The 51,259-nt window shown below is 59.2% G+C and carries 42 protein-coding genes (1 of these 42 only partly in view); 19 read left to right on the forward strand and 23 right to left on the reverse strand.

Annotated elements, in window-relative coordinates; genetic code table 11:
• Both HQL98_07300 and HQL98_07305 read left to right on the forward strand, forming a co-directional pair.
• On the forward strand, positions 1 to 2,883 hold the 3' portion of the coding sequence (locus tag HQL98_07300; protein MBF0271850.1) for a PAS domain S-box protein. Its footprint begins 330 nt before the window's first position; only the last 2,883 of its 3,213 coding nucleotides appear in the window; its start codon lies off the left edge, out of view; its stop codon occupies positions 2,881 to 2,883.
• 333 nt (positions 2,884 to 3,216) lie between these two features.
• Complete coding sequence (locus tag HQL98_07305) at positions 3,217 to 3,558, forward strand: hypothetical protein (GenBank protein ID MBF0271851.1); 342 nt, start codon at positions 3,217 to 3,219, stop codon at positions 3,556 to 3,558.
• On the opposite strand, the gene HQL98_07310 is transcribed toward HQL98_07305, so the two are convergent.
• From HQL98_07310 to rfbA, 3 genes are read right to left on the reverse strand one after another with little or no spacing between them, the layout of a single operon-like run.
• On the reverse strand, positions 3,555 to 3,956 hold the full coding sequence (locus HQL98_07310) for a response regulator (GenBank protein ID MBF0271852.1): 402 nt from the start codon (positions 3,954 to 3,956) through the stop codon (positions 3,555 to 3,557). The genes HQL98_07305 and HQL98_07310 overlap by 4 nt on opposite strands.
• 8 nt (positions 3,957 to 3,964) lie before the next feature.
• Positions 3,965 to 4,516 carry a dTDP-4-dehydrorhamnose 3,5-epimerase family protein gene (locus HQL98_07315; protein MBF0271853.1) on the reverse strand — a complete coding sequence of 184 codons (552 nt, stop codon included), beginning with the start codon at positions 4,514 to 4,516 and terminating at the stop codon, positions 3,965 to 3,967.
• Between the two features lie 12 nt (positions 4,517 to 4,528).
• A complete protein-coding gene (gene rfbA / locus HQL98_07320) occupies positions 4,529 to 5,398 on the reverse strand; it encodes a glucose-1-phosphate thymidylyltransferase RfbA (protein MBF0271854.1) in 870 nt (289 codons plus the stop codon).
• A 305-nt stretch (positions 5,399 to 5,703) separates the two neighbouring features.
• Here rfbA and HQL98_07325 point away from each other — a divergent pair, with 305 nt between their 5' ends.
• Complete coding sequence (locus HQL98_07325) at positions 5,704 to 6,375, forward strand: carbonic anhydrase (protein MBF0271855.1); 672 nt, start codon at positions 5,704 to 5,706, stop codon at positions 6,373 to 6,375.
• A 112-nt stretch (positions 6,376 to 6,487) separates the two neighbouring features.
• Here HQL98_07325 and HQL98_07330 read toward each other — a convergent pair whose 3' ends face one another.
• The 5 genes from HQL98_07330 to HQL98_07350 are packed head-to-tail and all read right to left on the reverse strand — an operon-like array spanning position 6,488 to position 10,650.
• Positions 6,488 to 7,276 (reverse strand): hypothetical protein, encoded by a 789-nt coding sequence (locus HQL98_07330; protein MBF0271856.1) that lies wholly within the window; start codon positions 7,274 to 7,276, stop codon positions 6,488 to 6,490.
• A 1-nt stretch (position 7,277) separates the two neighbouring features.
• The gene (locus HQL98_07335) at positions 7,278 to 8,045 is read right to left on the reverse strand and encodes a ThiF family adenylyltransferase (GenBank protein MBF0271857.1); all 768 of its coding nucleotides are present in this window, start codon (positions 8,043 to 8,045) and stop codon (positions 7,278 to 7,280) included.
• A gap of 9 nt (positions 8,046 to 8,054) precedes the next feature.
• Entirely contained in the window at positions 8,055 to 8,816 is a 762-nt protein-coding gene (locus tag HQL98_07340; GenBank protein MBF0271858.1) for a TatD family hydrolase, read from the reverse strand.
• Positions 8,817 to 8,819: 3 nt separating this feature from the next.
• Entirely contained in the window at positions 8,820 to 9,332 is a 513-nt protein-coding gene (locus HQL98_07345) for a sel1 repeat family protein (GenBank protein MBF0271859.1), read from the reverse strand.
• A gap of 19 nt (positions 9,333 to 9,351) precedes the next feature.
• Complete coding sequence (locus HQL98_07350; protein ID MBF0271860.1) at positions 9,352 to 10,650, reverse strand: AAA family ATPase; 1,299 nt, start codon at positions 10,648 to 10,650, stop codon at positions 9,352 to 9,354.
• Between the two features lie 58 nt (positions 10,651 to 10,708).
• Between HQL98_07350 and HQL98_07355 the strand changes: the two genes are divergently transcribed.
• Positions 10,709 to 12,127 carry a CapA family protein gene (locus tag HQL98_07355; GenBank protein ID MBF0271861.1) on the forward strand — a complete coding sequence of 473 codons (1,419 nt, stop codon included), beginning with the start codon at positions 10,709 to 10,711 and terminating at the stop codon, positions 12,125 to 12,127.
• 21 nt (positions 12,128 to 12,148) lie between these two features.
• Here the strand turns inward: HQL98_07355 and HQL98_07360 are convergent, their stop codons facing one another.
• The 4 genes from HQL98_07360 to HQL98_07375 all read right to left on the reverse strand — a co-directional run bounded on the left by HQL98_07360 (position 12,149) and on the right by HQL98_07375 (position 15,702).
• Positions 12,149 to 12,391 (reverse strand): hypothetical protein, encoded by a 243-nt coding sequence (locus tag HQL98_07360; protein ID MBF0271862.1) that lies wholly within the window; start codon positions 12,389 to 12,391, stop codon positions 12,149 to 12,151.
• Between the two features lie 172 nt (positions 12,392 to 12,563).
• A complete protein-coding gene (locus HQL98_07365; GenBank protein ID MBF0271863.1) occupies positions 12,564 to 13,460 on the reverse strand; it encodes a GNAT family N-acetyltransferase in 897 nt (298 codons plus the stop codon).
• Positions 13,457 to 14,461, reverse strand: a complete 1,005-nt coding sequence (locus tag HQL98_07370) for a DegT/DnrJ/EryC1/StrS aminotransferase family protein (protein MBF0271864.1) — start codon at positions 14,459 to 14,461, stop codon at positions 13,457 to 13,459. Before HQL98_07370 ends, HQL98_07365 begins: the two co-directional genes overlap by 4 nt.
• Entirely contained in the window at positions 14,458 to 15,702 is a 1,245-nt protein-coding gene (locus HQL98_07375; protein MBF0271865.1) for a glycosyltransferase family 4 protein, read from the reverse strand. The genes HQL98_07370 and HQL98_07375 overlap by 4 nt, the downstream gene beginning before the upstream one ends.
• Before the next feature lie 111 nt (positions 15,703 to 15,813).
• Between HQL98_07375 and HQL98_07380 the strand changes: the two genes are divergently transcribed.
• A complete protein-coding gene (locus HQL98_07380) occupies positions 15,814 to 17,034 on the forward strand; it encodes a glycosyltransferase (GenBank protein MBF0271866.1) in 1,221 nt (406 codons plus the stop codon).
• A gap of 21 nt (positions 17,035 to 17,055) precedes the next feature.
• Here HQL98_07380 and HQL98_07385 read toward each other — a convergent pair whose 3' ends face one another.
• The 4 genes from HQL98_07385 to HQL98_07400 are packed head-to-tail and all read right to left on the reverse strand — an operon-like array spanning position 17,056 to position 25,698.
• Positions 17,056 to 18,987, reverse strand: a complete 1,932-nt coding sequence (locus tag HQL98_07385; GenBank protein ID MBF0271867.1) for an AAA family ATPase — start codon at positions 18,985 to 18,987, stop codon at positions 17,056 to 17,058.
• A gap of 28 nt (positions 18,988 to 19,015) precedes the next feature.
• Positions 19,016 to 20,380: an HlyD family type I secretion periplasmic adaptor subunit gene (locus HQL98_07390; protein MBF0271868.1), complete on the reverse strand. Its 1,365-nt coding sequence runs from the start codon at positions 20,378 to 20,380 to the stop codon at positions 19,016 to 19,018.
• Between the two features lie 31 nt (positions 20,381 to 20,411).
• Positions 20,412 to 24,323: an ATP-binding cassette domain-containing protein gene (locus HQL98_07395; protein MBF0271869.1), complete on the reverse strand. Its 3,912-nt coding sequence runs from the start codon at positions 24,321 to 24,323 to the stop codon at positions 20,412 to 20,414.
• Between the two features lie 49 nt (positions 24,324 to 24,372).
• A complete protein-coding gene (locus tag HQL98_07400; GenBank protein ID MBF0271870.1) occupies positions 24,373 to 25,698 on the reverse strand; it encodes an HlyD family type I secretion periplasmic adaptor subunit in 1,326 nt (441 codons plus the stop codon).
• 215 nt (positions 25,699 to 25,913) lie between these two features.
• Here HQL98_07400 and HQL98_07405 point away from each other — a divergent pair, with 215 nt between their 5' ends.
• Both HQL98_07405 and HQL98_07410 read left to right on the forward strand, forming a co-directional pair.
• Entirely contained in the window at positions 25,914 to 27,794 is a 1,881-nt protein-coding gene (locus HQL98_07405; GenBank protein ID MBF0271871.1) for an SUMF1/EgtB/PvdO family nonheme iron enzyme, read from the forward strand.
• Positions 27,791 to 28,906, forward strand: coding sequence for a hypothetical protein (locus HQL98_07410; protein MBF0271872.1), 1,116 nt, complete (start codon positions 27,791 to 27,793; stop codon positions 28,904 to 28,906). Before HQL98_07405 ends, HQL98_07410 begins: the two co-directional genes overlap by 4 nt.
• Here the strand turns inward: HQL98_07410 and HQL98_07415 are convergent.
• The 3 genes from HQL98_07415 to HQL98_07425 all read right to left on the reverse strand — a co-directional run bounded on the left by HQL98_07415 (position 28,894) and on the right by HQL98_07425 (position 31,713).
• Complete coding sequence (locus tag HQL98_07415; GenBank protein MBF0271873.1) at positions 28,894 to 29,154, reverse strand: acyl carrier protein; 261 nt, start codon at positions 29,152 to 29,154, stop codon at positions 28,894 to 28,896. The two genes, HQL98_07410 and HQL98_07415, sit on opposite strands and share 13 nt — an antisense overlap.
• Before the next feature lie 17 nt (positions 29,155 to 29,171).
• Entirely contained in the window at positions 29,172 to 30,389 is a 1,218-nt protein-coding gene (locus HQL98_07420) for a hypothetical protein (GenBank protein MBF0271874.1), read from the reverse strand.
• Between the two features lie 76 nt (positions 30,390 to 30,465).
• On the reverse strand, positions 30,466 to 31,713 hold the full coding sequence (locus tag HQL98_07425) for a hypothetical protein (GenBank protein ID MBF0271875.1): 1,248 nt from the start codon (positions 31,711 to 31,713) through the stop codon (positions 30,466 to 30,468).
• Positions 31,714 to 31,882: 169 nt separating this feature from the next.
• Between HQL98_07425 and HQL98_07430 the strand changes: the two genes are divergently transcribed.
• From HQL98_07430 to HQL98_07450, 5 genes are read left to right on the forward strand one after another with little or no spacing between them, the layout of a single operon-like run.
• Positions 31,883 to 32,854: a MoxR family ATPase gene (locus HQL98_07430; GenBank protein ID MBF0271876.1), complete on the forward strand. Its 972-nt coding sequence runs from the start codon at positions 31,883 to 31,885 to the stop codon at positions 32,852 to 32,854.
• On the forward strand, positions 32,851 to 33,810 hold the full coding sequence (locus HQL98_07435; GenBank protein MBF0271877.1) for a DUF58 domain-containing protein: 960 nt from the start codon (positions 32,851 to 32,853) through the stop codon (positions 33,808 to 33,810). The genes HQL98_07430 and HQL98_07435 overlap by 4 nt, the downstream gene beginning before the upstream one ends.
• Entirely contained in the window at positions 33,807 to 34,346 is a 540-nt protein-coding gene (locus HQL98_07440; protein MBF0271878.1) for a DUF4381 domain-containing protein, read from the forward strand. The genes HQL98_07435 and HQL98_07440 overlap by 4 nt, the downstream gene beginning before the upstream one ends.
• Entirely contained in the window at positions 34,343 to 34,993 is a 651-nt protein-coding gene (locus HQL98_07445; GenBank protein MBF0271879.1) for an NUDIX domain-containing protein, read from the forward strand. The genes HQL98_07440 and HQL98_07445 overlap by 4 nt, the downstream gene beginning before the upstream one ends.
• 30 nt (positions 34,994 to 35,023) lie before the next feature.
• Positions 35,024 to 35,506: a hypothetical protein gene (locus tag HQL98_07450; protein ID MBF0271880.1), complete on the forward strand. Its 483-nt coding sequence runs from the start codon at positions 35,024 to 35,026 to the stop codon at positions 35,504 to 35,506.
• 38 nt (positions 35,507 to 35,544) lie between these two features.
• Here the strand turns inward: HQL98_07450 and HQL98_07455 are convergent, their stop codons facing one another.
• A complete protein-coding gene (locus HQL98_07455) occupies positions 35,545 to 37,293 on the reverse strand; it encodes an AAA family ATPase (protein ID MBF0271881.1) in 1,749 nt (582 codons plus the stop codon).
• Between the two features lie 3 nt (positions 37,294 to 37,296).
• On the reverse strand, positions 37,297 to 37,581 hold the full coding sequence (locus tag HQL98_07460; GenBank protein MBF0271882.1) for a (2Fe-2S) ferredoxin domain-containing protein: 285 nt from the start codon (positions 37,579 to 37,581) through the stop codon (positions 37,297 to 37,299).
• Between the two features lie 265 nt (positions 37,582 to 37,846).
• Here HQL98_07460 and HQL98_07465 point away from each other — a divergent pair, with 265 nt between their 5' ends.
• On the forward strand, positions 37,847 to 41,125 hold the full coding sequence (locus tag HQL98_07465) for a PAS domain S-box protein (protein ID MBF0271883.1): 3,279 nt from the start codon (positions 37,847 to 37,849) through the stop codon (positions 41,123 to 41,125).
• Between the two features lie 11 nt (positions 41,126 to 41,136).
• Here the strand turns inward: HQL98_07465 and HQL98_07470 are convergent, their stop codons facing one another.
• Positions 41,137 to 42,156, reverse strand: coding sequence for a response regulator (locus HQL98_07470; protein ID MBF0271884.1), 1,020 nt, complete (start codon positions 42,154 to 42,156; stop codon positions 41,137 to 41,139).
• Positions 42,157 to 42,360: 204 nt separating this feature from the next.
• Here HQL98_07470 and HQL98_07475 point away from each other — a divergent pair, with 204 nt between their 5' ends.
• The 6 genes from HQL98_07475 to HQL98_07500 all read left to right on the forward strand — a co-directional run bounded on the left by HQL98_07475 (position 42,361) and on the right by HQL98_07500 (position 50,441).
• Entirely contained in the window at positions 42,361 to 42,783 is a 423-nt protein-coding gene (locus tag HQL98_07475) for a prepilin-type N-terminal cleavage/methylation domain-containing protein (protein ID MBF0271885.1), read from the forward strand.
• Positions 42,784 to 42,795: 12 nt separating this feature from the next.
• Positions 42,796 to 43,287: a GspH/FimT family pseudopilin gene (locus tag HQL98_07480; protein MBF0271886.1), complete on the forward strand. Its 492-nt coding sequence runs from the start codon at positions 42,796 to 42,798 to the stop codon at positions 43,285 to 43,287.
• A 158-nt stretch (positions 43,288 to 43,445) separates the two neighbouring features.
• Positions 43,446 to 44,117 carry a type IV pilus modification protein PilV gene (pilV, locus tag HQL98_07485; protein MBF0271887.1) on the forward strand — a complete coding sequence of 224 codons (672 nt, stop codon included), beginning with the start codon at positions 43,446 to 43,448 and terminating at the stop codon, positions 44,115 to 44,117.
• Positions 44,108 to 45,211, forward strand: a complete 1,104-nt coding sequence (locus HQL98_07490) for a PilW family protein (protein MBF0271888.1) — start codon at positions 44,108 to 44,110, stop codon at positions 45,209 to 45,211. Before pilV ends, HQL98_07490 begins: the two co-directional genes overlap by 10 nt.
• Positions 45,208 to 45,645 (forward strand): hypothetical protein, encoded by a 438-nt coding sequence (locus HQL98_07495; protein MBF0271889.1) that lies wholly within the window; start codon positions 45,208 to 45,210, stop codon positions 45,643 to 45,645. Before HQL98_07490 ends, HQL98_07495 begins: the two co-directional genes overlap by 4 nt.
• A 23-nt stretch (positions 45,646 to 45,668) precedes the next feature.
• The gene (locus HQL98_07500) at positions 45,669 to 50,441 is read left to right on the forward strand and encodes a hypothetical protein (GenBank protein ID MBF0271890.1); all 4,773 of its coding nucleotides are present in this window, start codon (positions 45,669 to 45,671) and stop codon (positions 50,439 to 50,441) included.
• Positions 50,442 to 50,697: 256 nt separating this feature from the next.
• Here HQL98_07500 and HQL98_07505 read toward each other — a convergent pair whose 3' ends face one another.
• Positions 50,698 to 51,144 (reverse strand): hypothetical protein, encoded by a 447-nt coding sequence (locus HQL98_07505; protein ID MBF0271891.1) that lies wholly within the window; start codon positions 51,142 to 51,144, stop codon positions 50,698 to 50,700.
• Positions 51,145 to 51,259: the final 115 nt, after the last annotated feature.

The raw sequence follows: 51,259 nt of genomic DNA on the forward strand, positions 1-51,259 counted from the left end.
GCCCGATGGGCCAAAATGCTCGGTTACCTCCCGTCGGAAGTCGCCCTCATGACCCGTGAAGTCTGGGCACGGACCATCCACCCGGAGGATCGGGAACGGGTGTTGCAATGCGAACAGGCCTATCTGACCGGTGAGACCGCCCGTTATGACGTGGAGTATCGCGCCCTGACCGGAGACGGCGCCGTGCGTTGGCTGCGGGTCCGCGGCGCCATCATGGAACGGGATGCCCAACGCAAGCCTACCCGGTTTGTGGGCATCATTCAGGATATCACCTTGCGCAAATCCATGGAGGATGCCCTGACCGCCTCCGAGGCGCGCAACCGGCTGATTCTCACCTCGGTGCACGATGGCATCATCGGCCTGGACGCCCAGGGGGAGGCCATTTTCGTCAATCCGGCGGCCTTGGCCCTGCTGGGATACACCCAGGAAGAACTGCTTCATCGCCCCATTCCCGCCACCCTGCTCCACACCCCTCCCTCCCCACCATCCTCCCTCCCCCCACCGGAATCCCCCCTGTCCCGCGCCTGTCGGGAGGGACACGCGATCCAGGAAGAGGATACATGGTTCCAACGCAAGGATGGCAGCATCTTTCCTGTGGCATACACCGCCGTACCCATGCATCAAGAGACGCTTCGGGTGGGAATGGTGGTGGCATTCCGGGATGTCACCGAACAGCGGCGGATCGAAGAAAATCTACGGGAGAATCTGGCCCTGAGGGATCGGATGGCGGATGTGGAACGGTTCAACCGTCTGGCTCTGGGGCGGGAAAAAAGAATCATCGAACTCAAACGACTGGTCAATGCCCTGGCCATGGAACGAGGCCGTGAAGCGGTTTTCCACTCCCCCCAGATTGCCGAACAAACCGAAATCGCCGAACTGGAACCGGATGAAAGGTTCCAGCAACGGCTGGCCGCCTTGAGCCTCGCCGAAGACGCAGAGCGGGCGCGGGTGGAGGTGGAAGCCTACAAGGAACACCTGGAAGAACTGGTAGACGAACGGACCCAAGAGCTGTCGGTGGCCATGGCCAAGGCTCAGGAGGCGGCCCGGGCCAAAAGTGACTTTCTGGCCAACATGAGCCACGAAATCCGTACCCCCATGAATGCCATCATCGGCATGACCCATCTGGCATTGCGCACCGAATTGAACGAAAAGCAGCGCAACTACATTCAAAAGGTGGATGGGGCGGCCCGGAGTCTGTTGGGAATCATCAATGATATTCTTGATTTCTCCAAGATCGACGCCGGCAGGATGCAGTTCGAGCAAACCGATTTCTCCCTCAAGGAGGTTTTGAACCATCTGTCCGATCTGACCGTGGCCAAGGCCCGGGAGAAAGGATTGGGATTGCAGTTCAAGATTGGTCTCGATGTCCCCGACATCCTGATGGGAGATGGCATGCGTCTGGGACAGGTTTTGATCAATCTGGTCAACAACGCCATCAAGTTCACCGACAAGGGCCGTATACTGGTTTCCATCCAGAAACTGGGCGCGCCAGGACACGAACAGCTTTTGCGTTTCGCCATCACCGATACCGGCATCGGCATGAGCCCGGAACAGATCGGCAAACTGTTCCACGCCTTTTCCCAGGTCGACAGTTCCACCTCCCGCAAATACGGCGGAACCGGATTGGGACTGAGCATCAGCAAACATCTGGTGGAAATGATGGGGGGTGAAATCGGCGTGGAAAGCACGCTGGGAGTCGGAAGCACGTTCCACTTCACGGCCCGCTTTGGCTCGGCAAGCCAGCAAGGCACCATCCAACCCGACGAGGCCATCCAGCCTCCCTCCGATGCGGGGATTCCGGAAGAGTTCGCCCAACTTTTGCGGGGTGCCCGTCTGCTGCTGGTGGAGGCTCACCCGGTCAACCAGGAGTTGACCCTGGATCTGCTCAACGGCGCCGGAATCCAGGTGGATGTGGCCCTGAATGGAGAACAGGCCCTCGACACGCTCAATCAAGCCCGCTACGACGGGGTGCTGATGGATTGCCAGATGCCGATCATGGATGGCTTCGAAGCCACCCGCCGCATCCGCTCCGACTCCCGTTTCCAGGAGTTGCCGATCCTGGCCATGACCACCAATGCCCTGACCGACAACCGGGAAAAATGCCTGGAATCCGGCATGAACGATTACATTCCCAAGCCCCTGGACGTATCCGAACTGTTCGTCACCCTGGCCCGGTGGGTCAAGCCGAAGCACCCGCAGGAGCCACCCTCAATCGTGCCGGACCCCCTCCCGGAAGAGGCCGAGGTCATCCGTCCACCAGCCGAAGTCCCGGCGATTCCCGGCATGGATACCACCCTGGCGTTGCGCCGCATGGGGGGGAGCGTCAATCTGCTGCGCCGCATGCTGGGTCGCTTCCACAAGAACCAGACCCGCTTCCCGGCCCGTCTGCGCGCAGCCCTCGCGTTGAACGACCAGATCACCGCCCTGCGGGAGACCCATACACTCAGGGGGTTGGCCGCCAACATGGGGGCTGCCGGTCTGGTGGAAAGGGCCAGGGAGGTGGAAGGTTTTCTCAAGCGGGAAGACTCTCTTCCGGAGTTGCACGCGGCGTTGGAACGACTGGAGCGGGAACACCAGGCAGTGCTGGCCGCCATCGACACCGCCCTGACCACCCCCCCCTCTCCCCCGACCCCGCCGCAGCCTCTCCCGGTCCAGACCGTGGACCGGCTGGCACTCACCCAGGAGATGCGGGAGTTGGCCCAGTTGCTGGGCGAATACGACTCCACCGCCGCCGGCAAGGTCGCCGGGGTGGTGGAACCCCTGCTTCTGCTGGGATTGGAGACCGAAGCCGGACAGATCAAACGCATGATCGCCCAATACGAATTTGAAGAGGCGTTGGAACTGTTGCACAACACCGCCCGGAGTTGCGGGATTTCCTTGTGATCAGCGTTCGCCGCATCTGAAAGCGGACAAAACCGACAAGGTCGAGCCTGCCTGCCCCACGATCGATTCCGGTGGTGGGGCTGATGTTCTTCGGCCAATCGACTCAAAACCGCCCGCATGGTTGCATCCACAGCCCCGTTCTGGGCTTTCCAAGTAACGATAATTCAATTAACGTGACTTGGAGCAGACCCATCACCCCGGATCCCCCCCGATCCGCCCCCCGGCGCCTCCGGTCAAGAGAAAAAGGCTTGCCCGCGATTCTACGGTCCTATATTCTACCTTAAACCCATCCCATCTTGGATATCACCCTCCCCAGCTTGCGACGACATCCCCATGGAAGACGAGAACAATAACGACGAAAGGCCGGAACGTTCCGAAGGTCCATCCAGGAGACCCTCCCCTCAGGATGGGGACAGCAGCAAATCCAAAATGATCTCCGTGGTGGTGGGCATTATTGTCGTGCTGGTCGCCTTGCTGCAATTCACCCGGGTATCCCAACGGCAACTGCGTGAAATGGAACTGGAACAGATCCTGCAACAAAACCGCGCCCAGGAAACGTTCCGGGAAAAAGCCCAGCAAAGACGTTTCGACACCCTCGAAAACAACAAACAAGCCGAAATGCTGGAGTCCCAGTTCAAACCCATGAACCAAACCGTTCACCCACGGGAACCTTAACCTCCACCGGCCACAACCGGCTTCAGACAAAAACGGATCCTCTCCAACAACCGCCGGGCATCCACCGGTTTGTCGATCCGTTCCTCCCAGGCCCGAGCGCACACCGGATCCACCTCCAAAGCCTCCTCCCGGCCTGTGATGAAAATCACCGGCAGCTCACGGGTTTCCGGCTTCTCCCGGATGGCCCTGCACACCTCGATGCCATTCATGTCCGGCAAACCAAGATCCAACAACACCAAATCCGGTCGACTCAAGGCCACAAGCTCCAAAGCCTTGCGACCCGACGTGGCAAAACAGACCTGATAATGATCCTGCAAAATCTGGCCAAGGAGTTTCAGGTTGACCACCACGTCATCCACAATCAGGATCATGATGGGCCGGGGAGACGAACGGGACATCTGGGAGGTCATGGGGAATGGGGACACAACCGCTGGGAACTGTGATAAACAGGGGCCGACTCCTGAATCGACTCCCGAGACAAAGGCCATTGGATGCCGATTGCCGGATCGTTCCAATCCAGCAGGCGTTCGCCATCGGGTTGATCCGGATGGGTACTCTTGCCAATCCACTCGGCCTGGGGGCTGATCACCTGGAAGCCGTGGGCAAACCCCGGAGGAATCCACAACTGACGTTTGTTCTCCTCTGTCAGCAGTTCACCCACCCACCGATCCCCCTGGGGCGCCTCTTTTCCCACGTCCACCGCCACCACAAACACCGCGCCCAACGCGACCCGTATCAACCACCCCCGGGCAGGATCCGCCGCCACAAACAATCCGCCCATCCAGCCCCGGGACGCGCCGAAGGATTGCTCCCAGGCCCAATCCAACGCCATTCCCGTGGCAGCCGCGCAATCCCGCCGATTGAAACTCTCGAAAAAAAATCCCCGTTCGTCATAAAAAACATGGGGTTCAATCAGCAAAACTCCGGGCAGACGGGTCTGGGTCACAGTAATGGCCATGTTACGCCACCCTCAACGCAACAACGACAGCAGATACTGCCCATAACCACTCTTGACCAAAGGCGCAGCCAACCGGCTCACCTGAACCGCGTCGATCCAGCGATGGGCATAGGCGATCTCTTCGGGACAGGCGACCATCAAACCCTGACGTTTTTGCAACGTGGCGATAAAACTGGCCGCTTCCAACAGGCTGTCGTGGGTGCCGGTATCCAACCAAGCGTAGCCCCGACCCATGATCTCCACGGACAGATCCCCCTGATCCAAATAGTACCGATTGACATCGGTGATCTCCAACTCACCACGGGCCGACGGCTTGATCCCGGCGGCGATGTCGCACACCTGGGCATCATAAAAATACAGTCCGGTCACCGCGTAATGACTTTTCGGTATCGCCGGTTTCTCTTCGATGCTGATGGCCCGCCGTTGGGCATTGAACTCCACCACCCCGTAGCGTTCCGGATCCTGCACCCGATAGGCAAAAATCGTGGCTCCGAACGGTCGCCGATTGGCCTGCCGCAGTTGCCGCACCAGATCGTGACCGTAAAAAATATTGTCCCCCAACACCAACGTACTCGGTTTGTCGTCGATGAATTTCCGACCGATCAAAAAGGCCTGGGCCAGCCCATCCGGAGAGGGTTGCACCGCATAGTGGATGCTCATTCCCCACCGTTCCCCATCTCCGAGCAGCTCCGCGAAACGGGGGGTGTCCTGGGGAGTGGAAATCACCAAAACCTCCCGGATGCCCGCCAGCATCAAGGTACTCAAAGGATAATAGATCATGGGTTTGTCGTAGACCGGCATCAACTGTTTCGAGACCGCCTGGGTGACCGGATACAGTCGCGTGCCCGAGCCTCCAGCCAGAATGATGCCCTTGCGGGTCATGTTTCCCGATGAATCGTTGCTCATAACGGCCTCACTCCAGATGCAAACGACGTGGATCTTTCCTGTCGATGGATCAGGCAACCCGCTCCGATCCACCAACAAGACCACCAACAAGACGGGTATTGGAAGGACAGATGCTTCGCATTATCAATGGATATTGTGTTTTGTCCACAAACAAAATATCCTTGTCCAATGAATCACGATCAAGGATTCCACCCCGGGAAATCCCTCAAGAAACAACAATCCTCCCACAATATGAAACCAGGAGACGGCGTATGTGTGAAAACCATTGGAGCCGACGTGACATGTTGACAGGCATGGCAGTCGGCGTTGGCGCGTTGGTATTGCCCAAATTCTCGTTTGCTTCCGACGCCAAAGCCGCGCCGATCATGAGTCCGGATCGGGCCTTGCAACTGCTCAAGGAGGGTCACGCCCGTTTTCTGTCCGGCAAACCCGAGCGCCCCAACCTCACGCCCCAACGGATCGCGGAGACCTTCTCCAAGGGACAGTTTCCTTTTGTCACCATCATTTCCTGTTCGGACTCCCGCGTGCCGGTGGAGCACATTTTTGATCGGGGCATCGGGGATCTGTTTGTCATCCGGGTGGCGGGCAACGTGGCCGACACCGACGAAATCGGTACCGCCGAATATGGCGCCGGACATCTGAACACCCCATTGATCCTGGTACTCGGCCACACCAAGTGCGGGGCCGTGACCGCCGTGGTGAAGGGCGACAAGGTGGGAGGCAGCATTCCCAAGTTGGTGGACAACATCATCCCCGCCGTCGAACGGGCCAAGGCCAAAGGTCTGACGGGTGACGATCTGATCCTGGAAGCCATTCGCGAAAACGTCAACCAATCGATCCAGGACATGCTGGCCAACAGCCAGGAACTGTCCCACCTGCGCCATGAAGGCAAGGTCAAAATCGTCGGCGCGGTGTATCACATCGACAACGGCGCCCTGGAGTGGTTGTCGTAAGCGGTTCCGGTTTCGATTCAAAAAAAATGGCCGCGCCCCTTCCTTGAAACCTGAAAAGGACGCGGCCAACACCTTCCACTCCCGAACCCCCTCCCGACGCCCCGGTATCCCCTCAAGCCGGATCCGCATCACCCGACGACAAAGCCCGACGAATCGACTCCAGCAGTTCCATGGCGGACTCCACCGGCGCCCGCGCCCCTTCCAGGGCCAGCACCAGACTCCCTTCGCAATCGTCCACCCCTCCGGCGGCCAGGGGCGTGGCCCGCACCTGTCCCGCCGTCAGAATGGTCATGGCCGCAACCTCCGTGACCACCGTGGCCGATCCGGCCATGATGGGCATGTACCCCACCGGCGAACCCATCACCCGAATGGCACGTCCCTGTCCCGTCAGACGGCAGGCCGCCGGAACCGACGGGATCAGTTTGGACAGGGAGACCGGCACGATCAACTCCCCGCCACGGGCCATGAGAATCGCCAGGGCCGCCCCGATGGTTCCTCCCACGGGAGAGGCCAGCAACACCGCCACATGACCCGCCGCATCGATGGCATTGGCCCCTTTGATGTAGACATCCCCGGCCTGGAACCGTTCCAGCATGGCGCCGGGCCAGCCCCGGGAGACCTGACCGGCTTCAAACAGATAAGGTCCGGGACCACGTCCCTCTTTGGGGGTTTCCCCCAGCAGGCCATCCCGGATCCAGCCCACGGTGAAAGCCTCCCGTCCCGGATCCTCCCCCAGCAACGCGGTCACCACATGGCGGGTGGTGGAACCGCCGACAATCACCATGCGGCCTTGCTGCAACCGTTCCTGGACCGCGGGCAACCGGGCCACGGCCATGCCGATCAGCCGACGACCTTCACCGGGGCGCAAAACCGCGATGGCGGTCACGTCAGGGTTTGTCATCTTAAGGTTCTGCCACGGCCTCGCCGTGCTCCTCGTGCGGGTTGATGGGGGACAAAAGGGACTGGATGACCAATCCCGCCAGGGTCATGCCGAACAGGGCGGGCAGATAGCTGATGGTGCCGTTGACCGAACGGGGACGACCGGTCGGGGTAGGTTCCGGCGGCAAAGGTTCGGCGGGCGGTTCGATGGACCACACCGCCTGGATTCCCCGTCCCTGACCCCGCCGATGCAAACGACGCCGCACCTCCCGCGCCAAAGGACAAATGGTGGAATCCATCAAGTCCCCCACCACCAGACCGGTAGGATCCAGCCGTCCACCGGCTCCCATGCTGCTGGCCACTGCAATCCCCCTCTCCCGCGCCGCGATCAACAAGCCCACCTTGGAATTGAGACTGTCGATGGCATCGATCAGCCAATCGGGACGGGCGGCATCCAGAACCTCCGGAATGGTGGCTGGTGTCAGAAACCGGTCCACCAGTTCCAGTTGACATGCCGGATGAATGCTCGCCAACCGACGCCCCAGCACCTCGACCTTTTTTTGTCCCATGGTGTCGTGGGTGCTGGCCAGTTGACGATTCAGATCGGTCATGGCCACCACATCGTGGTCCACCAGGGTCAAACGGCCAATACCCGCCCGTACCAGAGCCTCTGCGGCAAATCCCCCCACTCCGCCGACTCCGGCGAGCAGCACATGCGCCTGACGCAACCGCTCCACCCCGGCGGCCTTCACCAGAATTTCCGTGCGCGTGTACAATCCCGGTTCGTCCATGAATCCCCCCTATGCTCCCTGCAAGCCCAAGACCCGACGTGCGTTACGCGAGGTCACCATCCGGATCTGTTCCGGATCCGTCCGTCTCAAAGCGGCCAAAACCGCCACCACCTCCGGCAAAAAAGCCGGCTCGTTGCGTTCTCCGTAGTGCGCGGCAGGAGTCAGGTCCGGGGCGTCGCTCTCCACCACCAAACACTCTTCGGGCAACGCGGCGGCCACCTGACGGATCCGTCGGGAGCGCTCATAGGTCACAACCCCGCCAATCCCCAGACAAAATCCCATTTTTATATACGCTTCGGCCTGTTGCAGGCTCCCGCCAAAGGCATGCACGATCCCCCCATGCCGAAAAGCAAGACGCCGCAATACCGATATCACCAGATCATGGGCGCGACGCACATGCAGCAACACCGGCAAACGAAACCGTTCCGCCAATCGCAACTGCCCTTCCAGCAGGCCCAACTGGAGCGCATGGGTTTCCGCTGACAACAGATGATCCAGACCGATCTCCCCCACCGCCACCGGTTGGTCACGCAACAACCGGGATTCCAGTTGCGCCAACGCATCCGGAGGATGCTCCGCGAGAAAACACGGATGCAGCCCCAGGGCGATCCACATCCCCGGAGCGCGCAACGCCACCACGCGCCCAAAATCCCTCAAACAGACCCCCGGCACCACCCCTCCCACCACCCCGACCGCCAGGGCGCGCCGCCAGACCGCCTCACGGTCGGCGTCAAAGTGTGGAAAATCCAGATGACAATGGGTATCGATCATGCCTCAATCGTCTTCACCCGGATGGGGAATCCGCTCCTCGACATAGGCCATGGAGGCGGCATCCAACTCCTGACGGGCCAGTTCCATGGCCTGACGGATCTCTTCGCGAAACGCCTCGGGCACACCGGGTTCGGCGCGGCTCAACCAGATCATGGCCCGGACCGGATCCCGTCCGGTGCCCATGCCCTCGAAATAAAGCGCACCCAGACAATGGGCGGATTTGACATCGCCGGCCAAGGCGGCACGTCGGAACCAGTAGAAAGCCTGTTGCGGATCTTTGGGCACTCCGGCACCCCGGAGATACAAGGTGGCCAGATTGTGCTGAGACAAGGCCTCTCCCCGTTCAGCGGCCTTGGCGAACCACTCGGCGGCTCGGGTGGGATCCCTCGGCACCCCCAATCCTTTGAGATACATGGCTCCAAGGTTGTGTTGCGCCTTGGTGTTGCCCTCTTCGGCCATGGCGCGCAGCAACGCCAGATAACGCGCCGGGTCGATTTGATCGCTGGGTGGCATCATGGTGGATTCGTCCGGGCGGTTACAGCAGTTTCAACGGGCCGCCCTGGACGATATTGGCAAAACGTTCCAGAAGGCGCGGGGTCATGAGGTGGGCAGCCGGACCCTGGGCGATGCGCCCCGGATGCTCCGACATGTCTTGAATGCGAATCAATCGACTCGAACCGGTCCGGGGATCCCGGTGACACAACACCGCATGGGGTAGCGCCCGATCCGGCAGGGCATCCAGCAAAGCAGGATCCCGTCCCACGAACAGCACCCGCAAAGCGCGCCGTTCCGCGATGCGCAGGGTGGTTTCCAGCACCATCCGGGCAATGGCCGGATAAACGGTGTGTTCGATGTCATCCACCACCAGCAGGCTTTCTTCGGGACAGCTCAACAGCGCCGCGCCCAGGGCCAACAGACGCACGGTGCCAGTGGAAAGCTGCCGGGCATCGAAGCGGCGCGCCGACTCGGCGTCCGACTCCCGCAGGGTCGCCAGCACCTCGCCGCGGGGTGTGGTGACGAAACCCAAAGCGGCCTGCTCCAATCCGGGCAGCACCCGCACGAAATCCAGCAGATCGGCCCGCAGGGTCCGTTGCGTCTCGGACCACTCCCCTTCGGGTCGATCCCCGCCACAAAGCTGAAACAGTACCCCGGAAAGATTGGCCCCATCGGCAGTCAACGCTCCGGCCTGTCGGGGGGCGTAACCCCGGGCGGCCACCGGATCGACTTCCAGACACAGGATGCGGGTCAACCATTGTCCGACACAAGCCGTGGCCTCGGGAATGCGTTGACCCGACTCGGCATGCGCCGCCGGAAAGCGGGAAGCCCCATCCAATTGGACAAAAACCGCCCGCTGCTCATCACCAGCCAGCCGCGGTTTGGGAGCACCGGCGCCAAAGGGGTGGTATTCGACCGTCAACGCCCCACCCGGCCCCGGACCGGCCTGATACAGGGCCACCGGGGTTTTTCCTCCGGTCTCCTTGAGGTGTTCGTAGACCAGACGGGCTTCGTCTTCTTCCCGACACTCGATCATCAGGCCCATCTGGAGTTCCGTGGCGCCCGCCAGTCCCGAACAGGCCAAGCCGAACCGGTTGGCACCGGAATAAGGCAGATCCCCCACCCGGCCCCGGGCCACCCCTTCCGGCTGATGCATGGCAAGGGGCAGAGCCTCGAAACGATGGCCACGGGCGAGCCAGGAGAGCAGTTTCGCCCCTTCGACCACATGACTTTTTCCCGACGCTCCGGCTCCGAGAAGCAGGGTCAGGGGAGCCAGCGGGAGGATGGCTTTCTGGAAATTCCGGAATTGATTGAAAAGAAAACGCTCCAACATGAACATGCCCCATCCAGGAGAGGTTGCCAGGACCGATTGCGACCAAGCATCACTCTAGCATATCATGCACACGGACACAGAGGAAAATCACTGTTGCGCCATCGACTTCCAACCGAAAAGGGATTGGGCGCGCCACACAGCCCGACTCCTTCATCATCAGGACCCACTGCCCATTGCCATTCCGCCCCCTTTGTTCAAGACATTGCTGAAGGTCGCCTTCTATTCCCTGGTCGCCGGAGTGGCCCTGGCCGACTCCCCGACCCCGGAAACCGCGCCCCCTCCTGCAATGCCGGAAACGCGGCGCGACCGCCCCGAGGAGTCCCCGCCTACGCCGGAACCGCCCCTCCCGGTCCAAGCCCTGACCCCCGTCCGCGCCCTACCCAACACCCCCGGCAGACGCAAAGGACTAAAATTCCAGGCGGAATGCCTGCCTGGAACCCGGTATCGCATCCTGGCCGTGGGGGATCTACTGCTTCACGACCGGTTGCAAAAGCAGGCGGAGCGGGATGGCTCGTTCATGCCTCTCTGGCGGGCTTTCGCGCCCCATCTGGAACAGGCGGATATGAGTTATGTCAATCTGGAGGGGCCTGCCGCCGCCGGGGTCAACGCCCTCGGGGAGAATGTGCGGGATCCGGGTCCGGTTTTCGACAAACGGGTGTACAATGCCTTTCCGTTTTTCAACTATCCGCCGCGGCTGTTGCAAGATCTGGCCACAAGCGGTTTCGACGTGGTCTCTTTAGGCAACAACCATATTCTGGACCGCAACGCCCTGGGCATCGACCGCACCATTGACGCCCTGGATCAGGCGGGACTGGCCTACACCGGCGCGCGCCGCTCGGACCACGAAGTCAATCCCCATCCCTGGCACGCCCTCGTCACCCGCAACGGCCTGAGCACCGCCTGGATCGCGTGTACCTACGGCACCAATGGCATTGTGGATTATCGCCATCAGGTGCTGAACTGTTTTCAGGATCGGGAAACAATCAAGGCGCTGGTGATCGAATGGCGGGATCAGGTGGATGCGGTACTGATCACCCCCCACTGGGGCGACGAAGACTCCATCATCCCCAGACCCGAACAGGGGAAATTTGCCCGAGAAATGTTGGAAAGCGGGGCACTGGCCATTCTCGGCAGCCATCCCCACACCCCTCAACCCATGGAAAAACATCTCACCCGGGATGGACGGGAGACCCTGATTCTCCACTCCCTGGGCAATTTCGTGAACGGTCAAAGCCGGATCTGGCAAAAAACCGTCATGATCCTGCTGTTGGATCTGGTGAGGCACACCGGGAAAGTCGCCATTCAGAAGGTCCGTTATCTTCCCGGCTTCATGGAACCAACCCTCCAAGGTGACATCATCCTTCAACCCCTGGATACCGGTTCCACTCATGCGGGCATGACCCATCTGCTCAAGGTGTTGCCCAAGGCAAACCTCGCCCATGACGAATGGGAAACCCCTTGCGGGGAAAGATCTGCAAAATGATGACGCGACAGCAAAGAAGCACTACAAGATCAATTTGGAAACCGCACTGGAGGTGGAGATGCCAGCCTTTTGGTGATACAAACGTACAGCCGCCTCGGAAAGGCTGACCTTGTAGGCAGCCGAGGCGCGGGAGGTATCGTTGGCCACGCCGGTCATGCTGCTGACGGCGCTGCGCTCGAAAAAACGCAACATGGAGACATCGGCCATGGAACGGGTACGCTGGGCCAACGCATCGAAGGCAACCTGGGCACTGGGCCCGAACATCAATTCATTTCCGCCGTAAATACTCATTTTTATTACCTGTTTAACCAGACAAAAGACCCGAACGGATCCATGGGATCACGGTCAGCGAACTCGCCATCTCGGACTCGGAAGTCTAACTGAATTTCGTCAAATGACAAGTGAAAAAACGACTCCACTCTTCTTACATCCCCATTCAACCCACCCGTTTCCTAGCACTCCAGGCGCGCACCCCCTCCAGCCACCGGACCCAGGCATACCGCCCCGCGTGTACCGTCCGTCGCCAATGACAGCAAGGCTCGAACGGTCCCCCAAAACGCTCCTTGAAGCGAAAAATCCCCTGCAATCTCGGGTCATCCGTGTGCAGTCTCGCCCCGCCCAGATCATAAGCCGCCACGCCCCGGGCCTTCAAGGCCAGCATCAATTCCCAGTGCAACAGATTGGCCGCCCCCAACTCCGGCGCGTCGATGGTCGCCCCGTGCAGAAAATACCCCCGCTCCGCGTCGAAAGGAATCAAGGCCGCAGCCTGAAGACGGCCTCGGCAATGGACACTCACAGCCAGCATGTCAGACTCCATGTGCCGGAACAAGGAGGCGAAATAGGCGGCGGAAAAGGGATTGTGGCGTCCGCCCCGTTGATAGGTGGCGTTCATGGTTTCGATAAATCCATCCCGATCCACCCCCACCACCATCTCCACCCCCTGTTCCCGGGCGCGTCGTATGACATTGCGATGTTTGGAATGCACCCCTTTCCAAAGATCCGCCTCGGATTGGGTCAAATCCACCCGATAGGTGCCAAACGGCTCGCTCACCTCGCCACCCGCCGCGCAGACCACCGCCTCGGGCCAGCGGGCCATGTTGAAACGGGACTCCACCGCGAAGGCTCCGGCTCTTCTGGCCTGTTCAAAGAGCCGTTCCAGCCCCTGTTGCGGTTGCGGCTCCCAACTGCCGAACAGCACCCAACGGGATTGACCCCATCCACGGACCACACCCGCATGGATCCGCTCCCCCCCCAACTCCACAGCCACCACATCGCTGACCGCGCCAGAGTCCCGCATGACCCGCAACCAGGATTCACCCAGAAAAGGACTCATGCCCGCCCCTGTTCCGCCGCCAGCGTGCGATACTCCGCTAAGGATCGTTCCGTGGACAACTCGATCAGGGTTTCGTTCGGATTGCCATAGTGTGGCAAATCCCCTGCCGTCGGATGACGGACCACACGTCGCCACGGCACCACAGCCCATTCGGGCGGAGGACACCACTCCGGATTGGGGGTCTTGAAGACAAATTTATAATAAGAACAACGCTCATTCCGGGTGCCCATCAATTCCGTTCCCAGCCACTGCCGCAACACTTCCCAGTTGGCCCGTCGTCCCGCCTCGATCCGGGAAAAATTCCGCATCACCCGATGTCCCGCCTGGGCCTGAATCCGACTGCCCCGCAAACCTCGCCTCACCAGCCATCCCCAGGAGGGGGAACGCCCGGGCAGCCCCATGCGCTGACGCATGAAAAAATGGGCCTCCGGATCCCATCGCGCCAATCGATCCAGACCCCAAAGACAAGCCGCCTCCCTGGACAGGCCATACACCAAAGCCCCGGTGGCCGCCGTCGTGGCCTTGCCGGGACCAAAACTGTACACCCCCCCCTGATCCAGGTTGACCAGCGGTTTCCCATCCAGACACACTCCATACGACTGGGCCGCGTCGTGAATCAACGGGATGCCCGCATTCCGGGCAAAATCCCGAATCTCGCGGGTGCGGGGATGGGGCAATCCATACAGATGGGGCAACAGGATCAGATCGAAGCCGCGCCGGGCAAAAACGTTTTCATCGAATGACATCACACACAGGTCCGGCTCGATGTCCACGAAATCCGGCATCAGACCCTCGGCGCAAATGGCGCTCACCACCGTGGGACAGATCAAGGCCGGAAGCGCCACCCGGGCACCGGGTTGCAGCCTCTGGTGACGCAACAACAAACGGATGGCATCGTGACCCGAAGCCACAAACCATGCCCCATCCGGGGCCATCACCGGTTCCCGCTCCACCGCCAACAGATCCTCGGGTCGCAACGGCCCCAAAAACAGACCACTCATGACCCGGCCTCCCGACGATCCCGACCAAAATCCTTGCCGGTCAACTCCCGGAACAAGACCAGATAGCCCTCGGCCATGGCCTCCCGGGAGTACTCCCGCCGCACCTGCTCCCGCCACGCCAGCCCCATGGCCCGTCGTCGCGCCGGGTCGGCCTCCAACCGCAACACCGCCTCGGCCAGGGCGAGGTGATCGGAATCGGGAGTCAGCACGCCGGTCCGGTCCGGCTCCAACAGATCGGTGAACGGAGGAATCCGGTTGCACACCACCGGCAAACCCACCGCGCCGGCTTCCAGCAACACATAAGGCATGCCCTCCCGATGGGTGGGAAAAATCAATCCCTGTGCCCGTTGCAGCACCGACAGCACCTGCCCCCGGGGCAGGGAACCGACCCAATGGATCCGGGATCCAGCCCCCTGATCCTGGGCCAGTTGGCGCACCTGCTCGAAAAATCCCGGATAATAGGGTCGACCCGGCTGCACAAACGGTTGATCCCCCACGATCACCAGATGCACATCCCTATCGTGTTTCAGCACCTCGCCCCAGGCCCGCACCGCCACATCCTGAGCCTTGGGCGGTTCGATCCATCCCACCATCACCCAAAAGCGTTGCGGCAGATCCACGCCACAGGGTTCCACCGACTCCTCTTCGATGGGGGGGATGCCGTTGGGAATGACCCGCACCGGAGCCAGACCGGGATGGGCGGCTTCGATCTGCCGGGCATAATGACGGGCCACCGCCGTGAGCGCCGCCATGCGTCCCACGATCCAACGCAACATCCCTTGTGCGTTTGGTCCGTTCCTGGCGAAGTCCAGGGCATCGGTACCATGAAAAGTCAACACCCCCGGCGGACCGCCCAACAGGGACAACAGTTGAAAAACGCATTGATAATCCCGGGGCGTGTGAAAATGCACCACATCCACCCGTTCCCGACGCATCAGGCGATGCAATCGCCACAAGGTGACCGGCAATTCCGCCAGAAAACCCAACAATCCCCGCAGTGGCCGTCGGGAGTCCCGATAGGGTCGCAAGCGCATTTTGTACAAGGTGATGGAGCCAAAACGCTCCACGCTCAACCCTTTCTGCTCCCAGGGAGCCGGGGCGAACAGGGATACCCGGATTCCCTGACGGGTCCAGGCATGGGCCAACGCGCCGATCATCACGTTGATCCCGCCCCGCGTCTCGGGAAAGGTGGTGTGAAAAACCACCAGTACGTGATGCGACCCCAGGGATGTTGCCTTCATGATCCAAGCCCACGCCAAGCCGATGGAATCCCGTGAATCCAATGGAGCGACTCGTTATAGTGTCCCGATATTGTCTTGTATGGCATTCACACTCAGGCATGGTGGCACGACATGGAGCGCGACTCAAGGCCAAACCCGAAACCCCCGATCCTGGCCTTTGCCCCCCATCCCTGGGACAATCACTGGTTGAGCCGGCAGCAACTGCTCTCCCGTCTGGCCCGTCGGGGATGGCCGGTGATCTACAGTCACGGACCGTTGAACTGGTGGGAACGTCACGCCCGCCCATGGCAACAGGCGTCGTGGTTCGGCTCCATCGAAAACCGGGAGTGCGGGGTCGGGGTGGATCGTCCGGGCCGTTGGCCCTGTTTGTGGGACAAGTGGCCGGTCTGGAATCAGGGGGTGATGGCCCTGCACGCCGCACGCCTGTTGCGCGCCGCGCTTCCCCATGGCGGAAAACGCATCGTCATGCTGTTTCATCCCATGTTCGAGCCGTATCTGCGCTGGCTCAAGCCCGACTGGACCGTCTATCATGTGTATGATGTCTATCGTCTGATGGACGACTGGTCCCCGGCCAAAGCCGACATGGAGGCCCGACTGGTGGCCCGGGCGGATCTGATCACCGCCTCTTCTCCGGGCATGGCGCTGCAACTGCCCAATCCCGGCCCGCAGCGCGCCCGACCGCTACCCAACGGGGCGGACGCGGTTCGCTTCGCCTCGACGGATCAGGCCCCCTGCCCGGCGGATCTGGCCACCATCCCCACTCCCCGCATCGGTTATGTGGGCAACATCAATCCCAAACTCGACTTGGAGATGATCACCAGCGTGGCGGATCGCCATCCGGATTGGCATTGGGTCTTTCTGGGACCGGTCTACATGAACAGCCCGAGGGAGCGGGACCGGGCGGCCAAGGCGGCCTGGGAACAGTTGCGACAACGCCCCAACATCCATTATCTGGGTCTGAAATCCCGGGAAGAACTGCCCGCGTATGTGGTTCACATGGATGTCAACATCATCGCCTACAAAATCGCCCGGGTCGAAGAGGGCTCACCGGAAGATTGGGTGGTGCATGGTTATCCCACCAAACTGCATGAATATCTGGCCACGGGAAAACCCGTGGTGGCAGCGCCCCAACACGCACTGCTGGAGTTCACCGATGTGGTCCGGATCGCGGCAGAGCCAGACGCCTGGGAAACCGCCCTGGCCGAAGCCATTGGGGGTCAGGGGGTGGGCACACCCGCCACCCGTCGCGCCCGCGCCCTGGAAAACACCTGGGACAGCCGGGTGGAGCGACTGGAAACTTGGCTGGAGGCGTTGTGCGACAATCGGAGTTGAGTTCCTCCCGGGCACGCCCCCTCAATCCAGCAGATCGCCTGCCGGCATGGTCTTGCGAATGGCGGCGCGTACCATCTCATTGCCAAAGGTGATGAAGCGTCGCGTTCCCCGTTCCACCACCTTGAGCAGTCCCGCCTGATCCAGATGGAAGACCACCGCCTCGGTGGCCTGAGAATCCCCATGGAGATTCCAGGCCAACACCTGCTCCATGGCGACTTCCGCATGGCTGGCCGCCAGGGCGCGCATCACTTTCCAATCCATGCCCACCAGGGCGTGCAACCGTTCCATCACCATGCACAGCAAGGATTCCGGAAACAGATCATGGGAGTGGATCTTCTCCTGAAGGGCGGATTTTTTCATGCCGGCCAAATGGTTGGCAATCTCCACCGCAAACAGGGGCACCCCCCGACTCCACTCCAGCAACAGATCGATCTGCAAGGCGTCGAGTCGTTTGGCCACGGGCATCTGTTTCAAGAGTCGCAGGATCTCCCGGTTGGGCAAACGCATCAACGACAGCATGTGAATGGCAGGTTGATTGGCCAAAGTGCGCAACTCCGCCTTTCTCCCCGCGCCCAGCAACCAGACATGGCTGCCGTTCAGACGATGGGCCAGACCCGGCAACAACAGTCGGGTACACGGATCCATCCATTGCAAATTATCCAGATACAACACCACCGCCCCCGGGGACGAAGGCATCACCCCAACCAAAAAATCCAACAACTCCTCATACAGCGCATCCCCGGGCTGCATGCGGGGCAATGGCTCCACCTCCCGGATCCAGGCGAGCAACCGTTTGCCGCTCCGGTTGAGGGGGGCGGGCAGAAGATTCACCCACACCTCCACCTGCTCCCAGCGTTGCGCCGGCGTCAAGCCGGGATCGGTTCTGGCCAGACTCTCCAAAACCGGCAAAAACGGATGCAACGGCACCTGTCGCACCACCGTGTGACAAGTACCGATCAACCAGCGGGTATCCTTGCGGGTCGCAGTCTCCAATTGCAACTGTTGCACCAGCCGGGTTTCACCGAATCCCGCCTCTCCCACCACCAGGGTGGTCTCCGAGTCGCCATTCAACGCCTTGGCCAATCTGCGATGCAACTCTTCGAGTTCCGTATCCCGCCCCACAAAATGGGGATCCAGGGTCCAATCCTCCCCAGCGAAGACATGACCCGCCAACGCTCCGCACCCTGGAAACAAAGAAGAAAGCACCCCATGGCGCACAAACAGACGGCCCAACTCCCGCCCGGTTTCCGCCGACAGTCTGATCCCGTGACCAATGGTCACATGAGGCGTATCACCGCTTTCCGGCAGGACCAGTTCTCCCTGGATGGTGGTGGTTTTTCCATCCGAGCAGGTGATCACCGGCACGGAATAGATGGTGATCTCCACCGGGGGATGATCGGGGAACAGTCCGGACCACTCCGGATCCAACGACTCCACCACCATGCTCGCGCAACAGACCGCCCGCAAGGGGTCGTCCTCGCGCATGAAACGGACCCCGAACAGCAGCAGCGGACCTTCGATGCTGCCTTGCACCACCCCCTCGAAACGACGCGCCGCCTGATCGCACACCTCCCGGATGTGACGGTTGAAGCGATTAAACCGCTCGCCCCCGAGCCGATGCACCAACTCCCGGACCAAACGGGGTCGGATCTGCACACAGTGCATGGGTTGCAACGCGGCCAAGGAGATGCTGGCCTTGACCGGAGCATGACTCCGCACCGGTTCATCTTCTTTCAAGGAGGTCAAGAAAAAGGACTCCTCTTCGGCACGGGTGACCAGTTGAGCCGCCTTGGTCCGGTTGTTGACCTTGAGACGCCGGAAAATCTCCACCAGATGCTGTTTGACCGTGCCATCGGAAATGTCGAGCCGTCTGGCCACCTCCTTGTTGCTGCATCCGGTCTGGATGAGCTTGAGGATTTCGATCTGGCGCTTGGTCAAAGGCAATGGGTCCATGGTGATTCCCCGATGCTGCGTTCATGGCTCATGGATGGGCAGAAAAGTAACCTTTCAATGACTCCCAGATGGACAGGAATCCCTGCATCGTGGAGATGTGCCGCTCCGGACGGGTCAAGGGATTCAGGATATACGACAGGATGGAACGGCGGCCGGAAATGATATCCGCATCGGCTTTCATGCCCGGCAGAATGGCCCGCCCCGCCCCCGGATCCCCGACGAAAGGACGCTCGGGCTTGACGATGCCTTTATAGGCCACATTGCCCTCCGCATCCATCTGGGTAAACGGAGAGATGGAGATCAGACGACCTTCGACTCCGCCGAACCGATTGAATTCATAGCTGGTCACCCGGATGGCCACCTCCTGTCCGGCCCGGACATATCCCATATCCTTGGGAGAGATGTTGAGGGCCAATTGGAGATCATCGGCCAGGGGGACAATCTCCATCAGCACATCCCGAGGACTGAACACCGAACCCAGGGTCCACACCCGGGAGTCTTGCACCCGCCCCTCGATGGGGGCATGGACATCCAGATTGTGTTTCCGGTCCACCTGACGTTCGAGCAGGGTCTTGACCTGGGAAATCTCGTTTTGAATGGTGCCAAGCTCCTGATTGGCCTGATTGCGCAATTCTTTTTCGTACAGTCCCTTTTTGGCCAGCACCTCTTCCAAGGCGCCCTGGTTTTGTTTGATCTGGGCCAGAAGGGTTTTGCTTTTGCCTTCGCTGTCGAGGTAAACCCGCTGGGACTCCAGTTGGGACAGCCGGGAGACCAGCCTTTTTTTGCCCAGATTGTCCTGCAAGGCCATCAGATCGGCGTTGACCGCCACATTTTTTTCCATGTTCCGCAGGTTCTGGGTGGCCAGTTCGATCTCGGTGCGTTTTTGCTGAATCTGGGTTTCAAAGACCCACAAACTTTTCTGGAGCACCTGTTTTTGGGTATCGAGCAACGCCCGCTGCTCCCGGACCACATCGGCGTACTTGGCGGGAATGCCGGAAAAATCGGGTTCCGTTCCCTTGAGAAAGGCCTCCTGACGAATGGCCCGGGCCTTGAGTCCCATCAACCGTGCCTCTACCTGCCGTTCTTCGGCATCGGTGCCGCTGTTTTTCAGACGAACCAGCAAAGCCCCCTTGGAGACCACCTGACCGTTGACCGCATGAATCTCGGTGACAATTCCCCCTTCCGGCGGATGAATGCGTTGCACCCCCTGGATGGGCAAAAACTCTCCGGAGGCCTTGACCGCCTCGTTGACCTGAATGGTGGCGGTCAGCCACAACAAAAACACCGTCAGAAACAAGGTGCCAGCCAGAATCGCCTTGACCTGCCAGGAGACACCGGTCTCCTCCAGGATATGGGCTTCGCTGAGATGTCTGGAAAAACGATTCTGCAACATAAGCGTCCTCGAAAGTCAAACCATCCAGGGACTAGACAAACGACCTGGGCAACAATTTTTCCACCTCGCCCGGAGGAGCGGCGGCGCGCAGATAGCCCCGATCCAGATAAAGCACAAAATCAGCCATTTTCAGATGACTGGGCCGATGGGTGACGATGAAAACCGTGGTTTTGCCACGCATCTCCTCCACCGCCTGACGGAACAGGGCTTCGCTTTTGGCGTCCATGTTGTTGGCCGGTTCGTCAAACAGCATGATGGAACAGTTTTTCAGCAGGGCGCGGGCCAAAGAGAGCCGCTGCTTGAAGCCCGCCGACAGTTGATCGCTGCGGCTGTCTTGGAGGCGGGTATTGAAACCCGCCGGCATCTGGAGGATCTCCTCCAGCAATCCGGCGCGGGCGGCGGCGGTGTGCAACTCTTCGTCGCTGGCCTCGGGACGGACCAGACGCAGATTCTGGGCCACGGTGCCAAAAAACACGTCACACTGCTGGGGCAGATAACCGATGGCGTGGCGCAACTGCAAGGCGTTGATCTGGCGGATGTCGTTGTTGTCGATGAGTACGCTGCCGGCCTGGGGATCGTAGAGTCCGAGGATCAGTTTGATCAAGGTGGACTTGCCCGAGCCATTGGAGCCGATCACCGCCACCACCGAACCGGGGGGCACACGAAAGGTGACACCCACCAGGGCGGGTTCGGCGTCGTTGGTGTAGCGGAAGGAGACCCGGGCAAAGGCGATCTCCCCCTTGAAATCCTTGCGGGCGGTATGGACCTGCCCATACCCCCGTTCCACCTTGAGTTCCATCAGGCGGTCCAGCTGCGTCACGCTGTTGGAGATGCTGACGATCTTGTTGATGCCCAGAAAGAACGTCTGCAACGGCGACAGAATCCGCCAGGTGATCAGCATGGAGGCGATCACCGCGCCGGTATTCTGGACATCAGCCGCCACCACGGTACGGGCGGTATCGTTCATGACCGCGACTCCCGCCAGCATGGTGAGGAGTCGCGCCACGGTGGTCATGTGGTTGGAGATGGTCGCGAGTTGAAACGAAGCCAAAGTCGCCTTGCCGGACAGATCCCGGAACCGATCAAACCAAATCTCCTCCGAATGGGTGCTTTGAATGGTCTGGATGCGGCTGAGGGCCTCGGTGAGAAAGGCCTGAAGCTGAGAGTTGTACTGGGACGACAGGGCGGAACGTCTCTGGATCACCGGCATCAACGCCAGGGCCACCACCACCATGGCCACGATCAACAGCACCATCAGACCGATCACCTTCGGGCTGACGAAGCTCAAGACGATCAGGTACAACACGGTGGTAGGGATGTCGTAAAGCAGCATGGACAGCGGTCCGGTCAAAATCTCCCGGACCACTTCCAGGGAGCGGAGACGGGACACCTGATTGCCCGCCGAGATCTGCTCGGTGAGGCTGGAGGGCAGCCCCAGAATCTGGTTGAGGATGACGCTGCTCAAGGCCCGTTCCAGCTTAGTGCCGATGTAGGCCAACAGATGAAGACGGTGAACCCGCAACGCCCCATCGATCAGCAACGCCAGGATGGTGCCCACCAGCATGACCACACCAGTGGAAATCGATCCGGTGGGAATCACCCGATCATAGACCACCATGACATAAATCGGCATGGCCGAAGCCATGATGTTGCCAATGATGGTGATGCCCATCAGGTTCCAGACCAGGGAGCGGAACAAGGACAACTGGGAACGCACCCAGCTTTGTGGCAACAACACGGTCTGCTGCTGGGAAGAAAAGAAGAATGCGGTTCCTTTGCCCTGCAAATCGGTTTCGGTCTGCTGCCCGGTTTCCCCATCCAGAATCAGCATCCGGGAACGTTTTTTCTTTTCCAGCACCACCACCATGCGCCCGCTGTCGAAGGCAAACAGGAATGGCGCCAAGCGGGCATCGATGTTCTGGACCCGGCCACGATCCATTTTATGCTTGAAATTCAAATTGGCCATGATGTTGCACAATCCGGTCAGATCCAACTGATCCAACAGATGGGGCAAAGACTCGGCCAGTTGTCGACCGGTCCCGCGCCATTGCAACCCCTCCAGCAGTCCACGCAGACACCAGGTGAACCGGTTGGTGGTGGGGATGCTGTCCATGTAGTCATGCCAATCGGCGAACTGTCCCCCCTGGGTGGAAAGATTATCGGAAGGCAAAAGTTCCGACTCCGTCTCCCGGACGGTCTGGGTGGTGGCCACGGCGGCAGGGGAGATCTCTTCGGGTGGAGCGACCCCTTCCCCGACCGGAACGGCGGGTTGGGGCGGATTCAAGGCGTCCATGAAATGGGCCAGGGGCGCGAGGGCGCCATCCTGGAATTGATAACAACGATCCGTGATCCGCAGCAGCGATGGGCGCTCCGAGACCAGCAGGAGGGTGGTATTGCCCTTCAGTTGCTCCAGATAGTTGCGCAACAGGATGTCGCCCACCGAGTCGATGGCGGTATTGGCTTCGTCGAACAACAAAATCTTGGGCTGCTTGACCAGAATGCGGATGATGGCGATACGCTGGATCACACCGGCGGGCAAAATATCCGACACGCCCTCGCCAATGGGGGTTTGATATCCTTTGGGCATGCGGGCCACAATGGCGTCCAGACCCAGTTCCGCCGCGATGCTCAAAGCCAGCTCGTTGCGGGATTCGTCGAACAGGGTGAGATTTTCCAGCAGGGTGGCATTGAACAGCACCCCGGTCTGGGGCACGTAACCGATGGCGTCGTGTAGATGAACCGGCAGGGAGCTGCGATTCTTGCCATCCACCAGCACCGCCCCCTCGCTGGGCATGACCGCGCCGGAGATGAGTTTCAGCAAGGTGGTCTTGCCTTCCCCGCTTTTGCCGATCAGACCGACGCACTCTCCGGGTTTGACCTCCAGGGAGAGATTTTTCAAGATCACCAGATCACCGCCAACCCGACAGGTGACATTCTGGAGTTCGAGGGCGCCTTCCATCTGCTCGAACCCGCTGGACTCCTCGGCGAGGGGACGCTGGGGCAGGGTGAAAAGTTCCAGGATCTGCTGTTTGGCCAGGCGGGTGGACTGCAAACGGGTCCAGCCCCGCACCAGGGTTTGCAGGGGTTGCAGAATGCGTCCGGAAAGCATGGTGCAGGCGGCCAGACCACCGGTGGTCATGTCGCCGTGGATCACCTCGATGGCGCCCAGTCCCACGATGACGGCGGTGGTGGTTTGACCGGCAAACGATGAAAAGGCCGGAATCAGTCCACCCCGGAAAATGATGTCATAGGTGTGCCGCAGACTGGAAAGCTGCAACATTTCGTAGCGGCGCAGCATCAGGGGTTCCATGGCCAGGGATTTCACGGCATGGATGCGGCTCAAGGTTTCGGTGATGAAACTGAAGCGCCGTTGGTTCACCTTCAAGTCGGTGTCGAGGGTCTGACGCAACCGCTCGCCCATCACCGTGGAAAAAACCGAAATGATCACCACCGTGAACACCGGCACCAGCACCAAGATGCCGCCGATCTTGTAGATCATGAACAGAAACAATAAGAAAAATGGCAAATCGAACAGGGCGATCATCGCCTGTCCGGAGTACAGTTCGCCAATGGTATGGATGGCGTTCATTTGTTCCAGATACTTGGCCCCATCCACCCGCTCGAACTCTCTGGGTTCGGCGAACAGCAGACGCCGCAACACGCGACAACTGCCCCGGTGAATGAAGCGGGCGCCGATCCAACCCACCACATGGGAGCGCAATGTCTGGATGGCGCTTTCCACCACCAGGGCCACCAGCACGGTGATCACCAGCATGGACAGGGTGTTGACCGCCTGATTCGGAATGATCCGGTTGAAAACCTGCATCAGCAGCAAAGGCACCATCAAGCCCAACAGGTTGATGAGCAGTGAGGTAACCCCCAACACCACCACCGTGCTGAACTTCCCGGCCCCTTCCGGAAGACCTCGGATATCTTTCGGCATCTGTTTTCCAAACGACCATGGCCACCCCCCGGATGAGGAGGCGTTTTGATTAATGTTCTTTGAACGCGTCATGGACAGTATTGAACACCGGTTTCCAGAGAATTTCGATAACCCGACGTTGATCCAGGGTGATGTCCACCTGGGCCAGCATGCCAGGAAGGATGGGATTCTTGCCGGGCTCCTCCCCGAGGTAGGCTTTTTCCAGCGTGATGATTCCCTTGTAATAGGCCTGCTTTTTCTCATCGAGCAGGGTACTGGGTGAAACCGAAGTCAGCGTGCCAAGAACACGTCCGAAATAGACGAACGAATAACTGCTCAATTTGATGGCCACCGGCGAGCCGACGCGGACACGGCCCACATCCTGAGGCGAAATGTGGACTTCGATCTGCATGTTATCGGCCATGGGGACAATTTTGGCCAGCACTCCACCGGGGGCGATGACCTTAGAGGTGATGTTCACCTCCTGGGCGATGCCCGCCACAGGAGCGCGGATTTCCAGACGGGCCGACCGGTCCACCATTTCGAGACGCTGTTCCCGGACCTGGGCCAATTCGTTGGTCACGCTGGTCAACTCGTCGTTGGCCATCCGCTGGGCATCGGCGTCCACCTGATTGAGACGACTGGTGGCTTCGGCGATGGCGCCCCGAATATTTTCGATCTGCTTGTTGATGCGTTTCACCTCCCCCTGGGCGGTTTCGCTCGCCTTGAGGGTTTCCAGGTAGACGATGCGGGAGACCGCCTTTTTCTCCAGCAGAGTCTTGCGGATTTCCAGCATGTTGGCCGTGAGGGCGACCTGACCCCGGGCGGTATCCAGGGCGGTCTGAAGGGATTGCATTTCGGATTGGCGCTGGTCGATCTGGGCATGGATGACCTGCTTGTTGTTTTCCAAAGAGAGCACCTGATCGGCATACACCTGACGCTGCCCATCGGCCAACCCCTTGAACCGTTCAGGAATTCCCGAAAAATCAGGTTGTTCTCTCCGTGCGAACGCCCGGGCGCGAATCCCACGCGCCTGCAAGCCGGCGATCCGGGCATCCACCTGTTCCAACTCGGCGTTGACCTGGGTACCATCCATGCGAAACATCACCTGACCCGCCTCCACCAGGGTATTGTCCCGCACCTTGACTTCGCCGATGATCCCCCCCTCCAGATGCTGCACCACGTGTACCGATCCGGTGGGAATCACCTGACCCGGAGCATGGGCCACCTCTTGCAATTTGGCCAAAAAAGACCAAAGCAGCAACGGCAGAAAAGCAAGCAGGACAATTTTCCAGGTATCGGCGATCAAGGCGGGCGCGGCCACATCCCGATCATTACCCATGATCTCCAAGGGACGGATATGAGTCGGAATGGGTTTGGTGGGAAAAATTTTCATGCTCTAGTCGTATGCGCTGGAAAAGTTCTGGAATTATCCCTCATTGATACGAGTGTTCATCAATACTCACTCCATCTGTATAATGGTATAGAAAAAGCAAGATAGCAAGGATTCGACCCAACGCCCCTTGACAAAAGCATTCGGATTGATCATCAAGAGCCGTTATTGCATATCAGGGCATAACCATTACCCATTTAATGAAAGAGAGACATTCCATGCCCCGTTTGATTGAACTGAACCTGGAACGGGCTCAGGCCATGATCCAACGATTCACGCCAGAAATGCGCATGGTACATTCTCTGGGAGGGGGCAGTTTTGGACAGGTCTTCCTGGTCGAAGACGATTTCTCCCAAGTGGCGGTAAAGATCATTCCCTTGAAAATACGGGGCAAGGAAGACGCGGAAGAAAACCACGAGTGGCGACAACTGACCAGCCATTGGCAACGACTCAACCATGCCAGTCTGGTGAGAATCCGCAGCTTCCACGAAGCCATCGAACCGGACCCCGCCGCGTCGATCAAGTCTTATGGACTGATCTACATGGATTTCTGGCCGATCAGTCTCTACGATTTCATCAAACGGCTCAAGCGGGAAAACGCCTTCACCCCGACACGCAAACGACAATTGTTGCTCAATCTGGCCACCCTGCTGCATCGTCTGCTGGCGGATACCGGCCTGATCGTCACCGACTTGAAATTGGAAAACATCCTGGTGGCCTCCCGGGATCCCGGCCCCATGGATCTGGCCCTGATCGACATGGGGGGGATATGCGAGGCCCGGGTGGCGGATTATTACCGGGTGATCACCACGGATTTCTACATGGCCCCGGAACTGCAAAATCACAGCGTCACCCGCATCGACGCATCGATTCTCCAATTCAGTTTCGGTCTGGCGGGTTATTACATCCTGGAAGGCCGCTGGCCCGTGGCGGAATACGACTATCTGAAGCCTTTGCTGATCAAACTGCGTCAGCAGGAAGGCTTGAACTGGTCTGAAGAGGTGGCCACCGGCATGCCGGGATGCGTGACCATCATCGAACGCTGCCTGAAAGAAAACCGGGAGGAACGTTTCCCGGATCTGGGGGCGCTGGTGGAAGCGATCCGCGCCGACCAGGAGAACCGGGAGCAGACACAACGCCAAACCGCCATCCGGGCCATTCAGGAAAACGGCCCGCGACTGCCCAAAAAAGGTCCGCCTTCCCCCTGGCGGGAACCCGTGACCGGCATGGAGTTCGTCTGGATTCCTCCCGGAGGGTTCGACATGGGACAATCCCCGGAAGAAAACGCCCAGTTGCACCGGGAAAACGATGAAAAGGCCTTCGAGAAATGGTTCGCACGGGAATTGCCCCGTCATCGGGTGCTGCTGGATGGTTTCTGGATGGGCCGCTGGCCGGTGACACGGGAACAATTCAGCCGTTTTGTGGAAGAGAGCCTGCATCTGACCGATCCGGAACGCCTCCAGTCCGCCGCCCGCGGCCAAATCCGCATGCAATCCCAAATCGACTGGCACACCTGGAAAAAAACCCGTTATCCTCAAAACGACACCCATCCAGCCATTCATGTGAGCTGGTTTGACGCGCAAGCCTGCGCCGATTGGCTGTCGCAACGCACGGGACTGCGCTTCGCGCTCCCTTCCGAGGCCCAATGGGAGTACGCCTGCCATGGCGGCGGCAATGCCCCGTTCCACTTTGGCCACGTCATCACCACCGAACAGGCCAATTACGACGGCAGTGTGATCTACGGAGCCGGCCAGCCGGGATCCCCCCGCAAGGGAACCACCCCCTGCGGCCAGTTTCCCGCCAATCATTACGGCCTGCACGACATGCACGGCAATGTCTGGGAGTGGTGCGAGGATCTGTACGATGGCAACTTCTACAACACCCCCGCCGCCCGGCAACGCAATCCGGTGCATCAAGGGCCACTCGGCTACCGGATTAAACGGGGGGGATCCTGGCGCTCTCCCCCGGCCCTGGTGCGCGCCGCCTATCGGGGAGGCACCTATCCGGATATCGGCAAGGACGACATCGGGTTCCGGCTGATCCTGACCCCCGGCGAAGAGATTCTTCAAAGCTCTGGCAAAAAGGAACACAAAAAATGATTCCCCCGCCACGTCCCATCGAAGCCAACGATTATCCCGCCCTGGCCCGGTTCTGCGCATCATTTCCGGGAGAAAAACGGGAGGAGTCCTACTGGCTCGCCCGTTTCCACTTCTGGTGGGAGGAGAATCCCGCCTTTTCGACGGATTTCCCCCGAGGGGGTGTGCTGGAAAAAGAGGGCCAGTTGGGCGGAATGTTCGCCCTGATTCCCAGTCGGGTGCAATTCAATGGCCAGTCCAGAGTCGCGGCCAACATGAGTTGTTGGCGGGTGTTGCCCCACTTCCGGGGCCGCAGTCTCGCGCTGTTCCTGATGCTTCTGGAGCAGGCCAAGAATCATCCGGTATTCAACACCACCCCCACGCCGGAAGTGGAAACCATCCTGCATCGGGTGCCTTTTCTCCCTTTTGCCCAGGGGATCCAAACCGAAAGCGTGTGGATCTCCCGCCCCCGGGAAAGCGGTTGGTGGGAAGGGGTCAAACGGATCTGCCAGATCTCCTGGAACTGGTCCCCCCGTCCCGCATCCCGGCCCCTGCCGCTGGCGGTGGTCCAGACTCTGGCGCAACAAAACCGACAGATGACCCGCCTCCGGCACGCCATGGCCCAGGCCGGCACATTGGCCGTATGCGCCGCCATCGGACCAGCCTTCGACCGTCTGTGGCAACGCACCGGCCATCATCAAGCCTTGACCAATCTCCGCACCGGTCCCGCACTGGAATGGTACCTGAATGCCAATCCCAATCCCGGTCGTCCCCTGTTGCTCACCCATGAAAAAAATGGCGAACTCCGGGCCTTCGGACTCTTCGCACGCCGACCCAGCCCCCATTGGCCGGACCGGGAACATCTCTATGCCCTGGATGTGTGGGCCGAACCCTCCTGGGAGGAGCATCTGTTGCCCCTGTTGGGCTTTGCCTTGCAGCACGCCCGCGAAGCGGACATTCCAGTGCTGCGCATTCCCCACTATCACCCGGAACTGACCCGACTGTGCGCCGGTATCGGTCTGACCCGCCCCCTGCCCAAACCCCTCACCTGTTATTACCTGCCCCCCGCAGGGGAGTCCCCCCCGGATCCGGCGACCATGCGCCCCAGCCGCAACATGGGGGACTATGGCTGCTGAAGGGTGTGGCCATCCCATTTCTGTTCCACCAAAGCCACCAGAGCGGCCACGCTTTCCACCGGAACCAGTTCCGCGAGGCTGCAACGGATGGCAAAACGGTTTTCCGTGGCGCTGATCAAGGCCATGTGGCCAACACTGTCCCAGGCCGGCACCTGAGCCATGGTCAACGACTCCGTGACCGGCAGGGCGGGATCCTGGAACACCTCGCGCAGGATCGATTCCAACTGCCGCAAAATCGTTTGTTTCACCGGTTGCTCCTTAATCTTTAGAGTGACGAGAAAATACGGAAACCGGAACGATTCAGCCCCTCCCGCACCGATTCGGGCCACTGGCCGAACTCCGTGCCGTGCTGGGCCAGAAAGGCGAAGGCCAACCGTTCCAGCCCGAAACCGATGCATCCGGAGTGGGCGAACCGCCCATCGGGCAGGGTGATGCCCATGTGACGACCAAAAAAATCTTGATGATAATTGCGGGAACCGGCGGCCAATGTCCCTTCCTTGAAAGGCAACCGGGCGCGATATTCGTATTTCAGGTCATAGATGTTCTGAAACCCCGACTGGGCGCCAAACTCGCGGATGAAAAACGGATCCGTGGCATTTTCGAGCCGATAAGCCAGACCCCACTCGGCCAGCAAGGCATGCAGGGCGGTTCCGGCCCGGGTCAGGGACTCTTTCACCCGGGGCGCGGACCCCACAAAAATCACCTCCCACATGGTGAATCCCCACAACCGTTCCAGGCTGTGCATGTTGATGGATTCGTACCGGAAACAGTGCCCCTGGGCCGTGGCCACCACGGGATCCCGGGGCAAGGTACGGTTGGCCAGAAACAGATAAAAATGATGACACACCGTGGGAGCCAGAATCTGACGAATCCCGGAAAGCGCACCCTCGGGGGGATGGATCGTCCCATCCCGGCAGACGGTTTCCGCGGCAAACCGTTCCACAATCTCCAAATCTTCGCGCAAATGGGAGGCAAAACTCAAGGAGTGGGGAAAGTTCTTGAAATATTGAATTTTCTCCAGGAAGGACGCCGGCACCATAGCGGGAAAACGATGCATTCCCGCCCCCTGGGAGAGTCCCACCTCAAACAGGCGGTTTTCAAAAAATCGACACAGGGAGGCCACCAACGGCCCCAGGGAAAACAAACCGGCATCGGTCTGGACCACTTCACCCCGGGCCAGCAGGGATTCCATGGGATCCACGCGGCAGCAAACCGGTCGATCCATATAATCCTCGACGATTTTGATCATGGGTTCACGGGTGGTCTCCACCAGCAGTCTGGTGGCCCGCTGCACCTTGCGGATCAGGGATTCTTTTTCGACGGCGTTCGGCTCGCGCCGCAAATGAAATCCCATCGCCCCGGAGGGATCCGGCGTGACCCGAACCACCAATTCATCCACATACGCCATCTTGGCATAAAGATCACCCAGCAGAAACCCCGGAACCTCCACCGGGGGATAAATGAGACAATAGGCCGATGGCATGCGTTTCACCCCTCGAAAACATTCGATAAACGGTTTTGCGGCAACGATTCCGCCGGAAACAGACCGGTCGGAATGACTATTTTCTGTCGATCGTGGGATCGGGTTCCGCCTCATCCAGATTGATCAACCCAGAACGACGCACCCGCACCCCGCCATCGGGACGCTGGCTGACCCGCAAAACCCGGGGAGCCAATTCGGGAAATACCACCTCCGGCCTGACCGCGAGGGATTTGCCATTGATCCGGGGCGCATCCACAAACCAGTCGAAAAAGGGCACCTGCCAGGAACTGGCCTTGGAAACACTTTGCAAGGAGTAGCTTTCGACCGAAATTTTCAATTTTTTGGTCAAACGGAAAAACGGGCCGGGAAAGCGCAAAGAGCCAATTTTCTCCTCCCGTTTGGCGGTATCGGCCTGATGGATCACCGCCATATCCAGCCACACATGGCCCCCGTCCCCCTTGTCGGCCCGGGTGGTCAGACGCAAGGCCATGGGACCGGACTCCAGAGTGAGGGGCTTGCGGACGCTGACAAAACGGCCTTCGTAATCCCCGATCTCATGAAATCCCCCTTCCACCATTTGCAGATCGTTGGGATCCTGGGACTCCCAACGGGAGAAAATCCCCCCCACCCCATGATCCTTGCCCTTCAGTTTCAGATTGGTTTGCAGGCCGAAATAAAACTTGATGTCGTTGATGGCCGAATAGAATTGATAATAAAGAGGGTGCCCCTCGGGTTTGAGGGTAGGATCGAAGCGCATGGGCAAGATGAGTTCGGAAATCTCCTCCCCGGAAATCTGCCAGGGATAGTTGAGATAGACATGATGCCAACAACAGGTGCCTTTTCTCCCCGGGTTGTCCTTGTCGGCAAACTGCAAATAGCGGGTGGCCTGATGCAGTCCCAAAAGCGCGGTGGCGCTCTTTTCGATCCCCTGACCCGAGGCGGAAAGCGGGTGGGAAAGAACCGGGGTGGACTCCCCCGCAGGGGTCAGGAAACGGGTTTCCACCTGCTCCTGAAAACCCCGGGGGACACAATGGGCATGCACCACCCGCCCCTCCCGATCCACCCCCGAAACCGTCTTGCGACTGACCTCCCCCAGGCTGTTGGTCCGCACGATGAGCAGATCCGCCGGATCGAACCCCACCACACGAAAAAATTCCTCGATCAAGAGCTTGTCGTTTCCGCACCGCGCATGCTCCACCAGCCGGACCTTTTCCAGCGTGGCCGCCGGAGCCACGGCACCGCGGGCATCCAGAGCGGACACCACCCCGGGCCGAACCATCAGGCTCACCCCGACCAGGAAAAAAACCGCCCTCAGACGCGACACGCAAAAAAATCGATTCACCGGCCTCCCCGATCATGGATGGTGCGCCACAAAACCGGGTCAACCATATCACCAGCAATGGTTTCCTTCAAGCCGAACCTCATGGTAGCATACATCAGCAAACACCATTGAACAGCGCATGAACGCTCACGACCCATCAGACCACACACACATGTCCAATCAAGCCGCCATTCAAGCCTTGCATCATGCTGTCAGTTCCAAGATTCTGGGACAAGAAACCCTGGTCAACCGCCTGTTGATCGCGCTGTTGGCCGACGGTCATCTGCTGGTGGAAGGGGCGCCGGGACTGGCCAAAACCCGGGCGATCAAAACCCTGGCCATGCATGTGGAAGGGGCATTCCACCGGATCCAGTTCACCCCGGATCTGTTGCCCGCGGACCTCACCGGCACGGAGATTTTCCGACCCCACGAAGGATCGTTCCAGTTCCAGCCCGGGCCATTGTTTCACAATCTGGTCTTGGCCGACGAAATCAACCGCGCTCCGGCCAAGGTACAGTCGGCCCTGCTGGAGGCCATGGGCGAACGCCAGATCACGGTGGGTCCCAAAACCTATCCCCTGCCGACCCTGTTTCTGGTGATGGCCACCCAAAATCCCATCGAACAGGAGGGTACCCATCCCCTCCCCGAAGCGCAACTGGACCGGTTCTTGATGCTTACCCGCATCGGTTACCCGTCCGCCGGGGTGGAACGGGAAATCCTTCATTTGGTGCGGGAGGAGGCCAAACAGGAAGGCCGGGGCGAGTCGCCCCAACTGACCCAAAAAATTCCCACCGAGACCCTGTTGGCCGCCCGGCGCGACGTGTTGGAGCTGCACATGGCCGAAGCGGTGGAAAACTACCTGCTGCATCTGATTTTGGCCACCCGCGCACCGGAAAAATACAGTCCGGAGCTTGCCGGCATCGTGCAATACGGCGCCAGTCCCCGAGCGACCATTGCCCTGGACCGCTGCGCCAAGGCCCATGCCTGGCTGGCGGGACGCAGCTTCGTCACCCCGGAGGATGTGCGCACCCTGGCCCCGGACGTGCTGCGCCATCGGCTGATTCTCACCTTCGAGGCCGAAGCCCGGGGGGAAACGCCGGACAGTTTCATTCAACAGTTGCTGCGCCGGGTGCCCGCGCCGTGAACGCCGCACCCAACCCGAACGCCCCCTTGCTGGCGCTTGAAGAGTTGATCGCCTTGCGCCACGGGGCCAAGGGCATCAAGGCCCCGCCCCGCCGGGTCTTCTCCGCTTTGGAAGGCGGTTATCGTTCCCCGTTCAAGGGCAGGGGCATGGAGTTTGCCGAAACCCGGGTCTATCAGCCCGGAGACGAAATCCGCCACATGGAGTGGCGGGTCACCGCCCGCACCGGCAAGCCCCACGTCAAACTCTTCCGGGAGGAGCGGGAACGGGCCGTGCTGGTGTGGACCGATTGCCGTCCTCCCATGTTTCACGCCACCCGGGGACGCTTCAAGGTGGCCCAGGCCGCCCTGGCCGCGACCCTGGTCGCCTGGAGCGCCGTCTTGCGGGGGGATCGGCTGGGAGGCTTGATCTTCTCCGAACAACAACACCGGGAATTGCGCCCCATGCGGGGGGATCGGGCCGCCCTGGAACTGATCCGGGAGTTGCTCCGGTTCACCGGTCAGCCTGCCGGGTCGTCTGCCCCATCCCCGTCACAGCCGCGCCCGGCCCCGATCCAACCCCTGAACCATGCCCTGCTGCGTCTGCGCCGGGTGGTGCTGCCGGGAAGCTCGGTGTTTTTGTTCAGCGACTTCCGGGGGGTGGACCAGACCGATCAGGCCCATCTGGCCCGCATGGCCCAACACAATCAGGTGACGCTGTTTTTCATCCACGACCCCCTGGAGCGTGCCCTTCCCCCACCCGGCGGACGTTATCCCCTGGCCGCCAGCGGTTCCGGCCTGTCCCGACTGCTGAATGTGGACGATCCCCGCATCCGTCAGGCCCACGCGGCCCGCTTCGTCGTGCGGCAGGAGGGTCTGCGGGCGCTGTGCCGCTCCATCGGCGCCCATTTCATCTCCTGTTCCACCGAAGATGACGCCCCGGCCCTGTTGCGTCACCACCTGGGAACGGTCTTCCCATGACCCCCCCCGACGCCCCCCTGCCCTTGCGGGATATCCATCTGCCGGATCCCATCTCCTGGTGGCCTCCGGCCTGGGGATGGTGGGCGGTCACCCTGACGCTGTTGCTGTTGATCGCCTCCTGGCTGCTGCTGCGTCACCGGATCAAACGACAGCGCCTCCGCGCCTCCGCCTTGGCGGAACTCTCCCGGATCCGCCAACGCCACGCCCTCCACCAGGATCCACGACTGCTGGCCACGGAACTCTCCGCCTTGTTGCGCCGGGTGAGTCTGCTGCGTCATCCCCGTCACGAGGTGGCCGGTCTGAGTGGGGAGGCGTGGTTGATCTTTCTGGATCGCGGGTTGCAGGATCGCGGGTTGCAGGGGTCGCCCTTTTCCCAGGGTGAGGGACGGGTGCTGATTTCGGCCCCCTTCGAGCCTGACCCCCGGGTCAACGCCGACGCGCTGCTTGAATTGTGCAAACACTGGATCCGGAACATCCCCCCGGATCATCGTCCATCCCGACACTCTCCACCTCCAGGACCGGAGCCACATCCATGACCGAATGGTTGCACGCCACGGATCGCCAAGGCCGTTTCGTCAAGACCGAAGAGCGGACCACCCTGCTCGCCGAAATCCGCGAACACTCCCGACGCCACGGGGATGCCAATCTGGCTGTGCCGGTGGTTCACATCATCCTGCTGACCAGCTCCGGTCTGATCCGGATGGTGCAACGGGGCGACAAACCGGAAAATCCCTTCATGTGGGACAAGTCGGTGGGAGGCCATGTGGTCACGGACAATCCCGCCCTGACCCGTCAGGACTTCGATGACAATGCCCGCAAGGAGATGCAAGAGGAGATCGGCGTCGAGGAGGTGTTGATCGCCAACGATGGCCTGGATTATCATCGACTGGTCCAATCCGGCGCCCACGATCCCCACACCCGCGCCATCATCCGCATGATCGATCACGACCCCTGGCAAGGCTCACTGAGTCGGGTGCGGGGGGGAGAACCCTGGCTCAAACGCCACAATGTGGTGGTTTACGTCGGAGTGTTCGATGGACCGTTTCGTTTCGTCGATGGGGAAGCCCTGGATCACCGTCTGATCAGCCGCGCCGAACTGATGGACGATCTGCTCGCCAATCCCTGGAACTATGCCGATGGCGCACGCATCTTCATGCAGAAATACTATCACCTGCTCCGCTAACTCCTGACTCCTGAAGGGATATTCTCCCCCATGCACCCCAATGATCTGGGCCGTCTGATCGGCCAATGGTTTCAAAAACACAAAGATGAAAATCCCTTTGCCTTCGGCGAAATCCATCTCATCACCGAAGAAGAGGAAGCGGACATTCTGATCATCATCGGCAAGCCCATCGAGGATTGTCCCAACGCCGCAACCCATGCCAAACAGTGGGAAGGCACCCTCTACGACGCCCCCGTGACCTGGATCTGGCAACAGTTGGCGGACGAAAACGCGGATGAGTGGCTGCGGGTGATCTACGAGCGGGAAGCCCGTTCCATGAAAGGACAAATGCTCACCGCCCTGCTGGACCTGTTCCGCCTGATCGAAGAAAACGGCTATGCCATCGACTGGGAACCCGAAAACGAAAAGGAACCCTGGCGGGTCCGCCTGCACATCAACGCCCTGGAGGAAAAAAGCACCGAAGAGACCCAACGCTGGCAAACGCTGTTGGCCAAACATCGGGGTGGGGGATGAGTGAAAGATTGCCGGGTTGAACGGCATAGGTCCGGCATTCAGGTGTCGTTTCTGGCCAGGGTCATCATCCTGTTGAAAAAAAGATGCACGTCTGCGTGAATCTCGTCCGCCTGCATGGCCAGGGCGATCTCTTCGCGCAAAAACAACACGGATGGCTCCTCGTGTCTCAGTTGGTGAAACAGGGAGTCATCGTTTTCAAACAGGATGCGCTTGCCATCCACGACCTTGAACCACTCTGCCTTGATCTCCCGCCAGGTCTGGTTGGGTGGCAGGTGCAGATTCTGTTCTGCAAAAAAAGAGTCGATTCTGGATACGAGGGGAACCGCGCGCAGCGAACCCATTCTCTGTTGAGCAAACCGTTTCCAGGCCTCGGGGACCAGCAGATAATTCTCGATGTTCTTGCGTTTCCATTCCATCAAAACGGGATTATTCGCTTTCGGATGAAAGGCGCTGCGTGCGTCGTCGTAGTCGAAAAGCACCAATCTGGAGACTTGCGGGATGACCTGACACAAGGTTTTAAAGTGTTTGTCCGCGCTATCGCGCATCTCCTTCTTGCTGCCACCCCCCATCTTCTTGAAATAAACAGACTGCATCACCTCCTGGGCGTCACAGCGCGCGGCCCAATTGCGCAAAATACGCTCATCGCTGTCCCCTTCCACATACAGAATGAAGGGTGACTGCGTCAGTCGATCGATTTCCACATTGGACACCTCCGCCAAGGCGCGCACCACCTGGGGTACGGAGTCGATGCGCGCGGGGGTCTGTTTCAGCAACGACAGGATCTGTCCGGCATCCACACCCGAGACAAACTCCTGGGCATGGGTGGCGATCAAAAATTGCATGCCGGTATCGCCGGATTTCCTTTTAAAAAAATCCAGCAGCTCCCGTTGCAGACTGGCATGCAGATGGGCATCCGGCTCATCGATCAACAGGGTGGTCGGTTTGTAACCATACAAGAACGCCAACAGGGTCAGCGTCTGATGAAAACCGCTGCCACCGGAGATGACATCGTAGAGCCTGCCGTTTTGTCGATACTCGACCCGAATGTACACATCCTGGGCCGGGTCGTATTCCGGGGGCAGTATGTCAACCGAAAACCACAAGCGGACCATGGCGGCCAACTCCTGCCAATCCGCCGGGGGAGCGCGACGTTTTCCGGATTTTTCTTTCTCCCCGGGAGTGGGGGGAGGACACACGCTCAACAACAGATTGCGCAACACACTTCCCGGCTGCCCCTTGCCCACCTGCTGACGGATGGGAGAGCTGTCCAGACGTTTTTCGACAGGCTCCAGCCCGGAGAATGGCGGGATATAGGCGATTCTTGGCATGCCGTTGCCGTCGGCCCGACGAAACCGATCCCACCCTTCCGAAGGGATGGCATAAATGGTCTGTGGCGAGTGATAACGCAAGTCCACGCCAAACTGCCGCTCTTCGCCGTTTTGATGTCGCCACTCCACGATGATCTGAATCAGGATATATTTCAGCTTTTTTTGTCCATCACTCCCGATGAACGCGGCCCGATCGGTCTTGTCTTTCCACAACAGACTGAATTCCGGCACCGGCAAGGCCGTGAAGTTGGGCAAGACCACCTGAATGCCCTTGTTGCCTCTGGATTGATGAAACAGATCCACGCAATACTGCCAAATGGCCAACGCCTGCAACACCGTGCTTTTGCCACTGTTGTTGCGCCCCACCAGCAGATCGAACGGCCCGAACCGGTACACCTGTTCATCGACGCTCTTGAAGTGTTTCAAGATCAAACGGGTGATCTGGATGAACTCCCCCATCCCCTACTCCTCCCGCCCTTCCACCGCTAACGCCGCCCGCACCGCCTCCACCACCTCTCCCAGTCGCTCGGGGGTCATACGGGTGAAAAAGGCGCCCCCGGGGGCGATGCGCAGGTTGGGCCCCTCGTTGCAACGCCCGAAACACAGCAACGGCTTGACCGGAACCGACAGCCCCTGGGCCGCAAACTCCTGTTCCAGCAACCGGATCAATTCCAGGCTGCCACCTTGGACACAGGATGAAGCCTGACCCATCCGCTCCTTGACACACACAATAACGCTCGTTTTCATGATGGTTCTGGCCCTGGAGGCTGTTTGATGATTCCATGCCGCATGAAAATCCGGGCAACCTGGACAATCCGGCTCCTGTCGTCATCTGTTGTCAGCGGCATTTTTCCGCAACGGTTTCGGCCCGGAAAATCCATAAGATATTCATCGTCTGATGATCACTTTGACAGAAATGTTAAGGTTGCGCTATGGTGCATATCTTGAGATCCTGGCTGGCCCCCGTTCAATCCCCACGCCCCCGCTTGATAAGGATAGCCTGGAGTATTCCATGAACCCTCTCGTATCGACGCCGGATGACAAGAGCCTCAACGCCAACCGACTCTCCAGCATCCTGATCAAGACCTGTCTGGTATTGGCACTGGTACTGATATCCTTCAAGAATTTCCTGCTGTTTCATATTCTGGCGGAATTCTTCAGCATCATCATCGCGTTCACTTTCTTTATTATTGCCTGGAACGGACGGCGTTTCTTCGACAATCACTATCTGTTGTTCCTGGGTATTGCCTTTCTGTTCATCGGGTTTCTCGACCTGATCCATACCCTGGGCTACAAGGGCATGGGAATCTTTGATCGTCGGGACGCCAATCTGGCGACCCAATTGTGGATCGGGGCACGTTATCTGGAGGCGCTGTCATTCCTCGCCGCCTTTTTCTTCATACGACGCAAGCTGTCGGTGAATGGATTGCTGCTCCTGTATACCGTGGTCACCGGACTGATTCTGTTGTCCATCTTCAAATGGGGTCTTTTTCCCGACTGCTGGGTGGATGGCCAGGGACTGACACCTTTCAAGAAAAACAGCGAATACGTCATTTGTATCATTCTGCTTTACGACATGATCCTGCTGCATCGCCAGAAGAAACAGTTCGCCACGGATATTCTGATTCTGCTGCGTTGGGCGATGATCACCACGGTGGGTGCGGAACTGACCTTCACCTTCTATGTGGATACCTACGGATTTTCCAATCTGATTGGGCACCTGCTCAAAATTACCACGTTTTATTGTCTCTACAAGGCGGTGGCGGAAACCACCCTGGAAACCCCCATCAAGACTCTTTACTACAACATCACCAGCACCCGGGACGCCTTGGCAGCCGCCAATCAGGAACTGTCCGCCCGTCAGATGCAGTTGGAAATGGCTCAGGAGATTGCCCAGTTGGGTCACTGGCACTGGGAGATTGCCAGTGATCGGCTTGTCTGGTCCAAAGAGATCTATCGCATCTTTGGTCTGGATCCCAAAAAAGATACCCCCTCCTACGACATTTTTCTGCGCTCCATTCCCGAATCGGAACGCCAACAGGTCTCCCGGGCGATCGATCAGGCACTGTCGCAACCCGGAACCTCCTATCAGACCGAACACCGGGTACTCCGATCCGACGGCACCTTGTGCCATGTGCTGGAACGGGGCGAAGTGATCCGAGACGAGCATGGCCAAGCCGTATCCATGCTCGGAACCGTTCTGGATCTGACCAAGCGGCATCAGGTCGAAGCGCGAATCCGTATCCTGTCCCAGGCGGTGGAGCAAAGTCCCTCCTCCGTTGTCATTACCGATCGGGAGGGAATCATCCAATACGTCAACCACAGCTTTATCACATCAAGCGGCTATTCCCGCGAGGAACTCCTGGGCCATGACCCCAGTCTGCTCAGGTCCGGAATCACGTCGCCGGAGGTTTATCAAAATTTGTGGCAAACCATCACCAGTGGACGGGTGTGGCGGGGTGACCTGTGCAACCGACACAAGAATGGTGAATTGTATTGGGAACTGGCCAACATTTCCCCCATTCGTGATCAAAACGGCAACATCTCCCATTTTCTCGGCATCAAGGACGACATCACCGATAAAAAACGGCTGGAGTTGGAAAAACAACAAGCCCTGGATCGGGCCGAACAGGCCAACCGGGCCAAAACCGAATTTCTGGCCACCATGAGCCACGAAATCCGTACACCGATGAACGGCGTGCTGGGAATGGCGGATTTGATTCTGTCCACCCCCTTGACCCATCAGCAACGTCATTATGTCGAAACCATTCATCGTTCCGGACGGACTTTGTTGTGTATCATCAACGATATTCTGGATTTTTCCAAAATCCAGGCCGGCCAGTTGGTCATGGATATCATCCGCTTCGATCTGGATGAGATCATTCAGGATCTCAACGGCCTTCTGGCTGACAAGGCAACTTCCAAAGGATTGACCTTTCACATCAAGCTGGCGGACGGGGTGCCGCTCCACCTGTTGGGGGATCCGTATCGTCTCAATCAAATTCTGTTCAATCTGGTTGGCAACGCGATCAAATTCACGACCAAAGGATCGGTCCAGGTATGGGTCGAAGTCGCGGAAAAACGAGAAGCGGATGTCCAACTGCGTTTCCAGGTGATGGATACCGGTATCGGTATCGCTCCCGAATTCCACAATCGACTGTTCCAGGCCTTTTCTCAGGAAGACCCATCGATTACGCGAAGATTTGGCGGAACCGGGCTGGGATTGGCCATCACCCAACGTCTGGTGAGCCTGATGAACGGGAAGTTGCAGTTCTCAAGCCTTCCGGAACAAGGATCGACCTTCTGGTTCACCATTCGGTTTGGCTTGCAGCAGCCCGGTGATCGACAGAAAATCGCAAGCTGGCATGCCCAACAACGCCCCATCACACCGGATCATTTTCGTTTCACAGGCCGGATTCTGTTGGTGGAGGACAATCTGGTCAACCAGGAGGTGACGGTGGCGACCCTGGAGTTGTTCGGCTGTCAGGTGACGATCGCCAACAACGGCCAACAGGCCATCGCTACGGTCCATGAAGCGGTCACGCCATTTGATCTCATCTTCATGGACTGCGAAATGCCCATCCTGGACGGATTTGAAACCACCCGACATCTGCGGCAATGGGAACAAGAGACGGACCGGTCCCGCACTCCCATTGTCGCGCTCACCGCCCATGTCCTGCAAGAGAGTCGGCAACAGTGCCATGAGGCCGGCATGGATGACTATCTGAGAAAACCTTTCAGCCAGGCGGATCTGGGGGGCATACTGAATCGTTGGTTGCCTCAACCGCCAGCAGAGACGACCAACAAGAAATCCGATAAACCGGCCTCCTCTGTCCCCGATCCGACTGCTTCCGCCCCGCAGTCGATATCGATGCCAGCATCATCCCTTCCGAAACGCTTCCGGGAGGAAGACACGGCACGGGTTTCCATTCCCGTGCTGGATCCAACCGCTCTGGACCTCATCCAAACCTTGACCCGAAAACGGGGGAACGGTCTTCTGGGCAAAATGGTGGACCACTATCTGATACGCACACCGGAATTGTTGGCGGAACTGGAAGAGGCCCTGAAACAAAACGATGCCAAAAGAATCCGGTTTGCCGCCCATTCCCTGAAATCCACCAGTCTCACCATTGGAGCGACCCACATGGTTGAACTGGGACGCATCATGGAGGCCAATCACACGGATTTCACCGTGGTGCGCCAGTCCTGTCAGTTGTGCGGCACGGCTTTTGTCCAGGTCAGGCAGGCCTTGAACGACTTGTTGACTTCCCAGGCATTGGAAGAAACATGACTTGGACAACCTCAAAAGGCTGGAGGAATCTCGGCTGTCAATTTGTTTTCGTATAATTTATGCATGATCTTGCTGACGCTGACAGGCTTGATGATATAATCCGAACAATATCCTTGAAAAAAAGCCTTGCAAACGTTGTCATGGGAATCCACTGCCGTGACCATGAAGACAAACACATCGTTACCCTGTTTCTTGTGCATGTGTTCAAAAGCGCGTATTTGCTGCAACGCCTGATGTCCATCCATGATCGGCATCATGATGTCCATGAAGATCACATGATACGGTTGATCACGTTCGTGAGCCGCCCGGAAGGCATTGACCGCCTCTTCACCGTTGCAGGCAATATGACAGATTCCAAGGTCTGAAACGATCTCCTGGATGAGCAGGCGACTGTTGAAATCATCATCCACAATCAGCATGCGCAACGGTTGAACAGGATCCCGGGTCAAGACCTCTTTTCTGACATAACCATCCACGGCAGCGTTCTGAGCGCCAAAGAACGTGATCTGTTCTTGGTCATTGGCGTGAATTCGGTTGTCAGTCACATGAAACCCCGCGCTGATCCCCAGTTTCAAACCATGGATCAGCACCGCCAGATCTTCAATTTCCTGCTGGCAGGATTCGTTGTTGATCGCGCTCCGATACATCAGACCAAGAGTCATCAGGATGGACTCGCGGATCAAATCGTTGACCTTCCTTTTGCCGGTATTGATCATCAAGAGGATCTGTTTCAGGTCTTCACAGATCTCATTGAAATCGGAGTTCCTCAGGTTCTCAAAGATCGATTTCAACTCCGACAATCCGGCTATGAACATTTCCAAAAGCTGTCGGGTCGGGGGATCGAACAGTCGGTCACGAATGCGGAAGATCTGATCATTCAGATTATTGCAAAGATTCAGACTGACCTCACATCGATTCATCTGCGGCTCCATTTTATAGTCTATACGGCGCAGGCTTGTTGCCGCGCCTTCCTCCTTCAAGGAAAGTGCCGCACAAACCGCCATTATTTGCCAAAATTGCCGAATTGGCACAATAACACACCAACAAGAAAAAATCAAAGCACAACATAGAGATATCCCGAGTCCCCACAATTTTGATTAATTTCAGATAATAAACAGGATGAGGACGACCCACGATTTTCCAGATGACGGGGCTGGGCCGCATCGTGTATTCTCCATAAAAAGTCCAACTGGCGCCATACGTTATTGTTAACAAACGACCATACGGGAATCTCCATGCGCCACTCTCCTGAATCCCGAGGCTTCACCCTGGTGGAACTGCTGATCGTCGTGGCGATCATCGCCGTGTTGAGCGCCGTGGCCCTGCCCAATTATCAAGACTCGGTACGCAAGTCGCGCCGCGCCGACGCCCAGCAACTGATGACCGCCATCGCCAACCGCGAAGAGGTCTATCTGCTGGATGCCATGAGCTATTCCAACTCCTTCACCACCCTGAATTTCACCCTCAACGGCTGGACCTGCGCCAACACCACCTGTACCAACGCCTATTACACGGTCATCGTCACCCCCGGAACCGGTGCGCCGCCGTCGTTCACCATCACCGCCACCCCTGTCGCCGCATCCACCCAAGCCAGCGATGGCATTCTCACCCTGACCAATACCGGCACCAAAACCCGCAACGGCGTGTCGGGCTGGTAAGGAGCCACCACCATGGGCCGGATCGATACATCAAACAGAAACAAAGGCTTCACCCTGGTGGAAACGCTCATCACCCTGAGCATTGTCGCCATTCTCATGACCCTCGGCCTGCCCTACATGAAAAACGCGGTCTTGACCCAACAGGTCAAAAACGCGGTCTCCGACCTGCATTTCAGTCTGGTCCACGCCCGCAGCGAGGCGATCAAACGCAACGCCAATGTCACCATCACCCCAACCGGCACCTGGAACGGTGGCTGGAGCGTGCTGTCCGGAACCACCGTGCTTAAAAACCAGGACGGCTATCCGGATCTCACCATCACCGGACCCGCCGGCAGCGTCACCTACCAACGCAATGGACGGCCCGCAGCCGCCATGACCGACTTCAATGTCTCGGTCAGCGGCAATACCGCCGTCACGATGCGCTGCGTCAGCATCGGCGCCAACGGCGTGCCTCACACCACCATCGACAGCGACTCCAACCCGGCCAATGGCTGCACGCTGTGACCGCTCCCATACCCGTGAAAAGGCCCAATCGATCCATCTAAAAAATGGTGCATATTTTTCTTGATGGATAACCCCTGCCGATGTATGCTCAAATCCCAACACGATCCAAACGGTTTGCGCGTCCATCTCCCTCGACCCAGACGAAACGGGCGACACCGATGATGACCCGATCTGATGTCCGCTGTGGTGGTTTTTCGCTGTTGGAGATTCTGATCACCCTACTGATCGTCTCCGTGGGACTGCTTGGGCTGGCCTCATTGCTCTCCCGGATGCACGTCGCGGAACTGGAGGCGTATCAACGCACCCAGGCGTTGATCATGCTCTCCGACATCAGCGAGCGGCTCACGGTGCATCGGGGCACCCTTTCTTGTTTCGCCTACACCACCAACACCACCAATGGCACCCCCTTCATCGGCACCCCGGGAAGCGGATGGATGTTGCCCACCGGTTGCGCCGTCAGCACTGCGCTGCTCAATACCCGGACCGACGAGGCCTTGAGCCAACTCAACGACCAACTCCAGGGACTGGCGGAAGTCAAAACCGGTTCCGCCAGCGGATCCGGGGCCATGATCGGGGCCAGAGCCTGCATCCACTACAACAGCGCCGATCTGCTGGCCGACAGCACCGGCGCACCCATTGCCGGAACCGGAACCTATACCATCACCGTGGTCTGGCAGGGACTCGCCCCCACCGTGGCCCCACCGGCGACCCATGCCTGCGCCAACGGCCTGTACGGCTCCGAAACCTTGAGACGGGCGGTCTCCACCTCGATCCGCTTTGCCAATCTCACCGCCGCCCAACTGGAACAGGAGTCACCCGCATGGATGTGATCTCCCCAGGCCAACACCGTCGTCAGGCGGGACTCTCCCTCATCGAAGTGATGATCGCCATGAGCATCGGTCTGGTAGTGCTGCTTGCGGTCATTTCCATGCTTTCCACCTCCAACCGCTCCCGCCAGGAGCTTGATCAGTCGGCCCAACTCATCGAAAACGGACAATATGCCATTCAAGTCTTGTACGAAGATCTGCGCCACGCGGGATTTTTTGGTCACTACCATGCCGGTGGCCTGACCACTCCCGCCAGCCTGCCGGATCCGTGCGAAACCGATGACGCCAATGCCCTGCTCACCGCCCTGGCCCTGCCGCTGCAAGGCTACTCATCCACCGGGATCACGAACCGGGCCGATGTTTCCGCAACCTCCTGCGCCGCCACCGTGTTAAGCCCCGACAACCTCAAACCCGGCTCCGATCTGCTGGTGATCCGCCGGGCCGATACCGCCATCCTTGCCGGAGTGCCGACCAGCGGTGAGGTCTACCTCCAGGCCAACGTCACCACAGCCGCGATCCAATTCGGCTCCGCCACGGCCAATGTCCCCACCACCACCGCGGATGGAGGGAGTGTCACCCTCACCCAACGCAACGGGGCCACCGTCTCCCCGGCCAACACCCGCAGGCTGCATGTCCGGGTCTATTTTGTCGCTCCCTGCTCCAAGGGAAGCGGCGCTTCCGGAATCTGCGCAGCCGGAGACGATACCATTCCCACCTTGAAACGCCTGGATCTGGAAGCCTCCGGCGGGGTGCGGGCCATGGCCATCACCCCGCTGGCCGAAGGCGTCGAAATCCTGAAGGTGCGTTACGGCCTCGACACCACCCCCTCCACAACCGATCCGGCCACCGGACTGATCGGCGACGGCATCCCGGATACCTGGAGCACCGCCCCCACCCTCGCCCAGTGGAGTTCCGTGGTTTCGGTGCAGGTTCATGTGCTGACCCGGGCTCCGAACACCTCGACGGGCCAGATCGACAATAAAAGCTATCAGGTCGGTCCCCTCACCGTGGCGGCCTCGGGGGATGGCTATCGACGCCATCTGTTTTCGACCGAAGTGCGACCAACCAATCTGGCCGGACCCAGGAGCATGCAATGAACACCTCCAACCGGGGCGCCGTGACGATGCTGGCCAGCCTGTTCATTCTGATCATCCTGACCCTGATGGTGGTTTCCTCGGCCAACATCAGCACCGTCAACTTTCGTATCGTCGCCAATCTGCAAAGCATCAAGACCATGGACGCGGCCACGCAACAGGCTTTGGAAAGCGTCATCTCCCAGTCGGCCCATTTCAACGGCTCCTCCACCATCTACCCGTTCACCGTGGGATCGGATTCGGGCAGCGTGACGGCTCCGGTCTGCATCTACTCCCAAATCGCCTCGGGCAGCAGCGCAACCTGGAACATGGCCCCCCGGGACAACACCTGGGAGCTGACCGCCACCATCACCAATACCACCACCGGAGCCGTTTCCACCATGCATCAGGGGGTGAAAATCCGCCAACTGGCCGGGATCTGTTGCCCGGATTGCTGAACCAAACCAAAGGAGCGACTCCCATGAACCTTCTGGCCACCCTGATCCTGCTCTTCACACTCCTGGCCACGCCATTCGGCACCGTCTGGGCCGGTTTCGATCCGGTCAACGACGATACGGACCTGTTCCTGAGCAATCCCAATGTGGCCTCGGATCGACCCAATGTCTTGATCATTCTGGACAATACGGCCAACTGGAACCAGCCTTTCGTCAACGAAAAATCGGCGCTGGTCTCGGTGGTGGCCAACTTAAGCGAACTGTACAATGTCGGCCTGATGATGTTCCCGGAAACCGGCAATCCCAACGACAACGTGGATGGGGGTTATGTCCGTTTCGCGGTACGTCAGATGACTGCGACCAACAAATCGGTCCTGGCCAACATGGTCAACAATCTGCACATCCTCAACGACAAGGGCAACAACGCCACCACCGGACTGGCCCTCTACGAGGCCTATCTTTATTATTCCGGTTCTGCCTCCCGGGCCGGTTTCGGCAAGATCAAAACCGACTTCGCCGACAATACCGCCAACAATCCGGCTTCAGCCTTTGGTCTGGGCCAGCACGCCCTGCCCGCCGCCCCCACAGCCGCCTCGCTCTACAACGCCCCGATCGCCAATGGTTGCCAGAAGAATTTCATCATCTACATCAGCAACGGACCGGCCAACGAAAACGCCAGCGCCAAACGGGTTTCCGAAGACAAACTGGCCGAACTCACCCATCGCACGCCCCCGGCGGTGATCTCCATCTCCCCCACCGGCCAACAAGGCAACTGGGCCGACGAATGGGCCAGCTATCTCGCCAACAGCGATGTCAACAGCCAGATCGAACATACCCAATCGGTTTACACCTATGTGGTGGAAGTGGACCCCATCGCCACCGGCCAGGGACCGGACATGACCGCGCTGCTCAAAAGCATGGCCAATAAGGGACAGGGTCGCTATTTCGCGGTATCGAGCGGCAATGCGGGTCAGGCGATCATCAACGCCATGAACGAGATTTTTCAAGAAATCCAATCCGTCAACAGCGTCTTCGCCGCCACCACCCTGCCGGTGAGCGTCAATGTGCGCGGCACCAATCTGAATCAGGTCTATGTGGGCATGTTCCGGCCCGACGCCAACAAACTGCCCCGCTGGTATGGCAATCTGAAGTGTTATCAACTCGGTTACGAAGAGGCCACCGATGACCTGTTCCTGGCGGATCGCAACGGGGTCAAGGCGGAAAACACCACCACCGGTTTCCTCACCCCGGATGCGGCCAGCTTCTGGACCGAAAACTCCAACTTCTGGACCTTCCGGGACAGCGCGGTCAACGGGGCCGGCGGTTCCTCCGATCTGCCGGACGGCGATCTGGTGGAAAAAGGAGGCGTCGCCCAGACCCTGCGCATCGATCTGGCCTCCTCCCAGGCGGCCCGCAACCTGTTGACCTGTACCCGAACCTGCGCACCGGGTGACAACCTCTCCTTGTACCCCTTCCACTCCAGCAACGCCAACATCACCTCGGCAGCGTTGATGCTGGATGTGCAAACGGTTTCGACCCTCACCGGCGAACAGAGCCGTCCCCTGGCGGCTCTCACCGATGTGCAGCCCGTCACCGCGCTTTCCACCGCTGCCGGATCGGTCGCGGTCACCAGTCTCACCAATGGCGCGGTCACCAAAAGCATCACCGCACTCACCACCACCAGAAGCCAAACCATCACCAATCTGACCAACTCACCGGTCACCCGGACCATCTCCTTGTTGAACCAACCCGTCAACAACGGCCCGGCTGAAGCCACCCTCAACAACCATGGTTACTCCACCGGCCAGACGGTCACCATTGCGGCCCCTTCCTGCAACGTCCGCTACTCCGGAACGTTTACCATCTCGGTGGTGGACAGCAACAAATTCCGCTACACCATCCCCAATGGCTCCACCACCCCCTGTACCGCGGCCACCGCCACCACCACCAGCTCCCTGGTCACCGCCACCATCGCCAACCACGGTTTTGTCACCGGCCAGAGTGTCACCATCAGCGGCGCCATTCCAACCGGATTCAATGGCAGCTATGCCATCACCGTCAACAGCGCCAACACCTTCAGTTTTTCCACCGTAGCCCCTCTGGGGGTACCCACCACCTTTGGCAGCGCCGCCGGACAAACATCCACCGCCACCGCCACGGTTGCCGCCCATGGCTACTCTCCCGGCAATCTGGTCACCATCTCCGGAGCCACGCCCACGGGTTACAACGGCAATGTCACCATCTTGACCACCCCCACCGCCAACACCTTCACCTACGCCGCCTCCCCCATGAGCAACGCCACCGGAACCCTCACGGTCACCAAAGGCAGTGCCACCGTCACCGCCATCACCCCGGCGGCGCATGGCTTCTCCACCGGAAACATCATCACCATTCTGGGCGCGACTCCCAGCGACTACAATGGCTCCCACGTGATCACCGTCACCTCGGCCACGGCCTTCACCTACACCACGCCCACCGTGCTTCCTCCCCAGACCGGCAGTGGCATCACCGCTTCCAATGGTGTTTCCACCACGGCCACGGCCCTGGTGCCCGCCCATGGCTTTGCCACCGGAGAGATGGTCACCATCTCCGGAGCCACACCCAACGACTACAATGGCTCTTTTGTCATCACGCGCATCGACGACAACACCTTCCGCTACACCCTCACCACCACCCCCACATCCGCCAGCGGCATCATCTCCGCCCGTCTGACCACACCCACCGCCCAGGCCACCCTTACCGGCCACGGCTTTGCCACCGGACAATCGATCACCATTCGGGGCGCATCCCCGGCCGTCTACAACGGCATTTTCGCCATCACGACAACCGATGCCAATCACTTCCGTTATGCCCTGCCGTCATCCCCCCTACAGGCAGCTACCCAAACCCCTGCCGCAATCGTGCCCTCCACCACGGCACAGGCTACCGCCGTCTCCCACGGCTTTGCCAATGGAGCATCGATCACCATTTCCGGGGCTTCGCCTGCGGCTTTCAACGGCACCTTTCCCATCACCCGAATCGACGATCAACATTTTTCCTATACCCTGCCTTCACCCCAGGGCGCCGCATCAGGCACCATCACGGCTGAAGAGTCCGGTGGCGCCAATACCACCACAGCCAGGGACAGCTTGATCCGTTGGGTCCGAGGCGAGGACAACTTTGAAGACGAGAATCAAAACACCAGCGCCTCCGATGTCCGCGCTTCGATTCACGCCGACGTGCTGCACTCCAAACCGGCGGTGATCAACTACAACCGACTGGGCACGGACAACGATGTGATGGTCTTCTACGGGGCCAACGATGGGGTGTTTCGTGCGGTCAAAGGGGGCTTTACCAGTGCAACCGGACAACCCGACGCGGGCCGCGAAATGTGGGGATTCATTCCCCCCGAGTTCTTCGACCGGCTCAAACGGTTGCGCAACAACGATCCGATTTTAAGCAGCGCCAACAAGAAACCCTATTTCGCCGACGGCACCATCGGCTCCTACATACTCGATGCCAACAAGGACGGCAAAATAGTCGCCGCTGATGGGGACAAGGTTTACCTCTTCCTCAGCATGCGCCGGGGGGGACGACTGCTGTATGCCCTGGATGTCACCACCCCCGAAACACCCAAACTGCTTTGGAAAAAAAGCCAAACCTCCCCCGGATTCCAGGAACTCGGCTACACCTGGTCCGAACCCAGAGTCATCCCCAAAATCAACGCCAACGGGGGCAAACCGGTCGTCATCTTCGGCGCGGGATACGATCCCATCGTGGAGGATGTCACACCGGAAAGCATTGTTACCGGAGTCAGCACCACCGAAGTGACCACCGGCAGCGCAGTCTATACCCGCAGCATGGGACGGGGGATCTTTGTGCTGGACGCGGCCACCGGTGAACCGCTTTGGCAGGCCGGACCTGGACGCAATCCGACCGATACCGGCACACACCCCTATTTAACCGTAAGCGGCATGCATTATGCCATTCCCAGCGACGTGGCGGTCATCACCCACAACGGCGGCACCATTCCGAATCGCGCCTATGTCGGTGATACCGGGGGCAATCTGTGGCGCATCAACCTCAACGAGGCCAATCCAGCCAATTGGACCGTAACCCGACTCGCCTCCATCGCCGACATGACCACGATTCCCGGAGGCTTGCGCCGGTTCCTCTATCCACCGGACGTGGTCTATTCCACCGGGTTCGACGCGGTGCTGATCGGCAGCGGCGATCGGGAACATCCCTTGGATGTCAGCGTGAACAACCGCATGTACATGTTCAAGGATACCGACATCGGTACCACTTCCACCGATGCGGACATCCGCGAAAATCAACTTTACGACGCCACCAGCAATTGCATCCAGAACGCCAGCGACTGTGCCCCAGGTCAAACCTCCACCTTGGCCCAATCCGCCCTCGACACGGCGCGTGGCTGGTATTTCAGACTTCTGGAAGGAGAAAAGGTGATCAGCAACGCCATCACCATCAACAACGTCACCTTTTTCAACACCCACCAACCCGCCTCGATGGCGACCAATGTCTCGTGTGTCAGCAACCTCGGCGTGGCCAGAGCCTATCAGGTGATCTTCACCAATGCCACAGCCGTATCCGATCGCAACAAGGACAACACCCTAAGCGCCTCGGATCGCTTTCAGATTCATCCCGGGGGTGGATTCCTCCCGCCGCCCACCCCGGTCGTGGTCCAGATCGATGGCAAAACCTTAACCGGCGTGGTCTCCGGTGTACGTGTGGATGAACCTCCAGGTGTGGCCTTCGGCACCCGTTATCGGCGTTTCTGGTTCAAAGAGATGGAATGATCCGCCAGACCCAATCCTTAAAAAATCAAAAACACGCACCGCTCCGGCCAACCATGTCGCCGGCGCGGTGATGCGTCATCCAGCGTTACCGCCAATCGTTGATTGAAGCCTTCCCCACCTTCCAAGCACACCCCTCTTTACCCTTTCTTTTCTGTTGATACAACAAACTCCCAGCCTCTGATAAAAAATTCAAAACAAAATGGCCCGAAGGAAACTCCCCCGGGCCATTTTGCTACTCACGATTCAACAACAACCGCTACCACTCGATCTTGTCGATGTTCTGGAATTGAATCACATCCCCCGTCGCGTTGAAAGTGATCGTTCCTGAGGCATTCTGCAAATGATCCAGCACCCCATGTTGATTCGGATCGGTGACGGTCACCATTTCATGTTCAACCTGGGCAGTCCAACCTCCATCATAGTGACCGGTCAGGTGCATGGACTGATCCGTCATGTCGATAATATCAGTCCATTTGCCTGCCTGCCCCCCATCAACAAACGCACTCTGTGAAGAACCGAAGATGAACAAATCATTACCGGCTTCACCATGTATCACATCCTCTCCACCTTCGCCACGGAAGGTATCATCCCCCTTTCCGCCCCACAGATGGTCATCCCCCTCGGTTCCAACAATCTGATCATTGCGATTCGTGCCATGAACCGTAATGCCATCTTGATGTACCGACGGCGGCTTGCACGTCACCGATGGCGGCTTCGTGTGTACCGACGGCGGCTTGCACGTTACCGACGGCGGCTTGCACGTTACCGACGGCGGCTTGCACGTTACCGACGGCGGCTTGCATGTTACCGACGGCGGC

The organism is Magnetococcales bacterium (assembly GCA_015231755.1).
Classification (GTDB): Bacteria; Pseudomonadota; Magnetococcia; order Magnetococcales; family Magnetaquicoccaceae; genus Magnetaquiglobus.

Coding starts and splice junctions, on each gene's coding strand:
- HQL98_07305 (MBF0271851.1), top strand. CDS start 3,217: ATGGAAGACGAGAACAATAACGACGAAAGGCCGGAACGTTCCGAAGGT.
- HQL98_07310 (MBF0271852.1), bottom strand. CDS start 3,956: ATGTCCCGTTCGTCTCCCCGGCCCATCATGATCCTGATTGTGGATGAC.
- HQL98_07315 (MBF0271853.1), bottom strand. CDS start 4,516: ATGGCCATTACTGTGACCCAGACCCGTCTGCCCGGAGTTTTGCTGATT.
- rfbA (MBF0271854.1), bottom strand. CDS start 5,398: ATGACCCGCAAGGGCATCATTCTGGCTGGAGGCTCGGGCACGCGACTG.
- HQL98_07325 (MBF0271855.1), top strand. CDS start 5,704: ATGTTGACAGGCATGGCAGTCGGCGTTGGCGCGTTGGTATTGCCCAAA.
- HQL98_07330 (MBF0271856.1), bottom strand. CDS start 7,276: ATGACAAACCCTGACGTGACCGCCATCGCGGTTTTGCGCCCCGGTGAA.
- HQL98_07335 (MBF0271857.1), bottom strand. CDS start 8,045: ATGGACGAACCGGGATTGTACACGCGCACGGAAATTCTGGTGAAGGCC.
- HQL98_07340 (MBF0271858.1), bottom strand. CDS start 8,816: ATGATCGATACCCATTGTCATCTGGATTTTCCACACTTTGACGCCGAC.
- HQL98_07345 (MBF0271859.1), bottom strand. CDS start 9,332: ATGATGCCACCCAGCGATCAAATCGACCCGGCGCGTTATCTGGCGTTG.
- HQL98_07350 (MBF0271860.1), bottom strand. CDS start 10,650: ATGTTCATGTTGGAGCGTTTTCTTTTCAATCAATTCCGGAATTTCCAG.
- HQL98_07355 (MBF0271861.1), top strand. CDS start 10,709: ATGCACACGGACACAGAGGAAAATCACTGTTGCGCCATCGACTTCCAA.
- HQL98_07360 (MBF0271862.1), bottom strand. CDS start 12,391: ATGTTCGGGCCCAGTGCCCAGGTTGCCTTCGATGCGTTGGCCCAGCGT.
- HQL98_07365 (MBF0271863.1), bottom strand. CDS start 13,460: ATGAGTCCTTTTCTGGGTGAATCCTGGTTGCGGGTCATGCGGGACTCT.
- HQL98_07370 (MBF0271864.1), bottom strand. CDS start 14,461: ATGAGTGGTCTGTTTTTGGGGCCGTTGCGACCCGAGGATCTGTTGGCG.
- HQL98_07375 (MBF0271865.1), bottom strand. CDS start 15,702: ATGAAGGCAACATCCCTGGGGTCGCATCACGTACTGGTGGTTTTTCAC.
- HQL98_07380 (MBF0271866.1), top strand. CDS start 15,814: ATGGAGCGCGACTCAAGGCCAAACCCGAAACCCCCGATCCTGGCCTTT.
- HQL98_07385 (MBF0271867.1), bottom strand. CDS start 18,987: ATGGACCCATTGCCTTTGACCAAGCGCCAGATCGAAATCCTCAAGCTC.
- HQL98_07390 (MBF0271868.1), bottom strand. CDS start 20,380: ATGTTGCAGAATCGTTTTTCCAGACATCTCAGCGAAGCCCATATCCTG.
- HQL98_07395 (MBF0271869.1), bottom strand. CDS start 24,323: ATGCCGAAAGATATCCGAGGTCTTCCGGAAGGGGCCGGGAAGTTCAGC.
- HQL98_07400 (MBF0271870.1), bottom strand. CDS start 25,698: ATGAAAATTTTTCCCACCAAACCCATTCCGACTCATATCCGTCCCTTG.
- HQL98_07405 (MBF0271871.1), top strand. CDS start 25,914: ATGCCCCGTTTGATTGAACTGAACCTGGAACGGGCTCAGGCCATGATC.
- HQL98_07410 (MBF0271872.1), top strand. CDS start 27,791: ATGATTCCCCCGCCACGTCCCATCGAAGCCAACGATTATCCCGCCCTG.
- HQL98_07420 (MBF0271874.1), bottom strand. CDS start 30,389: ATGCCATCGGCCTATTGTCTCATTTATCCCCCGGTGGAGGTTCCGGGG.
- HQL98_07430 (MBF0271876.1), top strand. CDS start 31,883: ATGTCCAATCAAGCCGCCATTCAAGCCTTGCATCATGCTGTCAGTTCC.
- HQL98_07440 (MBF0271878.1), top strand. CDS start 33,807: ATGACCCCCCCCGACGCCCCCCTGCCCTTGCGGGATATCCATCTGCCG.
- HQL98_07445 (MBF0271879.1), top strand. CDS start 34,343: ATGACCGAATGGTTGCACGCCACGGATCGCCAAGGCCGTTTCGTCAAG.
- HQL98_07450 (MBF0271880.1), top strand. CDS start 35,024: ATGCACCCCAATGATCTGGGCCGTCTGATCGGCCAATGGTTTCAAAAA.
- HQL98_07455 (MBF0271881.1), bottom strand. CDS start 37,293: ATGGGGGAGTTCATCCAGATCACCCGTTTGATCTTGAAACACTTCAAG.
- HQL98_07460 (MBF0271882.1), bottom strand. CDS start 37,581: ATGAAAACGAGCGTTATTGTGTGTGTCAAGGAGCGGATGGGTCAGGCT.
- HQL98_07465 (MBF0271883.1), top strand. CDS start 37,847: ATGAACCCTCTCGTATCGACGCCGGATGACAAGAGCCTCAACGCCAAC.
- HQL98_07475 (MBF0271885.1), top strand. CDS start 42,361: ATGCGCCACTCTCCTGAATCCCGAGGCTTCACCCTGGTGGAACTGCTG.
- HQL98_07480 (MBF0271886.1), top strand. CDS start 42,796: ATGGGCCGGATCGATACATCAAACAGAAACAAAGGCTTCACCCTGGTG.
- pilV (MBF0271887.1), top strand. CDS start 43,446: ATGATGACCCGATCTGATGTCCGCTGTGGTGGTTTTTCGCTGTTGGAG.
- HQL98_07490 (MBF0271888.1), top strand. CDS start 44,108: ATGGATGTGATCTCCCCAGGCCAACACCGTCGTCAGGCGGGACTCTCC.
- HQL98_07495 (MBF0271889.1), top strand. CDS start 45,208: ATGAACACCTCCAACCGGGGCGCCGTGACGATGCTGGCCAGCCTGTTC.
- HQL98_07500 (MBF0271890.1), top strand. CDS start 45,669: ATGAACCTTCTGGCCACCCTGATCCTGCTCTTCACACTCCTGGCCACG.